The sequence below is a fragment of the Corallococcus exercitus genome, assembly GCF_003611585.1.
In the GTDB taxonomy this organism is placed as follows: Bacteria; Myxococcota; Myxococcia; order Myxococcales; family Myxococcaceae; genus Corallococcus; species Corallococcus exercitus.
This window is the reverse complement of the sequence record NZ_RAVW01000020.1, coordinates 1-45185: the sequence shown is the minus strand read 5'-3', so window position 1 is coordinate 45185 and position 45185 is coordinate 1. Positions and strand designations below refer to the sequence as shown.

Annotated in this window: 36 protein-coding genes and 1 pseudogene; 19 read left to right on the top strand and 18 right to left on the bottom strand. The window is 69.9% G+C overall.

Features of this window, described 5'->3' with window-relative positions; translation table 11 throughout:
* From D7W79_RS04525 to D7W79_RS44465, 5 genes are all read right to left on the bottom strand, one after another.
* On the bottom strand, positions 1-385 hold a 385-nt coding region (locus tag D7W79_RS04525), incomplete at its 3' end, for a hypothetical protein (RefSeq protein ID WP_208729636.1).
* Entirely contained in the window at positions 385-894 is a 510-nt protein-coding gene (locus D7W79_RS04520; RefSeq protein WP_120524088.1) for a phage tail protein, read from the bottom strand. The genes D7W79_RS04520 and D7W79_RS04525, both read right to left, overlap by 1 nt.
* Before the next feature lie 24 nt (positions 895-918).
* Positions 919-2886 (bottom strand): phage tail sheath C-terminal domain-containing protein, encoded by a 1968-nt coding sequence (locus D7W79_RS04515; RefSeq protein ID WP_120524087.1) that lies wholly within the window; start codon positions 2884-2886, stop codon positions 919-921.
* A gap of 253 nt (positions 2887-3139) precedes the next feature.
* The gene (locus D7W79_RS04510) at positions 3140-4102 is read right to left on the bottom strand and encodes a hypothetical protein (RefSeq protein ID WP_120524086.1); all 963 of its coding nucleotides are present in this window, start codon (positions 4100-4102) and stop codon (positions 3140-3142) included.
* Positions 4103-4110: 8 nt separating this feature from the next.
* Positions 4111-9156: an eCIS core domain-containing protein gene (locus D7W79_RS44465; RefSeq protein ID WP_208729635.1), complete on the bottom strand. Its 5046-nt coding sequence runs from the start codon at positions 9154-9156 to the stop codon at positions 4111-4113.
* A 439-nt stretch (positions 9157-9595) separates the two neighbouring features.
* On the opposite strand from D7W79_RS44465, the pseudogene D7W79_RS04500 reads away from it, so the two are divergent.
* Positions 9596-9742 (top strand): annotated as a pseudogene (locus tag D7W79_RS04500) (transposase); the annotation flags it as partial.
* A 50-nt stretch (positions 9743-9792) separates the two neighbouring features.
* Here D7W79_RS04500 and D7W79_RS04495 read toward each other — a convergent pair.
* Positions 9793-10302 (bottom strand): hypothetical protein, encoded by a 510-nt coding sequence (locus tag D7W79_RS04495; protein ID WP_120524085.1) that lies wholly within the window; start codon positions 10300-10302, stop codon positions 9793-9795.
* A gap of 22 nt (positions 10303-10324) precedes the next feature.
* On the bottom strand, positions 10325-11599 hold the full coding sequence (locus D7W79_RS04490; RefSeq protein WP_120524084.1) for a hypothetical protein: 1275 nt from the start codon (positions 11597-11599) through the stop codon (positions 10325-10327).
* 431 nt (positions 11600-12030) lie between these two features.
* On the opposite strand from D7W79_RS04490, the gene D7W79_RS04480 reads away from it, so the two are divergent.
* Positions 12031-12540 (top strand): DUF2267 domain-containing protein, encoded by a 510-nt coding sequence (locus D7W79_RS04480; RefSeq protein ID WP_120524082.1) that lies wholly within the window; start codon positions 12031-12033, stop codon positions 12538-12540.
* A gap of 54 nt (positions 12541-12594) precedes the next feature.
* On the opposite strand, the gene D7W79_RS04475 is transcribed toward D7W79_RS04480, so the two are convergent.
* Positions 12595-13494, bottom strand: coding sequence for an NmrA/HSCARG family protein (locus D7W79_RS04475; protein WP_120524081.1), 900 nt, complete (start codon positions 13492-13494; stop codon positions 12595-12597).
* A gap of 119 nt (positions 13495-13613) precedes the next feature.
* Here D7W79_RS04475 and D7W79_RS04470 point away from each other — a divergent pair, with 119 nt between their 5' ends.
* On the top strand, positions 13614-14192 hold the full coding sequence (locus D7W79_RS04470) for a TetR/AcrR family transcriptional regulator (protein WP_120524080.1): 579 nt from the start codon (positions 13614-13616) through the stop codon (positions 14190-14192).
* 4 nt (positions 14193-14196) lie between these two features.
* Here the strand turns inward: D7W79_RS04470 and D7W79_RS04465 are convergent, their stop codons facing one another.
* Both D7W79_RS04465 and D7W79_RS04460 read right to left on the bottom strand, forming a co-directional pair.
* Entirely contained in the window at positions 14197-14607 is a 411-nt protein-coding gene (locus tag D7W79_RS04465) for a PaaI family thioesterase (RefSeq protein ID WP_120524079.1), read from the bottom strand.
* Positions 14608-14655: 48 nt separating this feature from the next.
* Positions 14656-15771 (bottom strand): Gfo/Idh/MocA family protein, encoded by a 1116-nt coding sequence (locus D7W79_RS04460; protein ID WP_120524093.1) that lies wholly within the window; start codon positions 15769-15771, stop codon positions 14656-14658.
* Positions 15772-15934: 163 nt separating this feature from the next.
* Here D7W79_RS04460 and D7W79_RS04455 point away from each other — a divergent pair, with 163 nt between their 5' ends.
* Together D7W79_RS04455 and D7W79_RS04450 are read left to right on the top strand one after the other, a co-directional pair.
* Entirely contained in the window at positions 15935-16696 is a 762-nt protein-coding gene (locus tag D7W79_RS04455) for a sporulation protein (protein ID WP_208729634.1), read from the top strand.
* A 90-nt stretch (positions 16697-16786) separates the two neighbouring features.
* Positions 16787-18565: a DEAD/DEAH box helicase gene (locus D7W79_RS04450; RefSeq protein WP_120524077.1), complete on the top strand. Its 1779-nt coding sequence runs from the start codon at positions 16787-16789 to the stop codon at positions 18563-18565.
* 51 nt (positions 18566-18616) lie between these two features.
* Here the strand turns inward: D7W79_RS04450 and D7W79_RS04445 are convergent, their stop codons facing one another.
* The gene (locus D7W79_RS04445) at positions 18617-21460 is read right to left on the bottom strand and encodes a type 2 lanthipeptide synthetase LanM family protein (RefSeq protein WP_244221593.1); all 2844 of its coding nucleotides are present in this window, start codon (positions 21458-21460) and stop codon (positions 18617-18619) included.
* 132 nt (positions 21461-21592) lie between these two features.
* Complete coding sequence (locus tag D7W79_RS04440) at positions 21593-21790, bottom strand: DUF6229 family protein (protein ID WP_120524075.1); 198 nt, start codon at positions 21788-21790, stop codon at positions 21593-21595.
* A 349-nt stretch (positions 21791-22139) separates the two neighbouring features.
* Between D7W79_RS04440 and D7W79_RS04435 the strand changes: the two genes are divergently transcribed.
* Both D7W79_RS04435 and D7W79_RS04430 read left to right on the top strand, forming a co-directional pair.
* Positions 22140-23609 (top strand): hypothetical protein, encoded by a 1470-nt coding sequence (locus D7W79_RS04435; protein ID WP_147441796.1) that lies wholly within the window; start codon positions 22140-22142, stop codon positions 23607-23609.
* A 15-nt stretch (positions 23610-23624) separates the two neighbouring features.
* The gene (locus D7W79_RS04430; RefSeq protein ID WP_120524073.1) at positions 23625-24998 is read left to right on the top strand and encodes a metallophosphoesterase; all 1374 of its coding nucleotides are present in this window, start codon (positions 23625-23627) and stop codon (positions 24996-24998) included.
* On the opposite strand, the gene D7W79_RS04425 is transcribed toward D7W79_RS04430, so the two are convergent.
* A complete protein-coding gene (locus tag D7W79_RS04425; RefSeq protein WP_120524092.1) occupies positions 24999-26198 on the bottom strand; it encodes an MFS transporter in 1200 nt (399 codons plus the stop codon).
* A gap of 108 nt (positions 26199-26306) precedes the next feature.
* Between D7W79_RS04425 and D7W79_RS04420 the strand changes: the two genes are divergently transcribed.
* From D7W79_RS04420 to D7W79_RS04405, 4 genes are all read left to right on the top strand, one after another.
* Positions 26307-26672: a MerR family transcriptional regulator gene (locus D7W79_RS04420; protein ID WP_120524072.1), complete on the top strand. Its 366-nt coding sequence runs from the start codon at positions 26307-26309 to the stop codon at positions 26670-26672.
* Entirely contained in the window at positions 26659-27585 is a 927-nt protein-coding gene (locus D7W79_RS04415) for an alpha/beta fold hydrolase (protein ID WP_120524071.1), read from the top strand. The genes D7W79_RS04420 and D7W79_RS04415 overlap by 14 nt, the downstream gene beginning before the upstream one ends.
* Before the next feature lie 69 nt (positions 27586-27654).
* Positions 27655-28296 carry a hypothetical protein gene (locus D7W79_RS04410; protein WP_244221592.1) on the top strand — a complete coding sequence of 214 codons (642 nt, stop codon included), beginning with the start codon at positions 27655-27657 and terminating at the stop codon, positions 28294-28296.
* A gap of 13 nt (positions 28297-28309) precedes the next feature.
* Positions 28310-28786, top strand: a complete 477-nt coding sequence (locus D7W79_RS04405) for an SMI1/KNR4 family protein (RefSeq protein ID WP_120524091.1) — start codon at positions 28310-28312, stop codon at positions 28784-28786.
* A 31-nt stretch (positions 28787-28817) separates the two neighbouring features.
* Here the strand turns inward: D7W79_RS04405 and D7W79_RS04400 are convergent, their stop codons facing one another.
* Complete coding sequence (locus D7W79_RS04400) at positions 28818-29729, bottom strand: glutaminase (protein WP_120524069.1); 912 nt, start codon at positions 29727-29729, stop codon at positions 28818-28820.
* Positions 29730-29799: 70 nt separating this feature from the next.
* On the opposite strand from D7W79_RS04400, the gene D7W79_RS04395 reads away from it, so the two are divergent.
* From D7W79_RS04395 to D7W79_RS04380, 4 genes are all read left to right on the top strand, one after another.
* A complete protein-coding gene (locus tag D7W79_RS04395; protein WP_120524068.1) occupies positions 29800-31194 on the top strand; it encodes an alpha/beta hydrolase family protein in 1395 nt (464 codons plus the stop codon).
* Between the two features lie 90 nt (positions 31195-31284).
* A complete protein-coding gene (locus D7W79_RS04390; protein WP_244221591.1) occupies positions 31285-31932 on the top strand; it encodes a dihydrofolate reductase family protein in 648 nt (215 codons plus the stop codon).
* Between the two features lie 166 nt (positions 31933-32098).
* Entirely contained in the window at positions 32099-32749 is a 651-nt protein-coding gene (locus D7W79_RS04385) for a hypothetical protein (RefSeq protein WP_120524067.1), read from the top strand.
* Entirely contained in the window at positions 32746-33171 is a 426-nt protein-coding gene (locus tag D7W79_RS04380) for a hypothetical protein (RefSeq protein WP_120524066.1), read from the top strand. Before D7W79_RS04385 ends, D7W79_RS04380 begins: the two co-directional genes overlap by 4 nt.
* Positions 33172-33182: 11 nt before the next feature.
* Here the strand turns inward: D7W79_RS04380 and D7W79_RS04375 are convergent, their stop codons facing one another.
* On the bottom strand, positions 33183-33944 hold the full coding sequence (locus tag D7W79_RS04375; protein ID WP_120524065.1) for a ParA family protein: 762 nt from the start codon (positions 33942-33944) through the stop codon (positions 33183-33185).
* Between the two features lie 212 nt (positions 33945-34156).
* Between D7W79_RS04375 and D7W79_RS04370 the strand changes: the two genes are divergently transcribed.
* The 4 genes from D7W79_RS04370 (at position 34157) to D7W79_RS04355 (ending at position 40108) form a co-directional block, all read left to right on the top strand.
* Positions 34157-34993, top strand: a complete 837-nt coding sequence (locus D7W79_RS04370; RefSeq protein ID WP_120524064.1) for an MBL fold metallo-hydrolase — start codon at positions 34157-34159, stop codon at positions 34991-34993.
* A gap of 71 nt (positions 34994-35064) precedes the next feature.
* A complete protein-coding gene (locus D7W79_RS04365) occupies positions 35065-36585 on the top strand; it encodes a sigma-54-dependent Fis family transcriptional regulator (RefSeq protein WP_244221590.1) in 1521 nt (506 codons plus the stop codon).
* Between the two features lie 169 nt (positions 36586-36754).
* Entirely contained in the window at positions 36755-38176 is a 1422-nt protein-coding gene (locus D7W79_RS04360; RefSeq protein WP_120524062.1) for a sugar porter family MFS transporter, read from the top strand.
* Positions 38177-38305: 129 nt separating this feature from the next.
* Positions 38306-40108 carry a DUF4215 domain-containing protein gene (locus D7W79_RS04355; RefSeq protein ID WP_120524061.1) on the top strand — a complete coding sequence of 601 codons (1803 nt, stop codon included), beginning with the start codon at positions 38306-38308 and terminating at the stop codon, positions 40106-40108.
* A gap of 48 nt (positions 40109-40156) precedes the next feature.
* On the opposite strand, the gene D7W79_RS04350 is transcribed toward D7W79_RS04355, so the two are convergent.
* The 3 genes from D7W79_RS04350 to D7W79_RS04340 form a co-directional block, all read right to left on the bottom strand.
* Entirely contained in the window at positions 40157-41059 is a 903-nt protein-coding gene (locus tag D7W79_RS04350) for a hypothetical protein (RefSeq protein ID WP_120524060.1), read from the bottom strand.
* Between the two features lie 122 nt (positions 41060-41181).
* Positions 41182-43518 (bottom strand): serine/threonine-protein kinase, encoded by a 2337-nt coding sequence (locus tag D7W79_RS04345; protein WP_120524059.1) that lies wholly within the window; start codon positions 43516-43518, stop codon positions 41182-41184.
* 17 nt (positions 43519-43535) lie between these two features.
* On the bottom strand, positions 43536-45146 hold the full coding sequence (locus tag D7W79_RS04340; RefSeq protein ID WP_120524089.1) for an adenylate/guanylate cyclase domain-containing protein: 1611 nt from the start codon (positions 45144-45146) through the stop codon (positions 43536-43538).
* Positions 45147-45185: the final 39 nt, after the last annotated feature.

The window sequence follows — 45185 nt, the reverse complement described above, 5'->3', positions numbered from 1 at the left end:
GCCCCGTCTCCACCTGCGCGAAGGGGAAGCCCTCCCCCGCCTGTTTCACCGGCAAGCGCGACACCGGCAGTTCGAAGTCGAACCGCTCGCCGCACGCGCCGCACACCACCGTGTGCCACGGCCGCTCCAGGCCGAGCAGCCGCTCCAGTCCTCGCATCAGGAACTGCCGATCCGCGACACACAGCTCACCCGCGAGCACCCCGTCCACCGGAGCACCGCCCACGTGCTCCAGCGCCGCCGCCAACACCCGCGAGACCTTGCGCGGCAGCGACCCACGCCCCCGCGCCAGCTCCGCGAGCTCCAGCTCGAGGACTCCGTCCGGTTCGCGGAAGGAGAACTGTCGCCGGAGCGCTCCGGCGCGGAGGAGTCCACCCGGCAGCAGCATCAGGTCTCCGCGGGCTCGGCCACGCTCGTGTCACGCTGCCAGCCCTCATGCTGGAGCGTGAGCGTCTGGATGCCCACCGCGCTCATCGCCTGCGAGTCCAGGTCCGGCAGCGCCTGGTACTCCGACACCCAGGCCCGGAGGATCTTGTAGGAGATGGCCACCTGCCCCTGCATGTTGAGGACGTTGAGCACGAGGTCCTTGCGGAAGTTCTTCAAGGACATCGCCGCGTCACCCTCGACGTTGTTCACCAGGGCGGCCCAGGCCTCGAACACGGGGTCATGCGTCAGCCCCTGCTCCAGGGTGATGGGGTCGTAGCTGGTGCCTCCCGGCAGGATGCGCTCGTGAGACGGGTCTCCCGCCGTGCGCCACTTGATGGCCTCGGTCTTCTTCTTCAGGGCGCCCATCTTCTTGAGCCCGGCCACCGGACGGCCGTCGATGAGCAGTTGGAACTTGAAGGTCCGGTACGGATCGTGTCGGTGCGTGTTCACCGTGAACATCGGTGCGGCCATGTCTCATCACCTCGGTCGGTGGGCCTACTGCTGGAGCTTCTGCTGGATGCGGACGATGACGAACTCGGCGGCCTTGAGCGGCGCGAACCCGACGACGACGATGACCTGCCCCCGGTCGATGTCTCCCTGGGTCATGGTGTCGCCCAGACCGCAGCGGACGAAGTACGCGTCGGAGGCCTTCTCACCCTGGAAGGCACCGGCCCGGAACAGGCCGTCCATGAACGAGCCGATGTTGGTGCGCAGCGCCGCGTGCAACCGGTGGTCATTGGGCTCGAACACCGCCCACTGGATGCCGTTGTAGACGCTCTGCTCGATGAGGATGGCCGTGCGGCGCACGGACACGTAGCGCCACTCTGGGTCCGCCCGGGTGGCCAGCGTGCGCGCCCCCCAGATGACCGAGCCGAAGTTCGGCAGCGCGCGCAGCGCGTTGACGCCCAGCGGGTTGAGCTGGTCCTGCACGCCGTCATCCACCGAGAACTCCAGGCCCGCCACGCCCGTCAGCCCCGTCTCCACACCCGCGGGCGCCTTCCACACGCCCCGGCGCGCGTCGACGCGCGACCACATGCCCGCCGCGAACGCCGAGGGCGCCACCTTCACCGTGGGGCTCTTCGTGCCCGGAGACTCCGCCTTGTAGAAGGGGTTGGCCACCTTCACCCAGGGGTAGTAGGCGACGGCATAGGTGGACGTCGGCAGCTTGAGCTGGTCCACGCGCGAGGCCGACGTCAGCTCGAAGCCAGACTCCGGGTCGACGATGAGCACCCGGTTGCGCATCTCCTCGCAGTGCGCGAGCGCCGCGGTGACGGCGCCGTTGCCCGCGCCGGTGCTCGGCAGCGCGTTGCCCGGCAGCACCACCGTGGTGATGTCGCGGATCTTCCTCAGCGCGCCACCGAAGACGGCCTGGAAGTCCTCCGGACGGGGCGCGTTGGCGGCCCCGCCCGCGAGCTTCGCCGTCGAGCTGGCCTCCACCGACGCGGGCGTCAGCATCACGGCGCCGTGTGCCGCGGTGGGGTTGGAGGCAGGGTCCAGCTTCATCGCCTTGGCGAGCGTGGGGCCCGAGCCCGTGTCGTAGACCTCCACGGAGGCGTACGACGACTTCGGCGACGAGAGCACGAACTGGCGCGTGGCCGTTTCGTAGGTGCAGGTGAAGTCCTTGAAGGGCGCGTCCGTGCTGGAGATGCTCCGCACCGCCTGCTGGATGGCGGCGGCCACCTTCGCCGCGTCCGCGGCCGCGTCCGTCCCCCCGAGCGCCAGGGGCGTCTTCAGGACGGTGAAGTTGCGCGTGCCCAGCGCGTCCAGGTTGATGCTGAACGACAGCTCCTCCGAGAGGCCGAAGGTGGTGAAGTAGTTGGCGGGAACCGCCGTCGCGTGGAGCGCCGCGCCCGTCAGCTTGCCGAAGTCGGCCAGGTCCTTCACGGTGGCGTTGGCGAACTCGAGCCGCACCGGCGAGGAGTCGCCGTTGACCACCGACAGCGCGTAGCTCGGTGAGCGCTCGTTCATGGACAGGTTCGGGAAGGACAGGTCCGCCTTGAAGCGTTGCAGCCCGTCCACCAGCTCCATGTGGCCCACTTCGAGCGTGAAGGCTGGCGCCGCCGTGGAGGCCGAGCGCACCACGCGATAATGGAGGCCGTTGCCCCAGGCTCCGGGGCTGGTGGCGCTCAACTTGAGCACCGGGTCCGGCGACCCATCCGCGTTGTTCAGCGTCGCGGTGGCCGCCACGGCCCCCGTGGGGTCCGCCACGCGGGCGATATACGCGTCCTTGCCGCCGTTCTGGTAGTAGGCCAGCACCGCGAAACCCATCACATCCTGCTCACTGCTGATGGCCCCGAAGGTGCGCTCGTACTCCTCCAGACTGTGCACCAGCACCGGCGTGCCCAGAGGACCCCGCGTCGCCGCGCCCACGAAGGCAGCCAGCGACGTGGCGACTCCCTCGATAGGCTTTGCACCGCTCGGAATCTCCTCCAGGTAGACACCGGGATGCAGATAGGTCGCCATGCCACCTCTCCTTGAAATGAATATCAGACGCCCGACCTGTCAGGTCATGACGCAAGTCGCTCGGCGCGACTCGCGCCGGGTCCGTGTGTTGATGCGGCTTATATCTGGGGGGTCTGACACGTGCCCAACACTGCCCCGCCAAGCCACCAACTATACGCGCCAGACTTTATGCCTTGGCTTTATCGCGCGTTTTTTCCCAAACCCCATCAGGTCTGTCTTTCGACCTGACCCATGGGTTTGAATCCAGCTGGATTCATCCGGTGATTTCGTGCCACCCGCCGGAGCCACGACCGAACACCAGCCCGGGTCCCTCCCCCAGGAAGAAGACGGCGCGGCCGAGCGTGTTGAAGAAATCCATGCCGGTCGTGCCCACGCCCGACGACTCCAGGTCCCCCTGGTTCGCCTCGACCCACCGGAAGGGCGAACCGCCCGACACCAACTCAATGGCCGAGACGGGACATGCGAGGGCCTTGGAGATGGCGATGACGCGCCCTTCGTCGAAAACGCCCGGGTGACGCAGCTCGATGAAGGAATTCTTCGTGTTCGGTGTCCGTCCCGCGCGCCACCGTCCACCCGGAGCGAGCCGTCCGGCCACGGCGCTCCAATCCGACGCCTCGACCTTCGCCAACACCAGGAGGCTCTCGGTTGGCAGGGTCTCCAGCACATAGTCCGTGACGGGAGGCGCCACCTCCCAGTGTCCCTCTTCGAGGACTTCTCCCCAGCGTAAGTGGGAGGACACGGAGTTGCAGAAGTTACCGAAGCGCTCCTCGTACACGCTTTCCAGGGAGGCGTCACCGAGGAGCAGGTGGGGCGGAGGAGCGCCCAGCGCGATGCGCGGGATGCCGACGTCCTCGAGGGACACCTCCATCGTGCGCCCGGAGAAGAAGCTGGCGAGCCCCCGGCGAGACAGGGAGTCATACAGGTCCATGCCCACCACCACGCCATCCACCACCGAGGACAGCGCCCGGAAGAAGTCGAGGTCCCAGCTCTCGGCGGGTCCGTCCTGGAGGGTCAACGCCGTGCCGCCTACCGCGGTGGCGCGGATCACCCGCCAGGAGAACCGCCAGGGGCCGCTCGAGGGGGAAGGCCCGGTCCCGTGGCGCCACTGCCGTGAGTGGATGGCCCTGCCAGTCTTCGCCAGGGCCTCCGCGAGCCGGTCCGCGGCCTCGGCGGTCCCCACGCCCGGCGCAAAGGCTTTGATGAAGAGTCCCGCCATCACTTCTCCTAGAAGGTGTGCGTAATATTGAAGACGTACGTTCCGTTCACGAACTCGACCCGCATCACCCCATTGGAACATTGGATTTCGATGAGCTTGATGATCTGATTCTCGAAGACGTCCCCCACCTGCCGGGGCGGCCCACCACCATCCGAGCTCAAGGGGCCGCCCCAGCCGGCCTGAACGGCCTCCATGCTCTTGCCTTCCGGCTTGATGTAGACCTCCACCTCGTTGAATCCGGCATTGCGCGCTTTTTCCAGGGCGGCCATGGCCGCGCTTCGCGCGGAGGCATCAGGGGCATCGGGGGCAGCGGAGGTCGGTTTGATATACTTGAGCTGTATGGCGCGTGGCGGTGAGCCGATGGTGCCGTCGATGCCCGGATATGACACCCCCGCGGCGTTATTGTCGAAGAGGACGACCGTCTCCTTGGAGCGCTCCTGGATTTCGGAGGCTTGCTGGATCTCGTGATCTCCCATCCTGGCCTCCGCAGTCCCCGAAATAATTCGGACGCCCTTTTCAGTGCGTACATGCGGCAGGTCGGGACGGAGAGGATCTCCCACCAAGTTGGCGACATGGCGGTGGGCCTGATCCCACTCGGCCACCCTGTTCGCTGCGGGAGCGATGGCGGCCCTCACGTCGGGTTCCTTCATTCCCTTCCCTCTACTGGTGTCCAGGGCCTTCTCGAGATCAATGCCGCGGCTCACCTGAATATCCGCCCAGAGGTCGAACGCCGCCACGCTGTCTCCCGAGAACCACGCGCGCGCGGCCTTCTCGCGGTCCCCAATCTGCCTGCGGGCCTTTCCGCCGCCAGCCGTCACGGCGGTCGTGAACGGTGCCGTGCTCCCCGAAGCCGGCGGAACCAGGGTCACGAGATCCGCGGGCGACAACGACGCCTTTCTCACGGCCTCGGAGAGCTCGCCCAGGCGCTGCTTCAGCAATTGGGGCGTCGTGCCAGGTGTCGCGGCCTCCTGGACCCAGGCCTCGACCCCCGTCACCCGGCCCTGGTGCTGGAGGAGCGCCGCCTGGTCGATGAGCTTCGTGACGATCGTCAGCTCCTGAGCAATGAGCACGGTCCGGAAGGTCGCCAGCTCCGCCTTCACCGTGGAGAGCGCGATCTCGGTCGTCGGATGGTAATTCGCGGCGACATAGCCACGCCCGGCCTCCAGGGAGTCGACGAGTCGCTCATAGTGTTCGAGCTGGAGCTCCAGCTCCGCGATGTCCCGCTGGACGGACTCCTTCTCACGGGCCAGCGCCGAGCCCTCCATGTCTCCGACCCGCTGGATGCGTTCGTCGATGCCCGCGTGGAGGGACTCCAGCTCGCTGATGATGCGGGTCAGCTTGCCCACCTCCAGCCGGGACTCGAAGCCGAGCGTGCCGTAGCCGGGGATGCGCGTGAGTGCCTGGACGAGCCGGCTCAGCAGCTGACGGATGTGGCCGATGGGCCCCTCGTAGCGGCGCAGGAGCCGCGCCGTCTCCACGTGCGTGCGGATCTGATGAGGCCCCGCCTCGGGTCCCACTTCGATCTGCACCCGGCCCTTGCGGTAGCGCACCCGCGTGGAGCGCCCCTTCAACTCCGGGGGACCCACCTCCACCACGGCCACCTTGCCCTGGAGGTCGCCCAGCTCGAGCTCCAGCGCCGTGACGCGTTCGCTCTTCGCGGGCTGCCGCGCCGCCGGCCCCGCGGCCTCCACGGGCAGCGGACCCTCGTCGCCGGGCGCACGGGCTTCACGTGAGACAGGCTCCAGGACCTCGTCCGGCGTGGAGACCCGAGGCTCCCCCTCCGCCGGTCGCGTGACGAGGCCGTCCTCGGAGTCCGAGGCATGAGGCGCGCCGCCCGCGTCGGACGGGTGGAGCATCTGCACCGCCGAGCCCGCCGTCATCAACCCCGAACGGACCGCGCCGAGGATGGCCTCCGCCCGCCGCGCCGCCAGCTGGCCCGGACTGAGCTGCCCCTGCAACTTCTCCAGCTCCGCCAGCTCCAGCTCGAGTTGGTACGGAATGACGATGACCGTCGAGCCGAGCTGGGTGACGCCGTAGATGTGGAGGATTCCCTGCAGCCGCTCCACGCGCTTCGCCCAGCGGGGCGCGTTGCGCAGCGCCGACAGCGCGGGAGACGCCACCGCCGCCACGCCGCCGACGATGGCCGAGACGTCCATGAGGGTCTGGAAGTCCCACTGGAGCGCGCCCGCCGAGTGCCGCCGGGACAGGCTGTCCACCGCGACGACGGCCCCCGCCAGTCCGCCGGCCAGTCCGACCGCCAGGCCCGCAGGGCCGGTGAGGAACAGGCCCGCGATCTCCGCCACGGTGGCCAGGTCCGTCAGGCGCTGCATCACCCGGCCGCGCGTGCCCGGGGCGCTGCGCATGCGAGGCTCCAGCCCCAGGGGGCCGCCCGCCGCGTCCTCCAGCGCCTTCGGCAACCGGAGGGCCAGCGTGCCGCGCCCGTAGCCGTTGTTCTCCCGGAAGTCGACGAACGCCTTGCGCACCGCCTCCGCATGGCCCTTCGTCCCCGCCTGACTGCCGCGCCCCTCGAAGACGTAGCGGTCCTTCGGAGAGGGCGCCGTGACGTCCGCCAGCAGGTAGTGACGCGCTCCCTCGCGCGAGCCCTCCGCCTCGCCCAGCATCATGACGAGCTCGTGGACCTGACCGTTCTCCTCGGAGACCAGCGTCACGGCCGGCCGGAAGTTGGCCCCCGGGATGCGCGCGCCCACCTTGCCGATGAGCTGGAGCCGCTGGCCCACCTGCTCCTTCTGCTGGGCGAGCTGCTGCTGGTACTCCTCCAGCGGGATGCCCTGTAGCTCCAGCTGCGCATCCAGCAGTCGCGACGCCGGTGTCCGCGAGTCCCTGGCGACGCTCCCCTTGCGATCCGCGGCGAGCTGGTTCGCCACCGCGATGCGCTCGTCGAGCGCCGTGCGCGCATCGCCGCCCAGCTCCGCCACGCTGGCGGTCTCCACCCGTCGCAGGGCCGCGATCTGGGCGTCGAGCCCGTCGCGCTCCTCCCCCGTGGCCTGGTCGCGCAGCGCCTCCAGTCGCCGGAGCTTCGCGAGGTTCTGGTCGTTCACCTGCGTCGCGCGCTGGTTCACGTCCATCACCTTGACGACGACCGCTGCCACGCTGGAGGCGCGGCGGACGGGCGAGTCGTCGTCGAACTGGGGCGAAGCGACGCAGCGGACGAGGAACTCGCCCTCGTGGTCCCACCCCACGCCCTGCTCGCTCCGGGGCGTGGTGACCAGGTCGATGTAGCTGCTGATGCTCGCCTTCCCGAAGCGCACCACGTTGCTCAGCCCTACCACCCCCAACCACGCGGAGCGCGCGGGCCAGGTGGCCACCACGGACAGCGCCGAACCGGACGTGGCGTCGTCCACGTCCGCCGCCGTGTCCTCCGCGATGTCCCCCATCTTCCGCCCGAAGTCGCGAGCGATGGCATCCGTGCGCGAGAGCTGGTTGGCGGAGCTCAAGGCCGCGTTGCGCATGTCGCCCCGGCTCTCGGGCTGCATGTCCGTGACGTCGAAGATGTCCCAGAAGTACGTGATGGGCTGCATCCGCGCGCCCACCTGGTCCAGGGTCGTCGAGCCCGCGGACGCGTAATCCAGCATCATCTCGAAGCGGCTGCTCGAGCCGGTGACGGTGATCTCCGGGCCGTAATTGGCGATCTTCGCGGGGTACGGCAGCGTGTTGGCGACATTCCGGGCGCCCGCCAGCCGGGGCACGTCCGCGGGCAATGCGCCCCCCACGAACTGGCCGTCCTTGCCCGTGAAGCCCGTCTGCTTCGCCCCCTTCGCGACCTTCGTGCTGTTGGCCGCGTCGCGGGACTCGCGCAGCTCCTCGGTGGCCTCTTCCACGCGCGACTGGAGCACCTCCTCCGTCTCGCCGTCCGACACGGGCAGGGCCTTGCAGACCCCGTCCGCCCAGACGTTGACGAAGGGGCCACGCTCGTCGGACCAGACCACCAATCGATCCGGAACGCCCTTCCCCTCTCCACCAGGAGTGGAAGTCCCCCCGTCTCCCTCGTTCCTGGCGACGCTCCGGGCAATGCGCTCGCGCACCTTCGCGACGAGCCGCTCGGCGTTCGCGACATCTCCCGCGCCGGAGTCATCCGCGGGCTTCGTCTCGGGAATGCCCACCAGCGCCACCAACGCGCCCACCGAGGCGACCTCCGCCTGGAAGCGCTTCGCCTCCGCGGGTTGGAGCCAGTTGAGCAGGAAGGCCGTCTGGTCATTCTCGAAGGACCATGGCGCCCACCAACGCTCGTTCTTCTGCTCGACCAGGCGCACCAGCGCCGACTCCATGGCCAGGTAGTACCCCGTCGCCCAGATGACCGCGTCCGGTCGCATGGCGAACGTGCCCTTGCGCTTCCCGCTCTCATCGAGCCAGAGGACGTCCTGTCCGGAGACGATGAGGTGCGTCAGGTCCGCCACGAGATGGCGCTGCTTCGGGTCCAGCGCGTTGGAGACGGCTTCCCGCCCCTCCATCACCATCTGCCGGTAGGTGCGCGCCGAGGGCCGCACGGGCACGACGTCCGCTTCCGGCCCGGCGTCCAGGTTCATGCTCACGTCGCGCATCACCGCGCCGGCGCTGGGCGTGAGCCGGGGAACCGGCAAGCCGTTCACCGCGAGCGAGGCGGCCCGCTCCGCTTCCACCTCGGCTGGGTGCGAGGGCGTGGTCACGGACTCCGGAAAGGCCGCCAGCCCGCTCACGCCGGCCGAGCGCTGCTGCACCACATGCGCCAGCTCATGCGCGATGAGTCGCTCTCCCGAGGGGAAACCGGGGCGGTAGTTCCCCGCGCCGAAGACGATGTCCGTCCCCACCGTGAAGGCCCGTGCCCCGAGCGCCCGCGCCGCGGCACCCGCCTCGGGCGAGGTGTGCACGCGCACGTCGCCAAAGCCCGCACCAAAGGCAGACTCCATCGAGTGGCGCGTGGCGGGCGCCAGGGCCTGACCGGATGTGGGGGATGCTCCAGAGGACGCCCACTCCGCAGAAGGAGGCGGGGCGAGGATGTCCCGCACCTTCGCCCGCTCGGCATCCAGGTCCTGCTGCGCATTGAAGCGCGGGCCCACGGACGACGTGGACCGGGCATGTGCCGTTTCTCGAGTGGTTTGTGCCTTCACGCCTGACATGAGCCAACATCCCCCTGACATTCGCGTGCTTCACGCGAGTCGATGTCTCCGCGGCGCTGCTTCCTGGCGTGACAGCAACCACTGTACCGCACCAGATTCCTGAGACACCAGGTTGGTCCCAATCAGGCTACCTGCTGCGAATGTATGAGTGATCGCCGGGCCTGACTCAGAGAGAGGGAATCGTAGCGCTCCAGCAACGAGTGTTCGTTGTGCTGGTGGGCCCACGCCAACAGGGCTCGCCGAAGTTTCTCCACGGTGGAGTAGGTATGCCTTCAGGCCCGTGCGCGAGCTGGCCTGGGAGCATGGCTTCACGATCCGGGCGCTAAGACGACGCTCCCAGCTCAGTCCTGCGCGAGTGCGGCGTCGGCGCCCTTCGCCACGATGGGGCGTCGAGCGAACCCACTCCTGGCTCAACCGCTTCCGACGTCTGCTGGTGCGCTGGGAGAAGCGAGAGGACACCTACGTGGCGATGCTGCACTTCGCGCTGGGCATCATCACCTGGTTCCACTCGCTTCTGCCGAAATAGGCTCTTGGAAGCAGCCCATTGACTCGCGATAGACCGGCTGGCGCCTCGACTCAAAGCGTCGTCGGGACCGGCACTTCATCCGCAGGCGCCGAAGCCGGAGCCTCGTCCTGGGCCACGACCGAGTTCAGGACCCACGAGTACCCGTACCCCGCTCCCAGCAGCCGGTACGTCGCGCGCTTCCCGCAGCCCGCGACGCCCTCCGTGACGCGATCCAGCTTGGTCGTCTGGAGGTCCTGCTTCGCACAGCCCAGGTCGAACTCCGCGCGGAGCCTCACGTCGGGAATCCAGGAGCACTGGCCCATCATGCAGCGCAGCTCGTAGATGCCCTCCTTGTTGCAGCCGATCATCTGGTAGCGGTTCTCACCCAGGTACTGCGGCGTCAGCTCCGCGTCGCACGGGAGATCCCTGGCGGCGATCTTCTCCAGGTTCGCGTAGCGCTTGGCGTTGATGGACGGCCCCATCTGGGAGAAGTCCACCTTGGAGTTGCTCCGGCGGCCCCCGCAGCCCGTCAACAGCAACGCCACGCCAAGACCCACGACCGACAGTCGAATGAGGTTCATGGCGACCGATCTATCACGCACCTCAGAGGTACTTGAACAGCTGCGTGGTCTCGAAGAAGGTCTTCACCTGCTCGTGCACGAAGGAGTCGGTGGGCGTGACGCGCTTCTCCTCCAATCCCACCAGGTATTGAGCCAGCGCGTTCTTCAACTTCGTCCGCGCGACCACGATGCCCTGCTGGGAGAACGTGTTTCCCTCGAACACCGGATGCAGCTCCCAGGGAAGCAGCGCCTTCCGCCAGCGTGCGTACAACACGTCAGGGGGATCATTGAGCCACTGCAGCTTGTCGTCAGGGGTCACCTTGGTCTGGGGGAACGGTATCTTCTTGATCCGGCTTTCATTCGAGGCGGCCTCGACGAGGCGGCAGGCTTCCTTGTAGAGGAGCCCATCGCAATCCTCGTATTGCTGGAGACTCTCTCCGCCGCCCTTCTCTTCAGGGAGGTTGATGCTCTCCGGGCTGGTGTCCCTCATGAATGCCAGATGCTCGAGGAGCGTGAAGGGCACGGCGTTGTCAGGCTTTGAGGCCTTGATGGTATAGGACGCCTCTTCCGACAAGGTGCCGAGCATCCCGACGACCCTCGTTATCAAGGATTTGAACTTGTCGTAATCCGTGCTCCAGCCTTCGCGGATCTCCAATCCGATCTTGTCGGGCGTGTCGTAGCTCTTGCGCATGCCGACGAAGTTGAACTTGTAGCCGCTGGCCTTGTTGACCTCGAGCTTGTCCCCCCGGACAAGCGATGTGAACAGCGCGATGTGGTTCACGGTGGACGCGCCGTAGAACCGATCCTGGATGATCTCCGGATGTTTGCGGTACAGCTTGGCCATCGCGTAGTCATTGAGCTGGGTGAACAACCCCATCAACAGGGCACTGCAGAGCTTCTTTTCGGCCCCGCCAGCAGGCAGTGCGAAGACGATGTGCACCTGGAAGTCGTTCCGGTCACTGGGGAAGGTCTGCCGGACGAAATCCAGCTGGGCGAAGAGGCCTTCCGGCGTGTCCGGGAAGGGGGTGGTGCACTGCATCTCCCAGGTCTCGAACCAGACCTCCTGCGTCAACTTGACCCAGTTGACCGGCGACACGTTCACGAAGTCGTCGTAGCAGATGCCCGGGTCGGCCTTGCGCCTGCGCCACTGCGGAAGCACCTGCTTCGTGAAGTAGTCCACGCGCGCGTTCTGGGGCAGCTGCTTCCAGGCGCCGGGCTGCACTCCCGGAGGCGCGAACCATTGGAGGATCGGGGTCGTGTTCCCCTCGAGCTCCCAACTGAACGTGATGGGGGTGCCCCACGCGGTATAGGTCGGCATGGCCGGCCATTATACTTGGGCGTGAGGCGACTCCTCGCTCCCGGACAGCAGGTCCGACAGGAGCATCTGTTCTTCGCTCGGTGACAGGTCGAAGTGGCGGGCCGCCTCCGTGATGATCTGGACCATGGGAGTCTCCGGCTCCTCGGCCCTCCGCACCGCGATCCTGCGGGCCGCGCTGCGCAGCGCCTCTCCCCTGGGTCGAAGGCTTTCACGCATGACGGAACCTCACTTGAGAGCGCGGCCGCGCCATGCGGCCTCTCTCAACGGTTCGGATTCACTCGCACAGAGGAAACGGAAGAGGGAGCAGGCGCTCCCCGTCATCCCCCGCCTGCGGGAAGTGGGCGGCTCGCAGGGCGGCGTGTTCCTTCCCCTGACGTCCCGAGCACTTCAGCTTTGGGGTTGGACCCACTTCGAGCAACGAGGAGACAGACATGGCAGACCCCAACATCCCCCGAGCGGGTCAGCAGGTAGAAAGCCACACGCACCGCGGGACGTCCGTTCCACTCGACGAGCGCCGCCGCATGCGCCACGAATCCCGCACGTCGCAGACCTACAAGGCCTTCCTCAAATACCTGTGCGACGTGGGCCCATTCCCGAACGAGCAGGCCGCCCAGGAAGCCGCCGTCTCGGTGCTGTGCGTGCTGGAGCAACGCCTCTTCGGCGAGGAGGACAACGACCTGGAGGCGCAGCTGCCGCACAAGCTGCGCGAACTCCTGGTGCGGTGCGATCGCCACGAGGCCGGACCGCCGCCCCACAAGTTCGGCCGGGATGAGATGCTGGCGATGGTCGCCACGGACCTGGACGTGGAGCCCGAGAACGCCGAGTCCATCGTCCGCGCGGTCTTCAGCGCTGTCCAGGCGCAGATCTCCAGCGGGGAGAGTGACGACATCGCTGGAGATCTGCCGCCGGACCTCCGCGACCTGTGGGCGCGTCCCGCCTGACGCCAGGGCCCTCGCCTGACCCCTTCGGGCGTGAGCCGGATGAGCTGACGCGCCTCACGGCCACGTGGCGCGGGCCCACTCCACGAAGGTCCTCGGCGTGAGGCCGAGCGACCGCGCTTCGTCGGGGTGGGCCGGGCTTGGATTTTCGTTCATGAAGACCTGGGAGGTGACGAACGCGGGATGAAGGCCCTGCGCCAGGGCCTCCTCCGGCGACAGGTCGGGCGCCTCGATCTTCGTCTTCCAGACCTCCGAGAGGACTTCCGCCATCTCGCGGAGCGAAAGGATGTCGCCAGCAAGCTCGATCTCGCGACGGTCGAAGCGCTCCGGCTCGGCGATGATCCGCGCGACCGTCTTGCCGATGTCGTCGACGGCGATGAGCGACAGCCGTGTGTCCGGCTTGAGGGTGGTCAGCAATCGGTCCTCGACCCAATTGGCGAAGAGGAACGACGGGCGGACCATGTTCTCCATGAAGAAGCACGGCTTCACCACCGTCCAGTGCGGGAAGCCGGCGCTCTTCACCAGTTCGTCGAGATACGCCTTGCTCTCCCAGTAATGCTCCAGCGTCTTCCAGCGGCCCTCCTTCCATCCAGGGACGCCGCGATGATGGGCACCGGCGCCGGAGACCGACGTGTGGACGAACTGCGGCACGTGCTCGGCGAGCGCGGCCTCCACCAGGCTCCTCCCGTGGCGCGTCTCCGAGTCGCCAGCGAGATCCTGGAGGTCGGGTGTCTGCACCGAGAAGACCGCGTCCACGCCGCGGCAGGCCACGCGCAGCGAGGACGGATCATCGAGATTGCCCGGTACGATCTCGACGCCGAGCGCCCGGAGCGCGGCGACCGCTGGCGCTTCCGGATTGCGGACCAGCGCCCGCACCGCGACACCGTCGGCACGCAGCGCGCGTGCGGCCGCTCCACCCTGTCTTCCCGTGGCACCCGTCACCAGGACCGTCTTCATGGCTCACCTCATCGCAACCAGACCGGTGCTTTATTGCAACGGTGTCGTTGCTTTGCCGGATATAGCGTCTTCGACGAATAAAGCAACGCGTTCGTTGCTTTCGTGGTAGGAAGGGCGGGATGGCTTCGAAACAGCTCCGCGGCGAGCCGCTGGTCGCGAGGATCCTGGAGGCGACCCTCGAAGAGGTCGCCCGGGCCGGCTACGAGAACCTGTCCATCGAAGCGGTGGCCGAGCGCGCTGGGGTCAACAAGACGACCATCTATCGCCGCTGGCCCACTCCAGAGGCGCTGGTGCTCGCCGCGTTCGAGAGCGTCTCCGACAAGGGCAGCCCCCCCAACACCGGCTCGCTCCGTGGAGACCTGCTCGATTACCTGCGCCGCTACCGCGCGGTCTGCCGCCAACCGGTGATTCTGTCCCTGATGCGCATGCTCTTCGCCGGCGGCGGCAAGGGCAAGCTGGCCCGGCTCATCAAGGAGATGACCGAGCGCTCCGACTGCGACGCGCTCGTGATCTTCGAGCGGGCGGTGGCGCGCGGTGAGCTTCCGAAGGACACGGACCTGCCGCTCGTTCGGGACCTGGTGCTCGGCAGCGCACAGAACCTGATCCTGTTCCGCCACGACACCTGCACCGACGAGACGCTCGAGCGCGTCATCGACGTGATGCTGCTTGGCGCCGCCCAGGGCGGCCGGCGGAAGTAGTCCGCTACCCGGCCGCGGAGACCACCGTGCCCTGCGCGATGGCACACAGCGTCTCCACGCCATCCTTCACGGCGAACACCTCGCACTGACAGACGGCCTGCCGCTTGCCAGCGGCCTTCGCCTGGGCCCGGGCAATGAGCAGCGTCCCCACGGCGGGCTTCAGGTAGTTGATCTTGTACTCGGAGGTCAGCGCGTTGCCGCCCAGCGCCAGCCCTCCGGCGAACGTGATGGAGTTGTCCGCGAGGTAGCTGAGCACGCCCCCATGGACGAAGCCGTGCTGCTGCTTCAGCTGGTCCACGATGGGCAGCTGAAGCTCCGCGGTCCCAGGCCCGGAGCGCGTGAGCTGCGCTCCGAGGAACTGGCTGAAGGGCTGGGACGCGAACACCTGACGCGCGAACTCCTGAAGGTCATCCATCCATTCAGCAGACCACTGGCGGACGCGTCCCTCAACACCCCTGGAGCCCTACCCCTCCGCCGGGGCCGGCGCGTTCACGGGCTCCGGCGGCTCCACCGCTGGCTTGACGATGAGCTGATCCAGCGTGGGCCGCTTGGGCTTCTCGAACGGGGCCAGCTTCACGGGCTTGTTCGTGCGCGCGGACTCCTGAAGCGCGACGATGACGCGCACGTCCGCCAGGCCTTCGATGCCGTTGGGCTCCGGGTCGCGGTCCTCCAGGACGCACTGGGAGAAGTAGACGAGCTCCGGCGCGAACTGGTCGCTGTTCTTGAACGTCCGCGTCTCCGTCTCACCACCCACCGTGAGCACGTGCTCGATGTCCGTGCCGTAGCCGAAGCCGTGCCGCACCTGGAGGTCGCCTTCCGTGCCCACCAGCCGGTAGCTCGACACCGCGGAGGCCTCGTGGCTGATGGCGAACTGCGCCACCCGCCCGTTCGGGAAGCGCATCAGCGCGAACGCCGACGCGTCCACCCCGTGGAACCGTCCGTCCCGGCCGCCGGCCGTGAACGCGAAGACCTCTCGCGGCTCGTCGCGGAACAGGTAGCGCGCGGCGTTGATGGGATACGGCCCCTCGTCCAGGAGCGCCCCGCCTCCCACGTCCTCGCGTGTCCGAATGTCTCCTTGGCGCACCTGCTGCGTGAGCGTCCCCGTGAACACCAGCGGATCCCCCAGCCGCCCGGAGCGCACCAGCTCGATGGCGCGGAGGTTCGCCTCTTCAAAGTGCAGCCGGTACGCGACCATCAGCTTCACGTCGTTCTCGTTCGTGACGCGGATCATCGCCTCGCAGTCCTCCACCGACGTCGCCATCGGCTTCTCGCAGAGGACGTGCACCCCGATGCGCGCCGCACGCTCCGTGAAGGCCCGGTGCAGCGTGTTGGGCAACACGATGTAGACCGCGTCCGCCTTCGACTCGCGCAGCACCTGTTCGAACTGGTCGTAGCCGCCCACGTGCTCCACGCCGTACTTCTTCTGGAGCACGTCCCGCTTCTCCGGGTCGGAGGAGATGAGGGCCACCAGCTCGGAGTTCTCCTCCGCGTGCTGGAACGCCGGGAGGATGGCCACCTGCGTGAGGTTGCCCGCTCCCACCACCGCGTACCGCACCCGCCTGGAAGTCCCCTGGGCCATCATGCACCTCTCCCGTTGTGAGGCTTTACGCTGGTGACGCGCCGGGCCACCCCGCAAGCCGCACCCGGCCCTCCGGTACAGGGGCCGCATGATGGGCAGGCAGCCGGGCACACGGGCTTTCGCGGAGCCTCCATCCGGCCTATGCCGTGACCCCATGCCCTTCATGAAGATGCTCGCCCGGCTCGGGATTGGCAGCGCGCGGGTGGACACCCGCCTGGAGCACGACACCGCGCGCGCGGGCGGCGACCTGCGCGGGCTGGTCCACGTGCAGGGCGGCCACACGCCCCAGCGGATCGACCGCATCGACCTGCACCTGATGGCGCAGTACCTCCAGCGCGACAACGATCGCCTCAGCGCGCTCAACGCCGTCGTGCGCACCTGGCGCATCTCCAACCCCTTCACCCTCCAGCCCCGCGAGGAGCGCGAGATTCCCTTCTCCCTGCGCCTCCCCGCCCACACGCCCATCACCGAGCGCGGCGCGCCCGTGTGGATCAAGACGGCGCTCGACATCGACAACGCCCTCAACCCCGAAGACAGCGACCGCATCCACGTCCTGCCCCACCCGTTCCTCCAGACCGTGCTCGATGCCGTGCTCCACCTGGGCTTCCAGTGGAGGAACGCGTACTGCGAGGCAGGCCCCCCGCTGGGGCGCGACGAGCCCTTCGTCCAGGAATTGGAGTTCCACTCCGGCCCGGCCTGGCAGGGCCCGCCGCGCACGCTCTGCCTCCTGCCCTTCCCCCAGGAGGACGCGCTGGAGCTGATCCTCGACCTGGACCGGGGCCCCCGGGGCCTCACGTCCCTCCTGGAGGGCACGTCATTGGACAGTGGCCGACGCCAGCGGCTCGTCCTGTCCTCCACGGACCTGTCCGGAGGGACAGGGGCGGTCGCGGCGCGGCTGGTGTCGCACCTGCGCGGCGGGGCCTGAAAGCCCGGAAGGCCCGGGGGTTCGTACAGCCCTGGACGCACGTGACTTCCCAAGTCCTCCGCCCGGCGCGGAAGTGGTACAAGCCGCCGTGTGAAAGCTCCCCCGCCTCCTGCTGCCCCTGAAACCCCCACCTTCGACTCCCTCGGACTCAAGCCCGAGCTCGTCGAGGCGTTGACGTCGCTCGGCTACGAAGAGCCGACCCCCATCCAGGCCGCCGCGCTCCCGCCGCTGCTCGCCAAGAAGGACCTGCTGGGCATCGCCGCCACGGGCACCGGCAAGACGGCCGCGTTCTCGCTGCCGCTGCTCCAGCACCTGAAGCCGGGCGCCGCCGCGCCGCACAGCACCTCCGCGCTGGTGCTGGTGCCCACGCGCGAGCTGGCCATGCAGGTGTCCGAGGCCATCCACCGCTACGGCCAGAAGCTGGGCGTCAGCGTGCTCCCGCTCTACGGCGGCCAGGAGATCGGCCGGCAGCTGCGCGTGCTCAAGCGCGGCGTGGACGTCATCGTCGCCACGCCGGGCCGCGCGCTGGATCACCTGCGCCGCAAGACGATGAAGCTGGACCAGGTGCGCACGGTGGTCCTGGACGAAGCGGACGAGATGCTCGACATGGGCTTCGCGGACGACCTGGAGGCCATCCTCTCCGAGACGCCCGAGGAGCGGCAGACGGCGCTGTTCTCCGCCACCCTGCCCCCGCGCATCGCCAGCATCGCGGAGCGCCACCTGCACGAGCCGGTGCGCGTGCGCATCGAGAAGGAGAAGCTGGAGGCCGGGGAGATGCCCCGCGTCCGGCAGACGGCCTACATCGTGCCGCGCGCGTTCAAGATCGCCACGCTGGGGCGCGTGCTGGACCTGGAGTCCCCCACCGCCGCCATCGTCTTCTGCCGCACGCGCACGGAGGTGGATGAACTCACCACGTCCCTCAACGGCCGGGGCTGGCGCGCGCACGCGCTGCACGGCGGCATGAGCCAGGAGCAGCGCGACCGCGTCATCAAGCAGTTCAAGTCGCAGGCGGCGGACCTGCTCATCGCCACCGACGTGGCGGCGCGAGGCCTGGACATCCCCCGGCTGACGCACGTGGTGAACTTCGACGTGCCCAACGCGCCGGAGGCGTACGTGCACCGCATCGGCCGCACGGGCCGCGCGGGCCGCGAGGGCGTGGCCATCACCCTGCTGGAGCCCCGCGAGCACCGGCTCCTGCGCAACATCGAGCGGCTCACCGGCCAGCGCATCGAGGTCACCGCGGTCCCCACCGTGTCGGACCTGCGCGCGCGCCGACTGGAGATGATCCGCTCGTCGCTGCGCGAGACGCTGGTGGCCGGGGAGCTGGATGGGTTCCGCGGCATCGCGGAGGACCTGTCCAGCGAGTTCAGCGTCATGGACGTGGCCGCCGCCGCCATCAAGCTCCTTCAGGAGAAGGAGGACGAGGGCAAGGAGTCCTCCGAGCAGGACATTCCCCAGGTGTCCGCGCCGACGGAGCGGAAGTTCCCGCGTCCGGAGCGCTCCGGGCCTCCGGGCCGGGGCGGTGAGCGCTCCGAGCGCCCGGCACGCGGCCCCCGCCAGGAACGGGCAGAGGGCGGCGAGCGCGGTGACCGGGGGGGCCCTGCCCGTCCCCAGCGCGCGCCGGAGTGGAACGTCACGCGCCTGTTCATCGGCGCGGGCCGCACCGCGGGCATGCGGCCGGCGGACCTCGTGGGCGCCATCGCGGGCGAGGCGGGGCTCGAGTCCTCGCGCATCGGCGCGATCCACATCGCGGACATGTACTCCATCGTGGAGGTGCCGGAGCCGGATGCCGCGCGCATCATCTCCGCGCTGAAGGGCTCCACGCTGCGCGGCCGCAAGGTCACCGTGCGCCGCGACACCCGCGACTGATGCACCGCGCGTGTCACCGGCCCTGCCAGCAGCGGGCCGGTGACGCACGCATCAGGGCGCGTCCGGATCCATGTCCGGCGCGCGCCCCAGCAGCAGCGGCGACACGAGCCGGCTCTCCGGGTGCATGCGCAAGAGCGTGTGGATGACGCCGCCCAGCCCCGCCATCAGCCCGGGCGAGAAGGCGTCGCGCGCGAGCCCCGCCACCGGACCGCGCGCCTCCAGGCCGGAGATCAGCTCCGCGTCCAGCACCTCCCGGTCCGGTCCGAGCGGCGCCGAGGACAGCCCCCGCGCCGTCTCCAGCAGCTCCCACAACCCCAGGTCGCCGTGGCACAGGGTGTGGGTCCAGCCGAAGCCCTCGCGGACGGCCGCGGCCCGGGCCCGCTGGAACAGGTCCCCGTAGCGAGCGGCCCCGGTGCGAGCGAAGAGGTCCGCCGCCGCCAGCCCGATGCCCGTGCTGCCGTGGCACCAGGTCGTGAGCTGATCCGTGGCCTCCGGGCGGCGGAGGTCCGTCCAGTTGCCCAGCTCCGGCCGGTAGAGGCCGTCCACGAAGTCGAAGGCGCGCTCGGACAGGCTGCGCCACCGCCGCCGGTCCGCCGCGGTCCCCGCCGCGCTCAGGCCCAACCGCGCCAGCGCCCAGGCGATGCCCGCCGTGCCGTGCGCGAAGCCGCCGATGGGCTCCGGGAACATCGACGTGGACCACCGCGCGTCGCCTCCCACGCCGCGCGCAGTGTCCTCCAGCCGCCGGCCCGCGTGCGCCGCGAGGTCCAGCCACTTCGACTCGCCGGTCTGGTCCACCAGGTTGAGCAGCGGGACGATGACGCCCGCCACGCCGCCCAGCACCTCCAGCAGGCCGTCCGCGTCCAGCACCTGGGGCGTCAGCACCGCCGCGCGATCGCGGGCCCGGTCCAGCGCGCCGGGGACCGTGCCCAGGTCGTGCAGCGTGGACCAGATCCACACCTGTGACGCGAGCCCGGAGAAGCCACCCGGATTCTTCACCGGCACGCGGTCCTCCGTGGCGCGCAGCACCGCGAGCGTGCCCTCCAGCAGCTGGGGCAGGCCGTCCACCGCGTCCGCGCGGCCGTGGTCGACCTCGCGCAGGTACTGGGCAAGCACCACCGCGACGCCGCCCTGCCCGCTGTAGTGCTCGGCGGAGAGCGGGCGCACCGCCCAGCCGTGCTCGGCGAGCACCGGGCTGATCCACGTCACCGTCCCGTCCGGTCCCCGCACGGCCGCGTCACTCACGCGGCGGACCAGCTTGGACAGCTGGGCCCGGCGCCGCGCATCCAGACGCTCCCGGCGCGCGGGCGTGGCCGGCGCGGGGACACGAGGCGGCACGGCCTTCTCGTTGAGGTAGGCGCTGATCAGCGTGCTCTGGATGGTCATCTCCTCCAGCGACTCATCCACCGAACGCCAGGCCTCCAGCGAGGCGTCGAGCACGCTCCGCGTCACCGGCTGGGTGAACACGGGGATGTCCCCCACGCACAGGTCCGCCAGCTCCTCGTCGATGACGGGCGTCGAGGACGGCGCGCCGGGGGACACGTCTGCGTTCTTCCGCATCACGTCCCGCGCCCGCGCGTGGGCCCTGGGCGCGTCGTACAGGGAGGCCGGGTGCCAGAGCATGCGCAGCAGCTCCGCGTACGTCTGCGTGGGCCGCAGGATGCGCCGGACCACCGCGCCCGTGAACGGCTCCAGCAGCGGGCGCAGCCCTCCGTACGCGTCCAGCGCCTTCATGCGCGCGGTCAGCTCATGGAAGCCCTCCACGACCTGGTCCCAGTGCCGCGCGAGCACCGGGTCCGGGCTGGGGTGGTTCTTCGCGTGCGGACGCTCCATGAGCGTCATGCCCAGGTGGGCGCCGTCCGTGCCTCCGCCGACGATGAGGGGCGCGGGGATGCGCGGCTGCTGTCCCGGAAGCGAGCCCGCCGCGGAGATGTCCAGGCCGCCCAGGCCCGGGCCGCTGCTTCGCACGGGGAGCAGGCCCGTGCGCAGGACGGTGCCACGGATGGCCTTCGCGGCCAGGTCCACCGCCAGCCCGCGCTCCGCCGGGGGCACGGGCGGATCCGGGGTGAAGAGGCTCTCCACGTCCACCACCACGGGCACCGGCCCGTGCGCGATGAGGTTCTCCGAGTGCAGGTCCGTGCCGCCCAGCAGGCGCATCACCGCGAGCCAGTGGCCCAGGTTCCGGTAGAAGCGCGCGAGCTCCGCGTCGTTCGCGCAGAAGCGGTGCTCCACGAACTCCGCCCAGCCATAGCCCGCGCGCACCAGCACGGACGGGACGCGGATCCGCGTGGGCTCGGCATCCGGCGCCAGCACGCGCGCGAGCAACCCCTCCAGCGCGCGATCCACGCGCATGCACCGGGGCTTGTAGAGCACCGTGCCCTCTTCCAGCTCCAGCAGCGCCACCGTCTGGCCGCCCCGGTGGGCATCCCCCTCTCCCAGCCGCAGGCGCTTCAGCGCGCCGCGAGGACGGCCGGGCAGCTCCGTCAGCGATTCGCGGTCCGCGACGAACCGGTCCGCCAGCCGCAGCACCGCCTGGGTCTGGAGCCGGCCCAGCGTCGCCAGCCTGTCCAGGAGCGGCGGATAGCGTCCTCGCAGGTGCGTGTGGAAGTCGGAGGTGCAGGCCTGCTCCAGGAACTGGGCCCACCGTCCCTGCGGGTCCGCCGCGTCGAGCCGTCCCTCCAGCGACGCGGCATGCAGCTCCAGGAGGAGCACGCGGTTGAGCTTGAGCTGGGCGCTGAAGCCCAGCGCCTCCCGGGCGGCGGCCTCCACCACGCCGCGCTCCGACGGGGAGAGTCCCTGCATCCGCGACAGCTGCTCCGCGAGCGAGTCCAGATGCGGCGCCAGCAGGACGTTCACGGGGCGCGCGAGCCATCCCTCGGGAGGGATCTCGGCAGCCATCGACGCTTCCTCGTGGACCATGAGCGGGGGCTCCCTGGGGGTGGGGACCGGAAGGTGGGAACGGCGGGAAGCCCTCCGGCACCGCGCACGGCGCCGGAGGGAGGATTCATGCGGACGAGGGCCCGCGATGGATCAACAGCACCACGCGGTGGTGGACGCGGTGCAGCTGCTGCACCCCGTGTCCGCCACCAGGTTGGACTCGGTGAGCGCCTGCTCCGTGCGCTCACCTCCCACGAACACCGGGCCCGCCGGGTTGGTCATGCCATGGGACTCCTCATTGCCGGCCAGCCAGCCCTCCACCACTTCCTGGAACTCGGGCTTCTTCGTCATGAGTGCTCTCCCTCGCGGCCGGGCGCGCATGGCGAGGGGTGCCAGACGTGCCGGACGCGCAAAGGACGTGAACACAGACACGCCCCGCAATGCCAGACGCGACAGGTCAAAGTCATACACATCACAGTCGGTTTGGGTGGGACGTAAGGGATTGCCACGACGCCGCGGCCGGTTCCTGCCCGAAGGGGCGAGGAAGCTGTGGACCAGAGGACACGTCCGCCCCGGAGTCGGAATGTGAGCCCGGCTCGCGACATCAGCTTCCCGTGAAAGCCGAGGGGCGGACAGCCGGGCCCCTGCCCGCTCTTTCCAGGTCAGCGCGGAGGCCTAGGATGACGGGGAGGAGGTGAACGTGAAGCGCCCCATTCCCAGTCCGGATGCCCCATTGGTCTTCAATGGCATCGACGGGGTCACCGGGCAGTACCTGGTGCCGCCCATCGCTCAGCAGGCGGCCGCCGAGGTGGCGGAGCCCCGCCGAAGGGCGCCGTATTTCGAGGCGTGGAGGAAGTGGCTCGGATTCGTCCCCCGCCTCTTGCAGTTCGGCCTGCCTTACGGCGTTCCGTATGGGGACTACACGAAGGCAGGCTGGGGGGTGGTGTTTCCTGCGTCCGCCTCCGAGGCGCTTCGCAAGAGCCTGGAGCCGCTCATCGCCCACCGGGGCAAGCGCATGGACGCGGCCTGTTTCCACGTCCTCACCTACCAGCCCGGTGAGACGGCACATCAATTCTTGAGGCGGCATGGGGCGGCCATCGGTGACGTTGAGCCGACCCTGGTGCCCTATTACCTCCTGCTCGTGGGCGGGCCCGACGTCATCCCGTTCGACGTGCAGCATTCGCTCTCCCTATCGTACGCCGTGGGCCGCCTCTCCTTCGACACGCCCGAGGAGTACTCGCACTACGCGGACAGCGTGGTGGCCTATGAAACCGGCACGTCCGTCCCCAATCACCGGCAGGTGAGCTGGTGGGGACCCAAGCACCCGGGGGATCGCTCCACGGAGCTCAGCGCGGACGGCCTCGTCGCCCCGCTGGTTCGGGGCGCGCTGGTGGACGATGCGCCCCACATGAAGGTTCCGGCCGCCGCGGACGCTGGCTTCGTCAGCCGGGACGCCATCGCGGATGCCGCGACCCGGGAATGGCTGCTCGCCGCGCTCCACGGCCGCGAGGAGCGCCCGGCTGTGCTCTTCACCGCGTCCCATGGCGTGGGGTTCAAGGCGAATGATCCGCTCCAGTTCAAGAAGCAGGGCGCCCTCTTGAGCCAGGACTGGAGCGGCTTTGGCGCGATGGCCCCCGCGCACTACGTGGCGGCGTCGGACATCCAGGATGACGCCCGGCTCCATGGCCTGGTGGCGTTCTTCTTCGCCTGCTTCGGCATGGGCACGCCCGCGAACGACGAGTTCCCGCTCAATCCCACCCGGAAAGGCGAGGCGCTCGCGAGCGCGCCTTTCATGTCGGCCCTGCCCCGGCGGCTGCTGGCCCATCCCAACGGAGGCGCGCTGGCGGTGATTGGCCACGTGGAGCGGGCCTGGGGTTTCTCCATCACGCCCCTGGGCAAGTCGAAGCCCACCCTCATTCCCTTCTACAACATGCTCCGGGCAATCATGGCGGGCGAGCCAGTGGGCCACGCGCTGCGCGGCTTCCGCGATCGGTTCTCCGCCGCGAACACCATCCTGCTGGAGCACCTGGACACCAACACGTCCGACGGCAAGCTCACGCCCCGTGAGCTGCTGCTCCAGTGGATTGAACGCAACGACGCTCGCAACTACGTGGTGCTCGGCGATCCCGCCGTGAGCATCCGGCACAACGATCTGCAGGCGCTTCCCTGAAAGGAGCATCGACCCATGCGAACGCTCATTCTCAGCGACCTTCACCTCGGCAACGGAGGCCCCTACGACATCTTCGCGGGCGCGAAGGAGCTGCCCGCCCTCTTCGACTCCTTCACCGGCACGCCCACCCACGTCGTCCTCAACGGGGACAGCTTCGACTTCCTGCTCAACGACGACCCGCTGGCGGTGGATCCGCGGCGGACGCTGGAGCAGGCCCGGGCGCTGGTGACATCTACGACGACCGCGCCCGCGCTGAAGGCGCTCGGGCGGGTGCTGGCCGTGGGGGGCCGGGCGACGATGGTGGTGGGCAACCATGACCTGGAGCTGGCGCTGCCGGACGTCCAGGGGGTGATCCGCTCCGCGCTCGGGCAGCCGCCGGAGGTGGCTTCGCGGTTGGAGTTCCGGGACGGCACCGCGCCCCTCCAACTGGAGGTCGGCGGCTCGCGCGTGCTCGTCACGCACGGCGAGCACACCGACGTGGCGAACCGCATCGACTACGACTCGCTCCTGTCGCCGGAGCGGGCGAACCGCTTCCGCTATCCGCCGGGCTCCGTGCTGGTGAAGACGCTGCTCAACCCGCTCAAGCATCAGCACCGCATGCGGTACATGGACCTGCTCAAGCCGGACTTCCAGGGCGCGGTGATGGTGGCGCTCGGAGTGAAGCCGGATGCCCTCAAGGTCCTGTTCAACGCCGGGACGCTCACGCTCATCCGGCGCCTGCTGGAGAACCGGGGCCTCGCGCCGGCCTTCGCGCTGGAACCGATGGACGCGGTGGGCGCTTCGGAAGCGGACGCGCACCTGGCGCGCGGCCTGGCGCGGGTGGACCTGAAGGACGACGAGGTGGATGCACTGCTGTCGGTGCTGGACCCGGAGAAGCTCAACGCCTTCGACAACCCGGAGGCCCTGGGCCGCGCGCGGCTGAAGCTGGCCAAGGCGGGCTTCGCGCTCTACGCACGGCTGCATCGCGCGGTCGCCGGCAGGCGCGGCACGGACTACTTCGCGCTGGAGCCCGGCAAGGACGAGCTCGCGGAGACCGCGCGGCTGGGCAAGAAGTACAACCCCCAGGCGGTGGTGATGGGCCACACGCACGCAGCCCGCTGGCACGAGGGCAGCGGTCCCCTCTACGCCAACACCGGCACGTGGATCTCCCTCCTGCAGCTCCCCGCCCCGGACGCCTCCGACGAGGAATGGGGCGAATACCTCGCGGAGCTCCAGGTCAATCCGTCGCTGGATCCGGCGAAGCAGAAGCACGCGAGGCTGGAGCAGCGCTTCACCTTCGTGGAGGTGGAGCCCCACGCTTCCGCGAAGGGCGCGACCCTGCGGCTGTCACAGTGGACGGACCAGGGCCCGAAGATCCTGCGCAGCGCGGAGCTGCCGGCCGGCGGCTGATCAGCGGGAGGGCTGGGGACGGTCCGCCACGGCGGACAGCACGCCGTGCAGCACGGTCAGCAGCACGGCCACCCCGAGCATGTAGGGGGCAATGAACTGGAGCCCCCACCGCTCCGCGATGACGCCCGCGAGGCTGGGCAGCGCCGCCACGCCCGCCGTGGCCGCGCTGACCTGGAAGCCCACCGCATGCGCTGAGACCTCCAGCCCCACGCGGCGCGGCGTCTCCGACATCAGGCCCGGGAAGATGGGCGCCAGCGCGAACCCCAACAACGCGAGGCCCAGCGCGGGCGGCACCGACGGAATCGCGAACAGGAGCGCGCCCACCACCGCCAGCACGGTGCTCCCGCGCAGCATCCGCACCGGGCCGATGTGCTCGACGACGAAGCCGGAGAGGATGCGTCCCACCAGCAGGCTGCCCCAGTAGAGGCTCACGCAGGTGCCGGCCGCGGCGGTGTGCAGCCCCCGGCCCTCCGTCAGCACCGTGAAGCTCCACTGGCCCGCCGTCACCTCCACGCCCGTGTAGAAGAAGAACGTCAGGATCTGCAGCCACACGCGGGGACGGCGCACGGCCTCCGACGCGGACGCGGTGGCGACCTCCGCCGGTGCTTCCTCCCCGGGTGCCCTCGCGGGCGCGTCCCAATGCCGGCGCATCACCAGGAACGTCAGCGCCAGGGCCCCCAGCACCACGGCGAGGATGGCGTAGCCCGTCCGCCACCCCGCGCCCCGCGTGAGCAGCGAGGTCATCAACACCGGCCCCATCGCGGCGCCCACGCTGTAGGCCGCGTGCAGCCAGTTCATGTGCTTGGGACCGAAGTTCTGGGCCGCGTAGTTGTTGAGCGCGGAGTCGATGGCGCCCGAGCCGAAGCCGATGAAGCAGGCCGCGGCCAGGAAGAGCGCGAACAGCGGCACCGTCGCGTAGCCCGTGAGCCCCAGCGCCACCGAGCCGGTGCTCAGCGCCAGGAGCAGCCCCAGGTTCATCGCCCGCATCAGCCGGCCCGCGAGCAACCCGGAGATGAAGTACGCGACGGCCGCCGTCCCGAGGATGGAGCCCATCATCGCCTGCGACAGCCCGAACGTGCTCCGCAGCGACGGCCACGCGACGCCCAGCACCGCGTCCGGCAGCCCCAGGCTGACGAACGCCAGGTAGGCAAGCGTGAGAAGCGCGGGACGCGGACGGGGCACGGGCGGGGAGCGGCTCACGCGGCGCACCCTAGAACGCGGTCACGCATCTCGTCGGTCACATTCGCCAGCCCGGTCTTGACCTTGACACCAGTGTCAGGCCCTAGCGTCTGGCTTCAGGAGAGCAGGATGAACATCGGAGAACTCGCCCGGCGCACGGGCAGCAGCGCACGCTCCATCCGCCACTACGACAAGGCCGGGTTGCTTGACTCCCACCGCCGCGACAACGGCTACCGCGACTTCGACGCGGCGGCCGTTCCCCAGGTGATGCAGGTGGCTCGGATGATCCGCCTGGGCTTCTCCCTGGAGGAGATCGCCACCTTCCCGCGCTGCATGCTCCGGCAGGTCACGGACGCCATCTGCCCGGATGCGCTCGCGGCCCACCGGGAGCGTCTGGCGGAGGTGGAGCGGCAGCTCTTCGACCTCGCGCGCCTGCGCGAGCGCCTCCTCGCCGTGCTTCCCCCCAACGAAGGAGTCCCCCATGAACCGTCGTGACGTGATGAAGACCGCCCTGCTGGGCGCGGGCCTGCTGCCAGGAGTCGGGCTCGCGGTGACGCCCGTGAAGGCTCCGCGCAAGGCCAGGACGTTCCTGCTGATCCACGGCGCGTGGCACAACGCCCTGCACTGGACGCGCGTGTCGGAGGCCCTCTCCGCGAAGGGGCACCAGGTGGTGGCCATCGACCTGCCCGGCCATGGCCTCAACGCGCGCTTCCCTACGTCCTATCTCACGGGCGACATGGCGCGCTTCAAGGAGGAGCGCTCGCCCCAGGCGGACGTCACGCTGGACGACTGCGCGGACGCGGTGGTGGCCGCGCTGGAGAAGCTCCAGGGCGGTCCCAGCAAGCCCGTGCTCGTGGGGCACAGCGCGGGCGGCACCGTCATCACCCGCGCGGCGGAGAAGGCCCCGAACCTCATCGGCAGGCTGGTGTACCTGAGCGCGTTCGTTCCGCTGCGCCTCCAGAGCGCCAGCGGCTACGGCGCCCTGCCCGAGGGCCGCACGCCCTACAGCGAAGCGCTCTTCATCGGCGACGCCGCGAAGCTGGGCGCGGTGCGGATCAACCCGCGTGGCGACGCGGCCTACCGGGAGGCCCTGCGCGCGGGCTTCTACCACGACGTGGACGAAGCGGCCTTCCTGCCCTTCGCGCTCACGCTCACGCCCGACATCCCGCTGTCGCTGTGGACGGGCAAGGTCGGCGCCACGAAGGAGCGCTGGGGCCGCATTCCGCGCAGCTACCTGCGCTGCGCCCAGGATCGCGCCCTGGTCCCCGCCCTCCAGGACCTGATGATCCGCGAGGCGGACGCCTTCACGCCCGGCAACGCCTTCACCGTGGACACGCTGGACACGTCGCACTCGCCCTTCGCGTCCCAGCCCCAGAAGCTGGCCGCGCTGCTGGACGGCCTGCGCTGAATCGTCCGTGTCAGAAGACGCGCCGCTGCGGAGATTGGGGTGTCGGTGCCGGCCGGTACCGTGCCCAGCATGACAACCACGAGCAAGGCCTCACGGCGTCGCGTTGCCGCGCTGTTGACCGGAGCGCTGTCCTTGTCCGCATGTACCGAGGGCGCCATGGGAGCCGCGGCCGGTGTGCGCAAATGGGTGGGGCCGCAAGTCACGGTCCCAGGCGGCGGGCAGTTCAGGACAAACATCTTCTACGGCCCGTGGCAGTGCAGTCCGCAGCTCATGGACTACTGCCGCGACAAATGCTCCGGGGAGGGATACGCGCTCCAAGGCTGCGTCTGGATCGCGGACGTAAAGTTGGACTTCGACGGCAACATGTTCCGAGCAGGGAGCCGGTTCGGCATCGCCAACTGCTGCTGTAACTACCCAGCGCTGAGCGTCAGCCAGAACGCAACGGCACGGAACCGATGGGAGTCCATCCGGGATGGGTTCCGCGAGCGATGGGCGGAGAAGTTCGGCCAGTGGCCGACGGACGTCAGTGGGAACAACTACCCAGCCCACCACATCCGTGACCTCAAGCACGGTGGCAACCCGACCGACTGGGACAACATCATCCCCTATCCGGCCGACCTCCATTCCGGCCTCAATCAGGTCTACAACCAGTGCTACGCAGCGCAACCCCCGTGGACGAGCGCTGGGGTCAGCCATCCCTACGGAGAGTAGCCACATGCCGACGATGACCGAGCTTCTCGACGCAGTGGCAGCCCAGCACTTTCCGCATCCGCCCGCGACGGAGGCAGCGGTCGATGCGTTCGAACATCGAATGGGATGGCGCCTGGATCCGGACTTGCGCGCTTTCTACACGCGTTTTGATGGAGCGAGGCTGTTCCGCGCTTCCAACGCGCCGTACCACGTCCTACCGCTCGCGGAGGTGCGGCGCGCACGGGTCGTCATGTCCCAAGCCGACACTGACGCAGCGGGTCCTGCGGATTGGTACGCGGTGTGCCAGCTCCAGGACAGCAACTACGCGCTCCTGGACGTGGGGCAACAGACGCATGGGCGCCATCCCCTCCGCGACGGTTACCGCGAGGGCTTTCCCGATCCCTACTACTGCCCGGTCATTGCCCAGTCGTTCGCGGAGTTCCTGGCGGGCGCACTGGCGTCCGGTGGGCGCTCCTATTGGCTGAAGGCCCTCGAAGAACAGGGCCAGTGACCTCGAGACGACCTGCGCTGAAGCGGCCGCGTCAGAAGATGGACAGGCCGGTCAGCGTCGTGAACCGGTCCAGCGCCTCCACGCCCGCCACCGAGTTGCCCCGCGCATCCAACCCGGGGCTCCACACGCACAGGCCGCAGCGGTTGGGGATGACGGCGATGATGCCCCCGCCCACGCCGCTCTTGCCGGGCAGCCCCACGCGGTAGGCGAACTCCCCCGCCGCGTCGTACGTGCCACAGGTGAGCATCACTGCGTTGACCTGCTTGGCCTGGCTGCGCGTGAGCAGCCGCGCTCCGTCCGCGCGCTGCCCATGGCGGGCGAGGAAGCCACACGCCCGGGCCAGGTCCGCGCAGCTCATCGCCAGCGAGCACTGCCAGAAGTAGTGCTCCAGCACCTCCGGGACGGCACACTCCATGTTGCCGTAGCTCGCCATGAAGTGGGCCAGCGCGCTGTTGCGATGCCCGTGCGCCGCCTCCGACGCGGCGATGACCGGATCAAAGTCCACCAACGGGTTGCCGCTCTCCGCGCGGAGGAAGTCCCGCAGCGTGCCGCGCGCATCCCCGGTGAGGCGCTGCAGCCGGTCCGTGATGACCAGCGCGCCCGCGTTGATGAACGGGTTGCGCGGGATGCCCTGCTCGTACTCCAGCTGCACCAGCGAGTTGAACGGATTGCCCGACGGCTCCTTGCCCACACGCCGCCACAGCGCATCCCCGTCCCGCGCCAACGTGAGCGCCAGCGTGAACACCTTGGAGATGCTCTGGATGGAGAACGGCTCGCGCCAGTCCCCCACGCCGTACACGTCCCCCTCCACCGTCGCGAGCGCCATGCCGAAGCGGTGGGGATCCACCGCCGCTAGCGCGGGGATGTACGTCGCCACGCGGCCCTGCCCCAGCACCGGCCGCACCGCGTCCCAGACCTCCGACAACACCGCCTGGTAGTCCATGTGCCGCCATCCTCGTCCGGAACGCGCATGGGGGCTTTCAGAAAATCCGCGCCGCGGTGTCTGCTGGGACATGCGCCTGTTTTCGACCACGCTCCTGGCCCTTTCCCTCCTGGGCACCCTCCCCACCGCGTGCTGCAGCAACCCCAGCCCGTCCACGAACTCCTGCCAGGCCCCGGACGAAACGCCCTCGGACCCTGGCTCCGTCCAGGTGACGAAGCTCGGCTCCGGTGAGTTGAAAGCCGCGGGCCAGACGTGGCCCTATCAGCTGCTCAAGCTGGAGGTGCCCGGCCGCGCCGCCACCTATGCGCAGTGGTTCCCGCCCCGGAAGCCGGGCGTGTCCCCTGTCGTGATGCTCACCAAGCCCTATGACGGCATCACGTGGACGGGCGAGGCCGTGGACGCGAAGTGGGCCGCGCGCGGCAGCGGCCTGCACCCGGACGACAGCGAGCCGCACTACGGGCCGGGCTCTTCGTCCATCGCCTACACGCCCACCACGCCGGAGCTCGTCGCGGGAGAGGCGTTCGTCTACCTCTTCCATGATTTCGGCGTGCTCGCCGTCTTCGGCCGCTTCTACGCGGGAGGGGACCTCCAGAACGACCGCGACGACATGAACGCGGGCCTGCGCTTCCTGGCCCAGGCCGACCACGTGGACACCACGCGCATCGGCGTCTTCGGTGGCTCGTGGGGCGGCTACGAGGCGCTCTACGCGGCCGCGGACGCTCCGGCCACGGTGGTGCCCAGCGTGGGCGTGGCCCTGTCCTCGCTGTCCGACTTCGCGCAGGAGGTGGACTACGTGAGCCGCGTCGTGCCGTCGCGCGTGAGCGACCCGGTGATGCGCTCGCGCTACCAGCAGTTCTTCGAGCCCTACTTCCGCCGCATCCACGCCACCACCGGAGGCGACCCCGGCACCCCTGGCTCGGACTACACGCGCTGGACCGCCGCCCACCTGGCCAGCACCGTGCAGACGCCGTTCCTCATCCTCCACGACGACTGGGACACCCTCATCCCCGTGGAGCACACGCGCGCGCTCGTCGCCCAGGCCCCGCAGCGCTTCACGTCCCTGTACCTCCAGAACCTCGCGGCCGTGAAATGGAACACCCTGCCGCCGGACCATGGGCCGCTGCTCACCCAGTACGGCAGCGTCATCATCACGCTGAGCCTGGGGCACCTCATCGTGAAGCTGGGCGCGGCGGAACAGCCCCTCTTGATCCCCCACGCGCAGGGCACCGTGCGCGCGTGGCTGCAGGGTGTGCGCGCCGCGCAGGAACAGGGCCGCGACGTGAGCGACGTGGTGCCCCGCCTGCTGGAGCTCACCGACCCGCGCGTACAGATGTTCGAGGCCTCGCTGGGGACGCTCCAGCCGGGCGCCGCCTTCGTCGCCCAGGAGATCAACGCCGTCTGGGGCACGGGCTTCACCGACGCCAACGTGCGCTCGGCGCTCGCGCCCGGCCTGCCCACGCCTTGAGTCAGCGCCCGTCCGGCGCTCCCCTGCCGCTCGAAAATGCCGGCGTGTCGATCCGCGCACGGCCCATTCGTCGCGGAAGTGAGCGGGCGGATGGACTGCCCGGAAGGGACGGATGCGGCGATGGAACTGACGGTGACGGAGTTCATGACGTTGGACGGCGTGATGCAGTCCCCAGGAGCCCCGGAGGAGGACCCGAGCGGCGGCTTCACGCACGGCGGCTGGGTGCAACCCCACTCCAGCCCGGAGCTGGGGACGCACATCGTCGACATCTTCAGCCGGGCGGACGCGTTCCTGCTCGGGCGCGGGACGTACGACATCTTCGCGGGCTACTGGCCGCGCGTGACGGCGCCGGACGACCCCATCGCCGGGCCGCTCAACACGCTGCCCAAGTACGTGGCGTCCACCACCCTGCGCCGCGTGGAGTGGGCGAACTCGACCCTGCTGGAGGGGGACACGGTGGAGGCGGTGCGCCGCCTCAAGGCCTCGCCCGGCCGCGAGCTGCAGGTGCATGGCAGTGGCGGCCTGCTGCAGACCCTGCTGGAGCATGACCTGGTGGACGTGCTGCACCTGCACGTCTTCCCCGTGACGCTGGGCAGTGGCCGGCGCCTCTTCGGTACGGGCACGCAGCCTCGCACGCTGCAGCTCGCCGCGTCGCAAGTCACTCCCAAGGGCGTGGTGATGCTCACCTATCGGCGCAGCGGACCCCTGCGGGTCGGCAACATCGGACAGCCGGATTGAGGCGTTCCGCGCCCAGGACTCGGCTACCGGGCCATCCGCCATGTCTGGCTTGGATTGACTTCCTGGTTTGTCCGCGTTGGAGTGCTGTGCCATGCCGGATTCTCGCAACCTTCGGCGCGACGCTGGCGTTCCAGCTCCCCAAGTCTCACGAGGCGACAGGGAAGGTATGGCGCCGTTGCGATGGCTGGCAGCGCTTACGCTGCTCGTGGCGTGCGGCGGCTACTCGTATCTCCGGGACGGCAACGGGACGTACTTCGGGATTGAGGTTCGCGACGGCCGCGAGACTCCATGGGTCCGTGGGCCGTGGCCTGTCATCGCCTCTTCCGTCGAAGCGGATGCCATCATCGACCAACTGTGCGCCCCGCTCATGGAGTTGCCTGCCGCCGCGCCACCGCGCGGCGACTATGGCCAGGAGTACTGCGGGGTCATCTACTCCCATGAAGGCCGCTACTATGCATCCTGGCCCGCTGCGATGGAGACGCCACGCCTCAGCGCCGAGAACAAGGACTTCAAGGACTGCCGCGTGCCCAAAAAAGTAGTGGATGAGCGGGGGCGGACAGCAATCCTCGCGGACTACCACACCCACCCGTGGCGCTACTCGCCGCTATCCATCCAAGACCGCTGGAAATCTCGCCAGCGGTACTCATTCCGCGTGCAGATGGACGCTACGTGCGCCGTGCAGATGTATATCCCGTACCTTGAGCAGGGGCGCCCTGGGGAGGTCTACGCGCGACAGGGGCGTCGCTGGGTGCTCATCGGACGCGTCGTGGACAAGGCGAGCGGCATCATTCTGCCTGTGCCGGAGGGCTCCAGATGACACGTGCGTCGCTGCTTGTCCTGTCGCTCGTTGCGTTGAGCGGGTGCTCCCTGTTCCAGCGCTCGACGCGCCCACCGCATGCGCCTCCCGAAGAGGCCCAGAAGTTCGTCTTCCCGCCCCTCCTCTTTCAGGAGGGCAGGACGACACTCCTCAGTGGGGACCTCGCGACCGCCGTCCAGCTCGCGATGGATGATTTTCTCCCCTTGGACCGCAAGCCACCCAAGGACGCAACGCCAGTTGAACTGTGCCTCTTCCGTCGCGACATCTATCAAGTGTCGGTGGAGCAGCTGCCGGACGGAATCATCCTGGTCGGCATCTACGCGCACACCGAAATCTGCGACCCGAACGACACAGCCACGGATGCCGGCGGGCTCTACGCTGTCGATGTGCACCGCGGCCTCATCGTCGCTCAACAGCGATAGGGATTCGGGCTTCAGCGCAGGCCCGCGAGCTTCGCCAGCTCGCGGGCCATGGCGCGCAGCTCCTCCGCGCCCGCCGCGTTGGGGCTCACGTCGAACACCACCTCGTAGCCCAGCCCCGCCTGGTTGATGGACTCCGAGCGCGGGATGCGCGCCTTCAGCACCGGCACCGTCACGTCCGCCAGCGCCGCTTCCATCGCCTCGTTGGTCGCGGGCGTGCGCCGGTCCCACAGGTTCACGGCGGCCACCAGCTGGCCGCCCTCCTCGCGCACGTCGCGCCACGCGGTTTCAATCTCACCCAGGCCCTGCAGCGCGAACGCGCCCGTGGGCACCGGCGCCACCACCACGTCCGCGAAGCACAGCACGGCCTCCGTGAACGCGCCGATGCTCGGCGGCGTGTCCACGACGATGACGTCCGGCGTCCACGACAGCGTCTTCAGCGCGCGGGGAATCGCCTGGAGCCGGTGGCCCCACCCGAACAGCTCGCGCTCCAGTGCCGCCATGCGCGGCGCCCCCGGCGCGATGAACAGCCCCGGCCGCTTCGGAGACGCCACGACGATTTCGTCCAGCCGGTGCTTCGGCCTCGGTCCGAAGGCGTCCGCCACGCACGGGCCCTCGCGCGTCTCCAGGCCCAACACCAGCGACGCGTGCGCCTGTGGATCCAGGTCCAACAGCAGCACCCGGCGGCCCGTGTCCGCCAGCGCCGCCGCCACGTGCGAACACAGGGTCGTCTTCCCCACGCCACCCTTGATGGTGCAGAACGCAATCGTCGGCATGCCCCCGGGGTCTACCAGGAATCCGCCGCGTGCTGGGCCGCTCCGGATTGGACCGCATGCCCCATCCAGGGCGCCCCAGAATGGAGCGGCCCGCGCTCCCCCTCCCCGTCGACTCCAATGATTCCAGCCCCTTGGCGCTGGCACCGGACGTGCTCTGTCCCCTCCACGTCAGGGCGCCCCCAGCGGGTGCCGGAAGCCTCCGGAGACTCATCATGGAAATCCGTTTCTTTGGCGTTCGGGGCAGCATCGCGGTGTCGGGGTCGCGCATCGGTGGCAACACGGCGTGCGTGGAGGTGACGAGCCAGGGTGAGCGGCTGATCCTCGACGCGGGCACGGGCATCCGGACGCTGGGCGAGGTGATGATGCGCGAGGGCGCCCCGCAGAAGGCGACGATGTTCTTCTCGCACCTGCACTGGGACCATGTGCAGGGCTTCCCCTTCTTCACGCCCGCGTACCTGCCCACCACGTCGCTGATGATGTACGGCCCCGGCGCGAATGGTGCCCAGGCGCTGGAGTCCACGCTGTCGCAGCAGATGCGCCCGCCGCAGTTCCCGGTGCCGCTGTCCACCATGCGCTCGAAGATGGCCTTCGGCGCCGCGCTGCACGGCCACACCGTGGAGGTGGGCCCCTTCAAGGTGACGCCCATCGACGTGCCGCACCCGGACGGCTGCATGGCCTACCGGGTCGAGGCGGACGGCCACTCCTTCGTGTACGCGACGGACGTGGAGCTGCCGGAGCGCCTCACCTCCGACGTGGCCCGCCACTTCGAGGGCGCGGACGCGCTGTGCCTGGACGCCCAGTACACGCCCGACGAATACGAGGGCAGGAAGGGCATGTCCAAGAAGGGCTGGGGCCACTCCACGATGATGGACGCGGCCAAGGTGGCCAAGGACCTGCACGCCGGGCGCCTCTTCCTCTTCCACCACGACCCGTCCCACGCGGACGAGCTGCTGGAGGACATGGCGCAGGAGGCGCGCGGCCTGTTCCCCTTCACTGAGCCCGCGCGTGAAGGCCAGCGCATGCTCCTGGGCCGCGCGGCGGGCGCATGAGCGCCGCGAGCCCGGAGCCCTGCGATAGAGTGCCCCCAGCGCCCTTCTCTCTTCCGCCGCTGCCCGCCGCCATGCCCTCGTCCCCGCCGGATGTGTCCCAGGTCCTCCTTCCCCTTGGTGGCCTCGTCGGACGCGAGGTGGACCTGGACGCCTTCCTCCAGACGCTCGTGGACCGCATCGCCATCACGCTGCAGGCGGACCGGGGCACGCTGTGGTTGCTGGATCCGGTGCGCCGCGAGCTGTTCAGCCGCGCGGCGCACCTGCCGGAGGTCGCGCAGATCCGCGTGAAGCTGGGCCAGGGCGTGGCGGGCTACGTCGCGGAGGCCGGCGAGCCCGTGCACGTGCCGGATCCGCGCGGCGAGCGCCGCTTCTTCGCGGACATCGACCGGATGACGGGCTACCGCACCATCAGCCTGGCCGCGGTGCCGCTGCGTGACTCGGCCGGCGCCGTGTACGGCGTGCTCCAGGTGCTCAACCGCCTGGGCGGCGGGGCCTTCACGGAGGACGACACCCAGAAGCTCACCGACATCGCGGCCCAGGTGAGCACCGCGCTCCAGACCACCAGCCTCTACCAGGAGCTGCAGCGCGCGAAGGATCAGCCGCAGGCCCCCGTGGGCTACTTCTTCAACCGCATCATTGGCGAGGCCCCGCCGCTCAAGGCCCTCTACCGCCTGGTGCAGAAGGCCGCGCCCACGGACGCCACGGTGCTGCTGCGCGGTGAGAGCGGCTGCGGCAAGGAGCTGTTCGCGCGCGCCATCCACGTCAACGGCCCCCGGCGCGACAAGCCCTTCGTGAAGGTGGACTGCGCGGCCCTGCCCGCCGCCCTCATCGAGAACGAGCTCTTCGGCCACGAGAAGGGCGCCTTCACCGGCGCCGACCACCGCGTGCCCGGCAAGTTCGAGGCGGCCGACGGCGGCACCGTCTTCATCGACGAGCTGGGCGAGCTGCCCCAGGCCGTGCAGGGCAAGCTCCTGCGCGTGTTGCAGGACCGCGAGTTCGAGCGCGTGGGCGGCACGCAGGCCGTCAAGGTGGACGTGCGCATCGTCGCGGCCACCCACCGCGACCTGCCGCGCATGGTGGCGGAGGGGAAATTCCGCGAGGACCTCTACTACCGCATCAAGGTCGTGGAGCTGCTCCTGCCCCCGCTGCGCGAGCGCGGCGCGGAGGACATCGAGCGGCTGGCCCGCCACTTCATCGCCACCGCCGCCAAGCGCCACCGCCTGCCCGTGCCCCGCCTCAGCGTCGCCGCGCTCGCCCGGCTCAAGCGCTACCGCTGGCCCGGCAACGTGCGCGAGCTGGAGAACTGCATCGAGAGCGCCGTGGTGCTGTCCGAAGGGGAGATCTTCGAGGAGCACCTGCCCCTGCCCTCCCTGGACCGGGCGCAGTCCGCCGGCGCGCCCACCGCGCCGGAGCCGCCCGCCGCGCCTGACGCGCCGCTGCTCCTGCCGCTGGCGGAGGTGGAGCGCCGCCACATCCTGCGTGTCCTGGAGGCCGTGAAGGGCAACCGCACCGCGGCGGCGCGGACGCTGGAGATCGGCCGCAACACCCTCGCCCGCAAGCTCAAGGAGTACGGCCTGGCGGACGAGGGCTGAGCCAAGGCTCGCCCTCGGAGTCGCGGCCCTGTCCCCAACGAGCGGCCCCGCGAGCGGCGGCCTGCCTGGGGGTGCCTTTCGGTGGCCACCGGGGGCACCTCTCTCCCAGGGCCGTTGTGCGTCCCGCGAGGGCCGGACACGTGCCCATCCGAGGGGGGAGGAGCGCGTCATGGCGGATGTCCTCGATGTCCCGGCGAGCAGGCCCCCAGCACGGAGGGAGACCCGGACCGGCAGGGTCATTGGCATCTCCGTGGTGGCCGCCCTGGGCGGGTTCCTCTTCGGCTTCGATACCGCCGTCATCAACGGCACCGTCGGTGCCCTGAAGGCCGAGTTCGCCGCGAGCAGCCTGGGCCTGGGGCTGGCGGTGTCCTCCGCGCTCATCGGCTCGGCCACGGGTGCCTTCGCCGCGGGGCCCTTCGCGGACCGCTACGGCCGCCGACGCACGATGATGCTCGCGGCGGCCCTGTTCATCATCAGCTCCATCGGCTCGGGGCTCGCGTTCTCCCTGTGGGACCTGAGCTTCTGGCGGCTGGTGGGCGGCCTGGGGGTGGGCTTCGCCAGCGTCGTCGCGCCCACGTACATCGCGGAGATCGCCCCGGCGTACCTGCGCGGCCGCCTGGCGTCCCTGCAACAACTGGCCATCGTGGTGGGCATCTTCGTGGCCCTGCTGGGGGACTTCGCCATCGCGCTCTACGCGGGCTCGGCCTCCAGCCCCACCTGGCTCGGCCTCACCGCGTGGCGATGGATGTTCCTCAGCGGCCTGCCGCCCGCGCTCCTCTACGGCATCGGCGCCGTCTTCATCTCGGAGTCCCCGCGCTTCCTCGTGGCCAAGGGGCGTGAGGAGGAGGCGCTGAGCGTGCTGCGCGACATCGAGGGGGACGCCGCGCCGTCCAAGGTCGTGGAGATCCGCCGCTCGGTGCGCACGAACTACACGCCGCACCTGGCGGACCTGAAGGGCGACCGCTTCGGGTTCCTGCCCATCGTGTGGGTCGGCATCGTGCTCGCGATGCTCCAGCAGTTCGTGGGCATCAACGTCATCTTCTACTACTCCAGCGTGCTCTGGCAGGCGGTGGGCTTCTCCGAGCACAACTCGCTGGCCATCACCGTCATCACCAGCGTCACCAACATCCTCACCACGCTCGTGGCCATCGCGTTCGTGGACAAGGTGGGAAGAAAGCCCCTGCTCCTCGTCGGCTCCGTGGGCATGGCGCTGACGCTGGGCCTGATGGCGTACCTCTTCGGCACCGCGCCGCTGGACGCCGCGGGCAAGCCCGTGCTGCAGGGCGCGGCTGGCACCACGGCGCTCATCGCCGCCAACCTCTACGTCGTCTTCTTCGGCTTCTCGTGGGGCCCCGTCGTCTGGGTGCTCCTGGGCGAGATGTTCCCCAACCGCATCCGCGCGCTCGCGCTGTCCATCGCGGCCATGGCGCAGTGGCTGGCCAACTTCCTGGTGTCCGCCACGTTCCCGGCACTGCAGTCCGCCGGCCTGGGCTGGGCGTACGGCCTGTATGCCGCGGCCGCCGTGTTCTCCGTCTTCTTCGCCGCGAAATACATCCGCGAGACGAAGGGTCAGGAGCTGGAACAGATGTAGCCCCGCGAGGCAGGGGGATGCTGGAAGCCCGTACACCCGTACGGGCTTTCTCCATTTTTACGCACCGGCTGGGTGGAATAACACCTGATCCATTTGACACCTGGGGTCAGGCCCTTCCAGCATCACTTCATGCTGAAACATTCCCCCCCCGCTCGGACTCGACTCGCGAGCCTCGTGCTCGCTTCCTTCCTCCTCGCACTCACAGCCTGCCCCGGCGACGAAAACCCTGATGAAGACGGAGGCACGTCCGTCACCGACGGTGGCAACACCGACGGTGGCAACACCGACGGTGGCAACACGCTGCCCGACGGTGGCTCGTATGATCCGGGCCCCCAGGTCTGTGGCGACGGCAAGCAGCAGAAGGGCGAGGCCTGTGACGACGGCAACAACGCGTCCGGCGACGGCTGTCGCGCCAACTGCCTGGAAGTGGAGACCGGCTACGTCTGCCCGTTCCCGGGTGAATCGTGCGTGAAGGCCGCGGCGTGCGGCAACGGCCTCCTGGAGACGAACGAGGTTTGCGACGACCGCAACACGGAGTCCAACGACGGCTGCTCCGCGGACTGCAAGACCGTGGAGTCGGGCTGGACGTGCCCCCTGCAGGGCCAGCGCTGCAAGGCGGCCGCCTGCGGCGACCAGGTCATCGCCGGTGACGAGGAGTGCGAGGACGGCAACGCCGCCAAGGGCGACGGCTGCAGCGACATCTGCCGCCTGGAGCAGGGCTACAAGTGCGACGTCGTGGGCCAGCCGTGCTCGAAGACGACCTGCGGCGACGGCAAGAAGGAAGGCACCGAGCAGTGCGACGACGGCAACCACGACATGGGCGACGGCTGCTCGCCGCTGTGCGTGCTGGAGCCCAAGTGCGTGAACGGCACCTGCGAGGCCCGCTGCGGCGACGGCGTCATCCTGCCGGGTGACACCACCGAGGAGTGCGACGACGGCAACGTGCGCTCCAACGACGGCTGCTCGTCCACGTGCAAGCTGGAGGCGGGCTTCGCCTGCGTCCGCATCACCGAGTCCCCGCCGAGCACGGTGGAGATCCCCGTCGTGTACCGCGACTTCTGCGGCGTGAGCTCGGGCTGCAAGGCCCCCGCGGCCACGCACCCGGACTTCAATGACGCGAACGGCCCCGAGCAGGGCATCGTCGGCCCGACCTATACCGCCACGCTCACGAACGGGAAGCCCACGTACGCGAAGGATGGCCTGGCCTCCGGCACCACCCACGGCAAGACCGCCTTCGACCAGTGGTACCGCGACACGCCCAACGTCAACGTCACCGAGGTCGGCACGCTGAAGCTCGACAAGCAGGCCAACGGCTCCTACGTCTTCGACGACCAGACCTTCTTCCCGCTCGACACCAGCGGCTGGGTGGGCCAGGGCAAGGAGAACCAGCTCAACGACAACAATGCCATCAAGCGCAACTTCAGCTTCACCAGCGAGACGCGCTACTGGTTCGAGTTCAAGGGCACCGAGGTCCTGACGTTCCTGGGTGACGACGACGTCTGGGTGTTCATCAACGGCAAGCTCGCGCTGGACCTGGGCGGCGTGCACGGCGCGACGGCCGGCACCGTGTCGCTGGCGGACACCACGGTCACCGGCAAGCTGGGCCTGGTGAAGGGCAAGATCTACGAGGTCGTCGTGTTCCAGGCGGAGCGCCACACGTCCCAGTCCTCGTACAAGCTGACCCTGAACAACTTCGAAACGCAGCGCACCGAGTGCAAGTCCACCTGCGGCAACGGCACCCTCGACAAGGGTGAGCAGTGCGACCAGGGCAACAACAACGGCCCGGGCTACGGCAAGTGCAGCCTGACCTGCATCTGGAACGCGCGCTGCGGCGACGGCATCATCCAGGAGGCCGACGGCGAGGATTGCGACGACGGCAACACCAACGCCCGCGACGGCTGCAGCCCCGTCTGCCGCACCGAGGTCGGCTGAGGACGTCCGCCCCGGCGCCCTGACGGGCCGGGGCCCTTCGTCCGGATCTCACAAGGTCCGGGCGAGCATGAACGCGGCGGCCAGGGACAGCGCCCCGGCCGCCGCGAAGTGTTTCCAGGCCTGGCGGGACAACACCCCGCCGGTGCCCGCAGCCCCTTCCCCCAGCACCACCAGCGCCGGACGCCCGCCGCGCCCGCGCAGCTCGTAGGTGCCGTCGCGGGAACCGCGCTTCAGCTCCCCCACCACCAGGCACGCCTCCCCCGGGACGCCCACGCGCTCCCAGGACAGCGCCTGCGCGGGCGCGCCCAGCAGCTCCGCCCGGGTGAGCGCGGGCGGCGCCGCGCACCGGCGCACCTCCACCGGGGCCAGCAGCGCGGACGGCGCGAAGCCCACCGCCGCCCGCGTGCGCTCGCCCTTCAGCAGCAGCACCGGCGAGTACGCGCGCTCCCGCGACAGCAGGGGCCCCTTGCGGCCATGGTCCCCCACCGCGTGCACGGCCGCGTCGTAGAAGGCGCACGGCACGCCGCCCGGCGACGTCAGCGTCTCCAGGGACTCCAGCCGGCCCCGGTACACGCCGAAGCCCGGAGGCCGCCCCTCGCGCAGGGCCTCCACCGCTTCATCCAGGGGCACGGGCGCGGCGCCGCGCAGCGCATCCGCCCGCAGGCGCACCCGGGCGCCCCGGGCCGACACGCCCGCGGCCAGCACCAGCAGCACGCCGCCCAGCGCCTTCACCAGCACGTCCGGCGACACGGGCACCAGGGCCGTCCCGCGCATCCACGGGACGAAGAGCACCAGCCCCAGGGCCAGCGCCCCGAAGCCCGCGAGCAGCCAGCGGGGCCGCGAACCGGCGGGCGTCCGCCCCAGGGTGAAGGTCGCCCAGAGCAGCAGGGCCAGCCCCACGCCGCACAGCGGCAGCAGGAGCACGCGCCCCAGGTCCAGGTCCACGGCCATGCCCCACCCCCGCCCGCGTGCCGGACGGCCCCGTGACGCACGGAGCCCGGCGGGAGCAAGGTGGGAACGGGCCGGCGGGGCGGCAAGCCCCATCGGCCCTGGAGCCCCCAGGCCGCGGCGGACTACTCGCCGGTGGCGACGCGGCGCACGGGGCGCTCCTGCAGCGGCCCCACGACCTTCAGGTCATCGAAGGTGCACTGGAGGTTGCGGCAGCCCAGGGCCAGCTTGCCCACGCGGCCCTCGAAGCCCGGCAGCACCTTGGAGGCGAAGAGCTTCTTGTTGAGGAACGCGTCCACCCGCACGCCGCTCTTCTGCCGCTTGAGCTGGAGCTTCACCAGGAACGGGCCCTGCTTGGGCACCGGCATCTCGTCCTGGACGAGGTTCTTGGTGTCCTCCGCGCTGTTGCCCACCACCTCGTGCCCGTCGTCCGGGGAGAAGTAGCGCCAGGACAGGCGCATGCCCGCGTCGGGGATGGCGAAGACGGACACCTGCACGTCGCGGATGCGGAACGCCAGCTCGCTGAAGTGCTGCCCGTCCTCCTCGACGGACCACTCCTTGCCCAGCGGCTTCACGTCCATCAGCACTTCGGCCGTGAAGTCGTCGCTCGTGAAGTAGCGCAGCGCCAGATAGGCGCGCGGCACCAGCTTGCCGTCCGCCTCACGGCCGGCCTGCACGGCGCGCAGCTCCCCCTGGTCCATGGTCCAGGTGCCGCTGTGGACGTTGAACTCCTCCTCGCCCGGCTCGAAGCCCAGCTCCAGCGTCGTGTCGTCCGAGCCGGCCGCGGGGGGCGTGAGCTTCAGGCTGGTGAACACCTCCCCTTCCGTGTTGGCCGGGAAGTGCAGCGGAGCTGGAGGGGGCGGCGGGATCACGGTCAGGCCCCCGAAGCCCACGAAGGCGCGCACCGCGAAGCCCAGCACCGCCAGGCCCCCCACCACGGACAGGCCGGTGCGCACCCGGCCCCAGCCCGCGTGGAGCGCCTCCAGCACGGCCGTCTCCGGACCCGTCGGGGCCTTCATCGAGGCCACGTGAGACGGCTGCGCGCGCGCCAGCGCGGACGCGGGCGCCGCGTGCGGTGACGACGAGGCCGACACTAGCGCCTCCAGCGCCTCGCACACCTCCGAGGCGGTGGCGTAGCGGGCCTCGCGGTCCGTCTCCAGCAGGCGCTCCACCACCGGATCCAGGCGCGGGTCCAGGCCGCGCACGCGCTCGGAGGGCAGCTTGAAGCGGCCCACGGGCAGCTCGCCCGTGAGCGCCTCGTACATCATCACGCCCAGGGAGAAGAGGTCCGCCCGGCCGTCCACGTTCTTCGCGTCCCGGCGCTGCTCCGGGGCCATGTAGTTGAGCGTGCCCATGGCCACCGCCGTCGCGGTGAGCTGCTTCTCCGAGTCCGGCTCGCGGATGCCGGCCAGACCGAAGTCCGCCACCTTCGCGTGCAGCCGCCCGTCCAGCAGGATGTTCTCCGGCTTCAGGTCGCGGTGGATGATGTTCTTGGCGTGCGCGCACTCCACGGCGCGCGCCACCTGGAGCAGCACCTTCAGCGACTGCGCGGGGGTGAGGCCTTCCCGGCCGCTCAGCGCGTGGCGCAGCGACTGGCCCTCCACGTACTCCATGACGAAGTAGTAGTGCTCGCCCTGCACGCCCCGGTCGATGATCTGCACGATGTTCGGGTGGCTCAGGGCCGCGAGCGCGGTCGCCTCCTTGTCGAAGCGCGACACGAACTCCTCGTCCTTCGCCAGCCGGGGCGGCAGCACCTTCACCGCCACCGTGCGGCCCAGGGACTGCTGGCGCGCGAGCCACACCTCGCCCATGCCGCCGCGCCCCAGCACCTCCAGGAGCTCCAGGCCCGGCAGCTGAGGCTTCGCGCCCGACAGCACCGTCTCCGCGTTCTCGATGACGCGGATGCCCGTGTCCACCACCCGGGGCGCCTTCACCCCCGGCGTCCCCGCGCGCACCAGGGTGGCCCCGTCCACGTCCGGGGCCAGCGCCTGGGCCCCCGGGTCCGCCGTGGGGACCGCCACTCCGGACGCGTACGCGTTGCGGCCCTCCGCGGCGGCCGGAACGACCCCCGCGGGAACCTCGCCCTCGTCCGTCTTCCCCACGTCATCCGGTCGCGGGTTGATCATCTCGCTGCCCCCTGGGACGGAGCCGGCCCTCATCTCCTGTCCCACCGCGTCCTCGCTGTCCGCTCCAACACCCGGAGCGACAGAAGGTGACGCCGATTCTGGCGGATTCTCCGCCGCGCGCGGCACGAACGTCACCGCGACGCCTGCTTCCTCGTCAGCCTTCACGGCCGGACGGACGCCTGACGGCTCGCCCGTATTCGGACGGTGGATGCCGGACACGTCCGCGCGCCGCACCTCGAACCGGATGCCGCAGCGGCACGTGACCTTCTGGCCGCTCACGTACACCCGGGTGTCGTGCACCGTGCCGCAGTTGGGGCACGACTGGGTCGTCGTCATGGACGAGGGGCGCACCGTCAGCGCACCTTGCGGGAGGTGGAAGTGGTCAGCTCCGCGCCATGCACGCGGAAGGTCTGCACGCCCTTCTCCTTGCCCTTCACCTGGAGCACCGGCAGCTCCTCCACGTCGAAGCCGGGCCCGGACTTGCGCACCGTGGCCTCCGACGCCAGCACCTCACCGCTCCGGGCGATGCCGCACAGCCGCGACGCGGTGTTCACGGTGTCGCCGATGGCGGTGAACTCGTGCCGCTCCGCGCTGCCCATGTAGCCCACGACGGCCTGGCCGGTGTTGACGCCGATGCCCACTTCAATGGGCTTCTTGCCGTCCAGCACGCGCTGCCGGTTGAGCTCCGTGACGGCGTCCTGCATCTCCAGCGCGGCCCTGAGGGCCCGGGCCGGATCATCCGGGTGCGACGACGGCGGACCCCACACCGCCATCACGCAGTCCCCGATGAACTTGTCCAGGTTGCCCTCGTAGCGGAACACCACGTCCGCCATGGCGGTGAAGAAGCTGTTGAGCATCGACACCACCTCCTGCGGCGAGTCGCTCTCCGCCAGGGTGGTGAAGCCGCGGATGTCCGCGAACAGGCAGCTCACCTCCGCGAGCCGGCTCTGGCGCAGGTCCTCCGTGCCGCCGTTGATCACCGCGTCCGCCACCGCCTTGGACAGGAAGCGCGACAGCTCCGCGCGCGTCACCGCCTCGTTGCGGATCTGCTCCGCCAGGGCCGCGTTCTCCAGCGCGATGCCCGCCTGCGCGGCGATGCCGGAGAGGATGGTCAGGTCCTTCTCCGAGAAGGCGTTGATCTGCTGGCGGCTGTCCAGGAACAGCACCGCCATGATGTCGCCGTTCACCAGCAGCGGCACCGCCATGGCGGAGCGGATGCCCTGCGCCACGATGCTCTCCGCGGCGGAGAAGCGCTCGTCGATGATGGCGTCCGCCGTGAGCACCGCCTTGCCCGTCTCCACCACGCGCTTGAGCACGGTGTCCGACAGCATGACGTTCACCTGCTTGCCCTGCCGGTGGTGCACCGCGGCCGGGATGAACTCCCCCTCCGGGCCCACCTTCAGGATGACGCCGTGGTCGGCCGCGAGCAGCTCGAAGGCCACCTTGAGGATCTGCTCGAAGAGGTCGGCCTGGTTGCCCTTGAGGCTCACCTGCCGGTGGAACTCGTGCACGATGCGCAGCTTCTCGTAGTCCCGGCGCAGCGCGGCGATGTCCGTCACCTGCTCAGCGGGGCGGAAGTTCTGCGGCACCTGGTCCATCTGCGCCAGGAAGGCCGGCATGGAGACGGCGTTGGCCACCACCGTCACGCCCGGCAGCGTGGGCGGGTTGGGGCCGCCGGGCAGCGCCTCCCCGCTGTGGAAGACGAGCCGGGAGGAGCCCAGGGCGATCTCATCCCCATCCTTGAGGCGCATCTCCCCCGTCACCCGGCGCCCGTTGACGAAGGTGCCGTTGGACGAGTTCAGGTCGCGCAGGACGAAGTCGCGCCCCACCTTCTCGATGGTGGCGTGCTCCTTGGAGACCTCCCGGTCCACCAGCCGCAGCGTGTTGGACGGGTGGCGGCCGAGCGACGTCGTCGGACCCAGGGGAAACTCCCCCAGCGTCCCGTCCGCGAACCGCCCCGTCAGGTGCGGCCCGCGCGGGTGCGACCCGGACCTGGGCGGGAA

Excerpts from the sequence above, each read along its gene's own strand:
- D7W79_RS04375 (WP_120524065.1), bottom strand. The coding sequence starts at position 33,944 with ATGCCGACGATTGCGTTCTGCACCATCAAGGGTGGCGTGGGGAAGACG.
- D7W79_RS04370 (WP_120524064.1), top strand. The coding sequence starts at position 34,157 with ATGGAAATCCGTTTCTTTGGCGTTCGGGGCAGCATCGCGGTGTCGGGG.
- D7W79_RS04430 (WP_120524073.1), top strand. The coding sequence starts at position 23,625 with ATGCGAACGCTCATTCTCAGCGACCTTCACCTCGGCAACGGAGGCCCC.
- D7W79_RS04385 (WP_120524067.1), top strand. The coding sequence starts at position 32,099 with ATGGCGCCGTTGCGATGGCTGGCAGCGCTTACGCTGCTCGTGGCGTGC.
- D7W79_RS04415 (WP_120524071.1), top strand. The coding sequence starts at position 26,659 with ATGAACCGTCGTGACGTGATGAAGACCGCCCTGCTGGGCGCGGGCCTG.
- D7W79_RS04365 (WP_244221590.1), top strand. The coding sequence starts at position 35,065 with ATGCCCTCGTCCCCGCCGGATGTGTCCCAGGTCCTCCTTCCCCTTGGT.
- D7W79_RS04440 (WP_120524075.1), bottom strand. The coding sequence starts at position 21,790 with ATGACGAAGAAGCCCGAGTTCCAGGAAGTGGTGGAGGGCTGGCTGGCC.
- D7W79_RS04480 (WP_120524082.1), top strand. The coding sequence starts at position 12,031 with ATGGCAGACCCCAACATCCCCCGAGCGGGTCAGCAGGTAGAAAGCCAC.
- D7W79_RS04380 (WP_120524066.1), top strand. The coding sequence starts at position 32,746 with ATGACACGTGCGTCGCTGCTTGTCCTGTCGCTCGTTGCGTTGAGCGGG.
- D7W79_RS04345 (WP_120524059.1), bottom strand. The coding sequence starts at position 43,518 with ATGACGACGACCCAGTCGTGCCCCAACTGCGGCACGGTGCACGACACC.
- D7W79_RS04410 (WP_244221592.1), top strand. The coding sequence starts at position 27,655 with ATGACAACCACGAGCAAGGCCTCACGGCGTCGCGTTGCCGCGCTGTTG.
- D7W79_RS04395 (WP_120524068.1), top strand. The coding sequence starts at position 29,800 with ATGCGCCTGTTTTCGACCACGCTCCTGGCCCTTTCCCTCCTGGGCACC.
- D7W79_RS04510 (WP_120524086.1), bottom strand. The coding sequence starts at position 4,102 with ATGGCGGGACTCTTCATCAAAGCCTTTGCGCCGGGCGTGGGGACCGCC.
- D7W79_RS04515 (WP_120524087.1), bottom strand. The coding sequence starts at position 2,886 with ATGGCGACCTATCTGCATCCCGGTGTCTACCTGGAGGAGATTCCGAGC.
- D7W79_RS04470 (WP_120524080.1), top strand. The coding sequence starts at position 13,614 with ATGGCTTCGAAACAGCTCCGCGGCGAGCCGCTGGTCGCGAGGATCCTG.
- D7W79_RS04405 (WP_120524091.1), top strand. The coding sequence starts at position 28,310 with ATGACCGAGCTTCTCGACGCAGTGGCAGCCCAGCACTTTCCGCATCCG.
- D7W79_RS04460 (WP_120524093.1), bottom strand. The coding sequence starts at position 15,771 with ATGGCCCAGGGGACTTCCAGGCGGGTGCGGTACGCGGTGGTGGGAGCG.
- D7W79_RS04350 (WP_120524060.1), bottom strand. The coding sequence starts at position 41,059 with ATGGCCGTGGACCTGGACCTGGGGCGCGTGCTCCTGCTGCCGCTGTGC.
- D7W79_RS04465 (WP_120524079.1), bottom strand. The coding sequence starts at position 14,607 with ATGGATGACCTTCAGGAGTTCGCGCGTCAGGTGTTCGCGTCCCAGCCC.
- D7W79_RS04455 (WP_208729634.1), top strand. The coding sequence starts at position 15,935 with ATGAAGATGCTCGCCCGGCTCGGGATTGGCAGCGCGCGGGTGGACACC.
- D7W79_RS04420 (WP_120524072.1), top strand. The coding sequence starts at position 26,307 with ATGAACATCGGAGAACTCGCCCGGCGCACGGGCAGCAGCGCACGCTCC.
- D7W79_RS04390 (WP_244221591.1), top strand. The coding sequence starts at position 31,285 with ATGGACTGCCCGGAAGGGACGGATGCGGCGATGGAACTGACGGTGACG.
- D7W79_RS04445 (WP_244221593.1), bottom strand. The coding sequence starts at position 21,460 with ATGGCTGCCGAGATCCCTCCCGAGGGATGGCTCGCGCGCCCCGTGAAC.
- D7W79_RS04355 (WP_120524061.1), top strand. The coding sequence starts at position 38,306 with ATGCTGAAACATTCCCCCCCCGCTCGGACTCGACTCGCGAGCCTCGTG.
- D7W79_RS04400 (WP_120524069.1), bottom strand. The coding sequence starts at position 29,729 with ATGGACTACCAGGCGGTGTTGTCGGAGGTCTGGGACGCGGTGCGGCCG.
- D7W79_RS04475 (WP_120524081.1), bottom strand. The coding sequence starts at position 13,494 with ATGAAGACGGTCCTGGTGACGGGTGCCACGGGAAGACAGGGTGGAGCG.
- D7W79_RS04495 (WP_120524085.1), bottom strand. The coding sequence starts at position 10,302 with ATGAACCTCATTCGACTGTCGGTCGTGGGTCTTGGCGTGGCGTTGCTG.
- D7W79_RS04490 (WP_120524084.1), bottom strand. The coding sequence starts at position 11,599 with ATGCCGACCTATACCGCGTGGGGCACCCCCATCACGTTCAGTTGGGAG.
- D7W79_RS04520 (WP_120524088.1), bottom strand. The coding sequence starts at position 894 with ATGGCCGCACCGATGTTCACGGTGAACACGCACCGACACGATCCGTAC.
- D7W79_RS04360 (WP_120524062.1), top strand. The coding sequence starts at position 36,755 with ATGGCGGATGTCCTCGATGTCCCGGCGAGCAGGCCCCCAGCACGGAGG.